Genomic DNA, 56,385 nt, shown 5'->3' with positions numbered 1-56,385 from the left:
AAAATTATTTGTATCGTTTTTCTTGCGAAAAACGTACGCGCTGTCAATTCAATAAATCAATGAACTTCTTCTCAGTAAACAGTATTTAGTAGATAGTTGGCAGTTTAAAAACCAACCCTCCAGCACCATCACTGAAATTGTCTTACAAAAACCAAAGGAATCGAACCTTTCTTATATAACGCCCCGTCCGGCAGTTTCTTTTTCAATATTTTTAGGAACTTGTTTCCGCTGTAAGCGGCTGCAAATATACAATGCTTTTTCTTTATCAACCAAATATTTTTTAGAAAAATTTTAAGTTTTTTTTGAAAGCTTTACCCGATTAAAAGAACTTAAAAACAACAACAATTTTTATTAAAATCCTTCGCTGTTTTTGCGGCTGCAAATATACAACCTCTTTTGAATCTGACAAGCAAAAAATAAAGTTTTTTTTACTTTTATTTTTTTGAGCTTTCTTAGCCCTAAAAACATCGTAATCCCAGTATGTAATGAACTTCTTAACTTAGAACCCCAAACCTCTTGTGGCGCAAAGCGGGTGCAAATATACTGCTGTTTTTTAGATGCGCAACAATATTCTTCAAATTTAATTACTTTTCAGGATTTCATACAAAATACACAAATCACATCCCAAATTCACCATAATCTAGAGGCTTTACAAAGAAATTTAACATTCAATAGGTTAAAATAACAGACGAATAAAATAACTTCAACAGAAAAACTAGAGAAAAAAGTTCCAAACAACGCCAAAACGCACCTGGAAATCCATATAAGGATAGCGTGGCGCTACAAAATTATTATTCTTATCGATTAAAGAATTTAAATGTTGCAGCTTAAAAAAGATACGAGTTTGATCTACCTTTCCATTAAAAAAGAAATCGACAACCGGATAATTACCAAATTCGGATGAGTTCTGCACATAAAATTCAGCTAGCACAGGATCGTAGGCATTCATATTATATTTTGTAAAATATTTAAATGTAAATCCGGTTTGTAAATATAGTGCCTTGTCAAACCACTCGTCTTTATAATATATGCTGTTACGAGTCACAAATTCAGGCAGGTTTAATACAGAAGCACCATCTAATACATTTTGATACATCAAGGTATTATCTATTGCAAACAGACCAAAGTCAAAATCTTTACTAGCTTTTATTTTAAAATACCTAACCTGGTCTTTGGACTGAAAAGGCTTCACTAAAGAATCTTCCCCTTCGGAAAAATAGGTATAATTCTGAATTTGCGTTAACCGGGCACTTACATCGAGCAATTTTTCAGAACTTAACTCACCATATAGACTCTGAGTATTTATATTATCAAAATCGTTTTGCCAATTATAATTCACATAATTACTTTGGTAAAGCAGAAAATTATAGTTTGGCATATGACTGTTTTGATTAAACCCAAATTGCAGCCTATTTTCTTCATCAAGGCTGTAACCGGCCTGTGCTTCAAAATAGCTTCCTGTAAAATCGCCGGCTAAATTAAGCATAGCATCTGCCTGTACGTCAAATCCACCTATTTTCTTCTTATATTCACCACCCACAGCATAATTTACTCCGGTAAGTTTATTATTAATGGTGTCATTTTCCCGAATATAAAAAGTTTTATATCCGTATTCAAAAGTTTTAATAGCAGCTTTCGCCTTTACCTCCCCTAAAGTTTTATTAGACCACTGTACATAGCCCTCATTATAAAACTCGGTTAACCGAACACGATCCCTTAAATTTGTTTGCTGAAAAGAAGGACCAAAAATCATATTTGCTGCATTGGTTTGAGAGAAATCAAACTTCTTATAATCGTGGTTAAAGATATGCCCCACTTTTAATGTATTTGAGGATAAGGAATCTGATTTAGCAAGATTATAATAATGGTTCAGATAAAAACGCTTGCCATATAAGGTGCTTTCCGCATCCTCAAAATTCATCTGTAAAAGAGAGCGATCTTCAAACTCCTCTTCCTTATCTATATATTGTTGAAGTGCTAAATCTGAAAGTCCACCATTCTCCTGATTCAATAAGTTATGCGAAACAAAATGTGTTCTTAAATGATATTTTCTATCTAAAGTTCTATAGTTAAGCCCGAATCTAAAAATACCGGTACTGGTAAGAATGTTCTGATATCTGCCCAAAGCACGTACTCCCTTATACCCTACTGAAAAGTTTAACCTTTCAGAAGTATTCATGGTAAACAAAACATCTAATTGTTGCCCCTGCTCCGGTACTGTTTTAAAATAGGCCTCGGTGAAGGGTGTAGGTACATGATAATACTTAATATCTTCAATATCGAAAAAGTTATAATGCCTGGCTTGCGCACCAAATTCAGGATATAATTTTTTGGCTTCAAAATCCATCCCAAGTTTATTATATGGTCGTCCTGTATTGGCAAAGGGAAGTAATTCGAAATTATCTTTTCGGCGATAATTGAATTTATAATCTTTTTCTATAGTAAGCGTAGTGTCTATAAAAGTAGTATCGTTTGCTAAAGAAATTATTTTATAATCTGAGATTGGAGGTTTAATAGTGTCTTCTTTCTTGCCTGCTTGTTCCGCATTTTGCCCCCCGGGACCGGCAGAAAGTTTAGTTTGTGAAATTCCTATAAAAGGAATTAAGAGAAAAACGAATAATATAACCTTCATTAAATACAATTTGCAACAAAGTTATATTATTTCAAAAACATGTACTTACAAAGTGCGATTTAAAATAAATCCAGGTTAGCTTAAAGCTAACCTGGATTTAACATCTTAATTTCCTTTAAAAAATTCATTATAATAATAAAAAAAGCCCCCGTTAAATCGGAGGCTTTTTTATAATTATTAATTTTCCAGACTATTATTCATTTTGAGTATTAATGGCCGGGTTATAAAGAATTTCTTCTTCCGGAATTTCGAAAGTAAGTTCTTCAGCATTGTAAGGAATTGGATCGCCAACAAAAGATAGATGGTTTGCCCCTCTTACGACAGTCGCTTTGTTTCTCTTCATAGCTAAATAAGATTTTCCTTCACCCCAAAGCTCAATTCGAGTTTGAAGATAAATTTCATCCAGAAGATCTTGTCCAGAAAGACCGTCAAGATAGCTAGTATCATCCAATCTTTCAGCTAGAAGTGTCGATAAAGCCATTCTCGCTTCAGCATCCATATCAAGGTTCGCAGCTGCTTCAGCATTTAATAAATACATCTCGGCAATTCTCATATATACCAAATCTAAAGTAATAACCTGAGAGGGCCCTCTTGGCACTCTTTGAGGATCGAAAAACTTACCCCAAGGTTGTAGGTGGTTTGAAGACTCTGGGTTATTCAAAAATTGATTTTTTCTCACATCATTAGCAGGAATTTGAGCAAATAAATCAGCATCTATAGCTTTATAGTCTCCATAACCGGCATAACTATAAGAGAAATAATCCATTTGTCCCCACCAGGAAAGAAGACCAACTCCAGAATCTGTGGTGAGGTCTACACCCCACATCCATCCAGGCGTATTCACATCGTTAAATCCGCCTCCGGTTGGGTTATTTACATCATCATCGGTTCTGTCTGCCCTAGCAACTTCTTCTTCCGTCATTATTGTAAAAGGACTATTTGCTATAATATCGTCAGTTAAATCCTTCACTTCTTGCCATCTGTCTCCTTGTGCAGCTAAAACATAAGCTAAAATCCCTTGGGCCACCTGCTTATTAATCTGATTTTTAGCGGATCTATTGAAACCATCCAATAAAGAAATGGCTGAGTTTAAATCACTTTCCATTTGCTCATAAATTACAGAAGCAGCCACTTTTGGCCCGTTTTCATCCTCTGGCAAAAGATAAATTGGTAATATCTCTTGACTTGGATTATAAGAGTTTTGGTAGTATTGAGCCAGGTAAAAATAAGAATGTGCTCTCATTGCTTTTGCCTGACCGAGGATATACTTGTTTTCATCGGTTTCAGGAATAGCATCATTCCCTCCAACAGCCGCAATCACTAAATTTGCTGAACGAACAAGTCGATAGTAATACCTCCATGGCATGTAATTCCTTTGATTTGTAAAATCTAAAGGTGCCTGAAACTCGGTAATACCTGACCTATACCAACCAAATGAACTCACAGAAAGCGCCACATCTCCGGAAAGCATATCTCCAAAAATATCGTAGCCCTTTTGTCCAAAATCGTCGTGATTTGTTGTACCACCAGATCCATCTTCAAATTGCAAAGAATAAATACCCGTTAAAGTTCCGGCAAGCACATCAGCATTAGTTTCACCAGCCTCCGAAACCTGTTCTTGCGTTAAAAATTCCGAAGGCTCCTTTTCAAGAAAGTCTTCACTACATCCCACTAATGCAAGTAGTGTAGATGACAGCAATGTTATTTTAAATATATTTTTCATATCGTATTCTTTTATTTTTAAAATTTAACCCTTACTCCTGCAGTAACTGTAGTTAGTGGAGCGTATAAACGACGTCCCGAATTAGCATCTTCCGCAGTATTTGGAAGGAATCCTTCTCTAGCAGTTTTCACATAAAGGTTGTCACCAGAAACATAAAGGTTTACATACTTAATTCCGATGTTTCCAAACATTTCTTCCGGAATGGTATACCCCAACCTTACATTGTTTAATGCAATATAATCTGTACTTGTTACAAATCGATCTGAAGTGGAGGTTACATTGGTATAAGCATTATCTGATAATGCAGGAACGCTTGTTTGATCTCCAGGGTTTTGCCATCTATTTAAGATATCGCTATGATAGTTATTACCAACAGCACCAAAACGGTCGCTCATTAATTCAGCATACTGATAATCAATCGCGTGCCCTCCAAGACTATATACTAGCTGCGCACCAAAATTAAAGTTTTTCCAGTTACCGCTTAATCTCATACCTCCTCTAACATCTGGAATAGCAGACTTACCGATATATTTTTGAGTAGCATTAGCATATGTATCAGTAATTTGTCTTTCTACATTAGCATCTGGGTTATCATTTAAATAAACCGGCATATTTTGAATCGCATCTTCACCGTCATCAAAAGTTCCATTAGAATTGGCATCATTAAAATATTGATACCATTGAGGAGCTCCATTGTCTGGGTTTACACCGGCATACTCTCTGGTATAAATTTCGAAAATTGACCTTCCTTCAGAATAGGCAAATGGCGCATTTGAAGGATCCAGAATTCTTTCCTCTCCTGTAGATGGATCTAAAGGCATTCTAGTGATTTCATTTTCTAAAAGTTCTCCATTCACACTAAGATCCAAGTTAAAATCTTTAGTTTGAACTATATGCCCTGTTAAATTAAATTCTAAACCGGCATTTCTTAAATCCCCGTCATTTACAGTTATAACAGCAATACCCTGAGACGGCCCTACTCTACGTTGGAAAATCTGGTCTGTTGTATTCTTAATATAATAATCTATGGCACCGTCTAACCATCTCCCCAGACCAAATTCTGTACCTATCTGAAACATTTCAGAAGTTTCCCAGGTAAGATCTGGGTTACCATTGGCTAAAGTTGAAAGAGAAATCTCATCGTTAAGGTTATTTATACTGTAAGTATCATAACCTGGATAGTAGATAGGATCACCATCAGCATCCGTTTGAGCCTCATCTCCGGTAATACCGTAAGAAGCTTTTAACTTAAGGAAAGAAATCAGGTCGCTATTAGCTAAGAAATCTTCATTAGAAGCTACCCATGCAGCACCAACAGATCCAAAAGTACCCCACTTTTCATTCACAAATCGAGACGAACCGTCGCGACGCACAGAACCTGTAAGGTAATACGTATCTAAGTAGTTATAATTAACCTGACCAAAGTAAGATTCAATAGATCTTCCTTCATTATACCCTGTAGCCGGACTTGCTGCTACTACATAGTTGTTTAATTCATAAATATCGGCAGCAACAGCCTTAGTTTTAAAAGCATCATTGTAATTCAACTCGAAGTCATTAGATTCGTGTGCTACTAAAGCATCTACACTATGATCTCCAAATTGATTTTCGTAACGCAATAACTGTAAAAAGTTAGTTGTTAATCTTTCAGTATCTACTTTAAATAAGGTACCACCATCACCCTGTGCAGTTCCGTAGAATGGGTTATCTGCACTCGTGTATCTATCCATAGAGTACTGAGCCCCAAATTTTGTTTCAAAAGTAAGGTGATCGGTAAGTGTGAAATCTAAAGCAAAGCTTCCGTTCAATTCGTGCCTATCTGTATGTACATAATCATACAAAGCAGAACCTACCGGGTTTAACCCGTCTGATTGTGGTCTGGTTCTAAAACCTGAGAAACTACCATAGTCGTATTGGAATCCTCCATAAATAGGATCCGGCACTTTCTCTCCCTGGTCATCTCTTAAAAATACCCCAAAGATAGGAGCTGTTTTATCAGCAAATTCAAATACGTTTTCAGAACCTACGGTTTGACCATTCTCCATTTGCTCTGAATAAGCATACCCAATATTGGCTGCTACATTTAACCATTCTTTCACCTGAGACTTTAGGTTTAAACGAGTGGTATATCTGTCATATCCAGTATTAACAGCATAACCATTATCATTTAGGTAACCGGCAGAAGCAAAATAAGAAGTTTTTTCGTTTCCACCACCAAAGCGAACGTTAGCTTCGGTTCTAATAGCCGCATCAAATGTTGCATCTTCATATAGTTCTGGAGTATACTTTCTGGTAACCCCATTTCTAACCATACGGGTATCTGGATTAATCAATTCTGAAGCAGAATTTACATTCCACAGGTTATATCCTGCCGGAACATAGTTATCAGAAAACAACCTGGCATTTGCATATTCCACGGGGTTACCTTCTGCATCTCCTGTAATAACACCACGGTTGTAAATACCTTCCCAAACTAAACCAATATACTTTTCTGGAGACTTAATCACATTATATCTGGGAATTACCTGGTCGTTCACACCAGTTTTTACGTCTACCTCAATATAATCTTCACCAGAAGTTCCTGTTTTGGTAGTAATTAAAATAACCCCGTTCGCACCACGCGAACCATAAATTGCAGTCGCAGTAGCATCTTTTAACACGGTAGTTGTCTTGATATCTGCCGGGTTAATGGAGTTAATACTCCCAGAAAAAGGAACACCATCCACTACATATAATGGGTCACGGTTTCCGTTTACAGAACCAAAACCTCTAATTCTAATAGTAGAAGCAGTACCCGGCTGTCCTGAAGTATTAATTACATTCACACCCGCAACTTCTCCTGCTAAGGCCTGAGAAACGTTAGCAAAGTTTTTCGTTTCCAGGTTTTCTGTATCAATTGTGGTGGCCGAACCAGCAAAAGACTGGCGAGTTGCGGTACCATAACCTACCACTACCACCTCATCTAATGCAGCTGCATCTGCACCAAGTGTAATATCGTAAACATCAGCTTCACCTATAGTAACCTCTTGATTGCTAAAGCCAACATAACTAAATGTTACCACTGCACCAACGTCTACAGAAAGATTATACTCTCCATCAAAATTGGTTTGTGTCCCATTTGTCGTACCCTTTTCAATAACATTTACCCCGGGCAAGGGCAAACCATCTTCATCGATAACCGTACCGGTTATCACTTTTTCCTGTGCAAACGTAAATTGCACTACAAACGCCAATAATAGCGTAAGCATTCCATGTAATTTGTTTTTCATTATTGTTTAAATTTGAATTAGCCTACGCCAAAAATCATAATAAAATCTTAATAAAACAAATGATTTTTAAATTGAATCATCTTTTAATTTCATTAGACATCTTTAAAAGATACAAAAAACCAAGTCCTCAAACAGCCATTTATTTAAGAATTCAATAAAAAAACACAACTTTTCAAAACATCAATAAATTTACATTTCACCTGTTTTATCACCTAAAAAGTCTTTTTACAAAGAATTTACTATGCATGCCTTGTATTTTTTTAAACAGATTATTTACACAAATGACTAAAAAGAGAATAATAGTTTTGCTTAAAACCCCGATTCTTCCAATTTTTGCAGTATGCTAAAAATGTTCGACCTTCCCTGTTCAGTTGCAGGTACCGATGAAGCCGGTAGAGGCTGCCTGGCAGGCCCTGTAACTGCTGCCGCAGTAATACTTCCAAAAAATTTTAAAAGCACATTACTAAACGATTCTAAACAAACCAGAGAAGGAGACCGCAATAAGCTTAGAGAAATTATTATAAATGAGGCTATTTCTTATAGTATTGAGCATGTATATATGGAGGAAATTGACAAACTAAATATACTGAACGCCTCTATTTTAGCTATGCATCGTGCCATAGAAAACCTAGACTGCGATCCGGAATATATTATTGTAGATGGTAATAAATTTAAACCCTTTCGTAATATTCCCCACGAGTGCATAATAAAAGGAGATGCTAAGTTTTTTAGTATTGCTGCAGCTTCAATTTTAGCAAAAACCGCCCGTGATGAATTTATGAAGGAAATACACCTGGAATTTCCAGCATATAACTGGAATAGAAATAAAGGCTACCCCACAAAAGAGCACCGGCAAGCCATAAGAGAACACGGCAGCACGCCTTATCACAGAAAAAGTTTTAAACTCTTGCCAGAGCAACTTAAACTTAGCCTATAACTTTTATATTTGTTAAAAATTCTGCTATTCCATGAAGAAAACCGTCTTCGCATTTTTAAGTATTTTATTTTTTATTTCCTGCCAGACCCGGGAAACAGAGAAGAACCCTATTAATTATATTCCTAGAAATGCCGCGGTAATTATTCAAACTCCCAATTTAAAACTATTTCAACAGCAAGTAACTTCACTTTCTTTTTTGGAGGAAAACTCTATAAGCGCTATTACTAAACTCAATAAAGATTTGGGTTTTCTTAAATACGCCGATAGCATAACGGAAAGTATTATTGCTATATCTGTTTCAAAACAGCAAAATTTTAATTATAGCATTATAAGTAAACAGCAGCCCAATTTTAAGTTAGATTCTATCTCAAATAAAGCTGTAGAAAACATAAAGTCTGAGGGCGTAACCTATCAAAAACTAAATTTAGAAGGAAGTGAGTTTTTTATATCTGACGGAGGCAGCCCATTTATTATTTCAAATTCGGAAAGCCAATTAAGGCAAATTTTAAATAAGGAAAACCTGCTACAAAATAAAAGTTTTACCAAAACCTATAAGGCAATTTCACCTAAAGCAACTTCCCTTATTATAAATCATAATCAACTTAATGAATTTCAGAAAAATTTATTTCCGAACATAAAAATGGAGAGCTTGAAAAATTATGCCGGTTGGAGTGCTGTAGATATCGAGTTATCTAAAAATGGAATTTCATTCAACGGACTTAGCATTGCGAACCATAAAGAGAACCTCCATAAAATTCTCGCAAACACCCAGCCTGTTTCTATCGATTTCCCGACAATTGTTCCTAAAAATTCAGGAGGTTTCATTGTTTTGGGCTACCAAAAACCGAAAATTTTTCTTCAGAATTTAAAAGAATTTAAACAGGACAGTATAGAAAAAAGAGAAGATGAACTTTTACTAAATACCCGGGAAGCAGGAATCATCTTTGGAGAAGAAAATTCGGTTTTAGCATTAAAAACACTGGTAACCACTGACGCAACCGACTTGATTGCCGGATACGCAAACCTGGAGGAGAATTATCGAGACTTCCCTATATATAAGGTATCCCAACCCCATATTTTTAAAAAGCTTTTCACGCCTTTCCTTCAGGCAAACAATACTAATTTTGTAGCGGCAATAGACCAATTTCTTGTATTTGGCAAGACTGCATCAGAGCTTCGTGACCTCATAGCCAATTATGTAAATAAGAATACCATGGCACATGAAGAGCATTATACAAATAGCATTCAAAAATTAGCAGAAGAATCTTCTATCCTCATAGCCGGAAATACAACTTTATTAAAAAGCAGGTTAGCAAAGGCTGTCTCTAAAGAACTTAGAGACGAGATGAAAAATTTAAATTTTGGCGATCATAAAATAGCAATCCTACAATTGGTAGAAGAGGATGGTTTTGCGCATATACATGGTAATTTTGAAAGCCAAAAGACACAAAACACTTTAGCAAATAAAGCTAAAGAAATACTTTCGCTTAGCATGGAGGCCGAATTGCTTACAGAGCCGGTTTTAGTAAAAAACCATCTAAACAATCAAATGGATATTGCGGTTCAGGATATAAACAACACGCTTTATCTTATTTCTAACAAAGGAAGCATTTTCTGGAAGAAAAAACTTAAAGGCCCTATTTTAGGAGAAATACAGCAGGTAGATCTTTTTAAAAACGGAAAGTTTCAGCTTGCTTTCGCCACTCCTTATTCTATAGAGGTGCTAGACAGAAATGGGAATACGGTAAAACCATTTCCATTAAAATTTCAGGATGAAATTACACAGCCACTTTCCTTATTCGACTATGACACCAACAGGAAATATCGTTTTTTAATTACCCAGAAAGATGAAGTTTTTATGTATGATAAAAACGGAAAAAGCGTTAAAGGTTTCGATTTCAGAAAGACAAAATCTGAAATTTTACAGGCTCCAAAACATTTACGAATTCAATACAAGGATTATATTGTATTCCCTGAAGCATCGGGTAAACTCAATATTTTAAGTCGTCAGGGAAAGCATAGGGTAAACGTAAAGGAAACCATAGATTTTTCTAAGAATAAATGGTACGAATTTGAAAACGATTTTGTTTCAACCAATACCGAAGGAAATCTTGTAAAAGTAAATCAAAAGGGCGTTGTAAGCACAAAAAGAACCAATTTTAAAGAAAACCATAGCGTTAGCGCACTGCCAAATCTATTGGTTAGTCTATCAGAAAACATTTTAAAAATCAAGGGAAAAGAGATAAGCCTGGATTACGGGTTATACACCGAGCCTAAAATTTTCCTGGTGAACAATAAATACTATATCAGCCTAACCGATTTACAAAGTCAGAAAGTATATGTATTTGATAGTAATGCAGTTCTTCTTCCCGGTTTTCCAGTTTATGGGACTACGGGCATCGATATAAACAATGCCAACGTAGATCAAGGTCCGGAATTTGTGGTAAAAGGAGGTGAAAAAGAGGTATTGCTTTATAAATTCTAATTAAACTGAGCTTCAAAAAGTTCAGCAAAATGTTTTAAAACTTTCTCCTGAACTTCGCCTAAAGAAATTTCCTTTTTTCCGAGTTCTACATTTAAAGATGTAACGGCTTTGCCTTCTATTCCGCAGGGAATAATATGGTCAAAATAACCCAAATCTGCATTTACGTTTAGGGCAAACCCGTGCATTGTGACCCAGCGACTGGCACGAACTCCCATAGCACATATTTTCCGGGCAAAAGGAGTTCCAACATCCAGCCAAACTCCGGTTTCACCATTACTTCGCTCTGCTTTTAAGCCATACTCGGCCAGCGTACGTATTATGGTTTCTTCAAGAAACCGCAGGTATTTATGGATATCGGTAAAAAAATTATCGAGATCTAGAATTGGATACCCCACCAATTGCCCGGGCCCGTGGTAGGTAATATCGCCACCTCGATTAATTTTATAATAACTGGCTTGTTTTTTCTCTAATTCAGCTTCAGAAATAAGCAAATTCTTTATATCGCCGCTTTTTCCCAGGGTATACACGTGAGGATGCTCTACCATCAGCAAATAATTGGGCGTTTTTTCATTTAAATTTTGCCGCCTATTTTTAATTTTAAGGTCTAGAATTTCCTTAAAAAGCTTTTCCTGGTAATCCCAGGTTTCTTTATAATCTTTATAGCCTAAGTTTTGCAAATTTACCTGCTTATTCATACGTCTTTTTTGGGATTATTAAGAATAATAAGTGCGGCTATCACTCCGGGAACCCACCCTAAAACGGTAAGTATCAAAACAATTAAAATAGAGCCACACCCACGATCGTAAACGGCCAGGGGTGGAAACAAAATAGAAAGAATAACACGCCAAACACTCATTTATCTATAAGTCTTACCAATTTATTTTGCAAAGATATGATTATAAATAGAGAAAACTTCTTAGATCACTAGCTATCCAGTTTTAATAAGCTATACTACTGCAACCGCGGGGGCAAAGCACTTATAAAGTAGAAAATAACTGTGCATACAGTAAGCTTCCTATATGTAAAGTTAATTAACCGGAAAATGGCCAGTATAGCATTAATTTAAAGTCATAAAATTCTGGCATATATCCCGTTGGTTGGTAGCCACATACTCACTATATTTGCACTCGTTTTGCAAGAGTAGAAGTAGTTTCTGAGAAATTTTGAAATCGTCATTCTGAATTTATTTCAGAATCTAAGACATAAATAGTCACTATCACGTTAGAAGCTGGAACAAGCCCGCCTGACCGGATGGACAGGTTCAGCTTGACGAAATTAAACTTTACAGACAACTTCAAGAATCGAAAAAATATTTTATAATTCCGAGGGGAATCTCGGAAAATCAAACCCTTAATGAGGGATACATCAAATTACGAGTATGCAATTATCTGAACAGGAAACAGTAAGAAGAGAGAAGCTTTCGGCTTTAAGAAAGGCAGGTATTAACCCGTATCCGGCAGATTTATTCCCGGTTAAGGATACCAGTAAAGACATTAAAGAAAACTTTGAGGAAGGCAAGAAAATAGTGATGGCCGGTAGGCTAATGTCCCGTCGTATCCAGGGGAAAGCCTCTTTTGCCGAAATTCAGGACTCTAAAGGAAGAATACAGGTTTATTTTAACCGCGATGAAATATGTACCGGTGAAGATAAAAGTAAGTATAACGATATCTATAAAAAATTGCTAGACATTGGCGATTTTATAGGTATTGAAGGAGAACTGTTTAAAACCCAGGTTGGGGAAAAGACCGTTATGGTAAAAGATTTTACTTTACTTAGCAAGTCGCTTCGCCCACTTCCGCTTCCTAAAACCGATAAAGAAGGAAATACTCATGATGGTTTTACCGACCCGGAACACCGCTATCGCCAGCGCTATGCCGATTTAGCAGTGAACCCAAAAGTAAAGGAGATCTTTGTAAAAAGAACCAGGTTGTTCAACGCCATGCGAAACTTCTTTAATGAAAGAGAATATTTTGAAGTAGAAACACCCATCTTACAGTCTATTCCCGGGGGTGCTGCCGCAAGACCATTTGTTACGCACCACAATGCTTTAGATATCCCACTATACCTTAGAATTGCCAACGAATTATACCTAAAAAGGCTAATTGTTGGTGGATTTGACGGGGTTTATGAATTTTCTAAAAACTTTAGAAATGAAGGAATGGATAGAACCCATAATCCTGAATTTACCGCGATGGAAATTTATGTAGCCTATAAAGACTACAACTGGATGATGGATTTTACCGAAAAACTACTGGAACATTGTGCCCTGGCAGTAAACAATACTACCGAAGCTGTTTTTGGCGAACATAAAATAGACTTTAAAGCGCCCTACAAGCGCGTAACCATGACCGATTCTATCAAAGAATTTACCGGCTTTGATATTACCGGAAAATCTGAAGCTGAAATTAGAAAAGCAGCGGAAGATATGGGTATTGAAGTAGATGAAACCATGGGTAAAGGGAAGCTTATTGATGAGATTTTTGGTGAAAAATGCGAAGGAAATTATATCCAGCCCACCTTTATTACCGACTATCCCAAAGAAATGAGCCCGCTTTGTAAAGAGCATCGTGAAAATCCTGACCTGACCGAGCGTTTTGAACTAATGGTATGCGGAAAAGAAATTGCCAATGCATATTCTGAATTAAATGACCCTATAGACCAACGCGAGCGTTTTGAAGAACAATTGAAGCTTGCCAAAAAAGGAGACGATGAAGCTACCGAATTTATAGACCAGGATTTCTTAAGGGCCCTGGAATATGGAATGCCCCCAACCTCTGGTTTAGGTATTGGAATGGACCGTTTAATTATGTTCTTAACCAATAATCAATCTATCCAGGAAGTATTGTTTTTCCCACAAATGAAACCTGAAAGAAAAGCTGTTGAACTTAATGAAGACGAAAAAGCAGTATTTCAGCTATTAAAAAGTGACGAAATTCACGACCTTGATAGCATAAAAAACAAATCTGGTTTAAGTAATAAAAAATGGGACAAAACTCTAAAATCGCTTAGAAAACATAAGATGATAGATGTTTATAAGAAAGATGAGGCTATGAAGATTAAAGCAGTTTAAAGTTAAAAAAATAAATTACTTAGGTTCAACAAGCGTTAAATTAGATATATTTTAACTTCGCTTTAAACCTTTTTAAGATAATTGAGTCAAAAGATCACCAAATGGTGGTCTTTTTTCGTTTTTTAGCTACCGCTAATGAAAATCTATCATTTCAAATTAATCACACAAACCAAAATTCAATTTATGACCAAACGATTAACGTATAAGCTCTTATTAGTGGCTTTATCAGTTTCGGTTTCCAGTTGTGGAATTTTTCAGCCCAAATCTACGGCTGATAGCTCCAAAAAAGAAGCCTCAAAAAAGAAAGGTGATTTCGAGCCTTACGCAAAAGTAATCACTAAAGATGCCAAAAGCGACCCAGGTTTATTCACCGTTCACCGGGTAGACGATAAATATTTTTACGAAATCCCCGATAGCCTGTTTAACCGCGAGATGCTTACCGTTACGAGGATTGCCAAAACAGCTACAGGAATTGGTTTTGGCGGTGGAAAACAAAACACCCAGGTACATCGTTGGCAGAAAAAAGACGGCCACGTTCTTTTAAGGGTTGTTTCTCACGAAATATATGCTGCAGATTCTTTACCGGTTCACGAAGCCGTAGTTAACTCTAATTTCGAGCCGGTTTTACAGCGTTTTCCTATAAAAACTGTAGGTAAAGACTCGGTTAATAAATCAACCGTAATTGAAGTTACCGATCTTTACACCAAAGATGTTAAGGCCCTTGGATTAAGAGATGGTTCCAGGAAACAATACAAAGTTTCTCGATTAGATGATAGCCGCTCATATATAGATACCATTCGCAGTTACCCTGAAAATATTGAGGTAAGGCACGTAAAAACCTATAATGCCGGAGAACCACCTTCTAACGCCAGTACCGGCTCAATATCTTTAGAGTTCAGCAATTCTATGATTTTGCTTCCAAAAGAACCTATGAAACGTCGTTATTTTGACCAACGCGTAGGTTGGTTTGCCCGCGGACAGGTAGATTATGGGCTGGATGCACAAAAAAGTAAAGAAGTAAAGTACCTGGATCGTTGGAGACTTGAAGTTAAAGAGGAAGACAGGGAAAAATTTAAAAATGGCGAACTGGTAGAACCAAAAGAGCCTATTGTTTATTATGTAGATCGCGCTACGCCTAAAAAATGGATTCCTTATATTAAACAGGGAATCGAAGACTGGCAGGTTGCTTTTGAAGAAGCCGGTTTTAAGAATGCGATTATCGCTAAAGACCCACCCACAAAAGAAGAAGATCCAGATTGGAGCCCCGAAGATGTAAGATACTCTGTAGTGCGCTATCTGGCTTCTCCTATTCCCAATGCCAACGGCCCACACGTTAGTGACCCACGTTCTGGAGAGATCTTAGAATCAGACATTAACTGGTACCACAATGTAATGACCCTCCTTAGAAACTGGTTCTTTGTACAAACTGCAGCTATCAATGAAGATGCCCGTGGTGTAGAATTTGAAGATGAAGTAATGGGTAGATTAATAAGGTTTGTTTCTTCCCACGAAGTTGGGCATACCCTGGGCCTTCCCCATAATATGGGAAGTAGCGTTGCTTATGCAGTTGAAGATCTTCGTGATCCTGAATTTACTGCCAAGTACGGGACGGCACCCTCTATTATGGACTACGCCCGTTTTAATTATATCGCACAACCCGAAGATGGTGACGTAGCTTTAATGCCAGATATTGGACCTTACGATAAATACTCTATTGAGTGGGGTTACCGCCCAATTTTAGATAAAACGGCAAAAGAAGAAAAAGAAATTCTAGACCAATGGATCCTGGAAAAGGCCGACAATCCATTATATAGATTTGGAAGCCAGCAAAGTGGTGGAGTGATAGACCCTAGCTCTCAGACCGAAGACCTTGGCGATGACGCAGTATTGGCAAGTGAATACGGAATCAAAAACCTGAAACGAATTATGCCAAAATTGATTGAGTGGACTGCCGAAGACGGTAAAAACTACGATGACCTGGATGATTTGTACGGCCAGGTTTTAAGTCAGTTTAACCGTTATATGGGGCACGTAACCGCCAATATTGGTGGAGTTTATGAATACTATAAAACTTACGACCAGGAAGGTGCTGTTTATTCTCACGTTTCAAAAGAAAAGCAAAAAGAAGCGATGAGCTTTTTGCACGATCAACTTTTTGAAACCCCCGAATGGATGATAGACCAGGAAATTTTCAATAAAATCCAATTTGACGGACAGGTAGAACGCCTTAGCAATATGCAGGAACGCACACTTAAAAACCTTCTTGATTTTGGAAGAATGGCCCGTTTAATGGAAAATGAGGAAATAAATGATGCTAAAGCATACGGCCTAATTGATATGATGAGCGACCTAAGAAAGGGTATTTGGAGCGAAGTTTATGCAGGACAGAACATAGATCGTTACCGCAGAAACCTGCAACGTGCTTATATAGAGCGTATGGAATATTTAATGACGCAGGAGCAAAGCGCCATTCCATCAAGATACAGAAGCTGGATATCCCGAAGCGACATAGATGTTGCCCAAAGTGATATTCGTCCTGTGGTAAGAGGAGAGCTTAAAACACTTCGAAACCAAATTAGAAGAGTCGCTAATAGTGGAGATCGTTTAACCAGATACCATCTTCAGGATGCTTTAGAAAGAATAGATTTAATTTTAAACCCCATCAAATAATTCTAAGATTTTTTGATTTGTTCGTTTTTAAAACCACCGTAAAAAGACGGTGGTTTTTTTATTTCTGTTTTTAAACCTTTTTAAATTCTATTAGTCTAAGTATTAAAAAGCACCAAATTGCTATGAAAAAGATTTTTTAGTGACTTGAAAATACTGAAAATTTATTAAGGTGCTTAGTTTTGGTTAATTGGTTGAGTTTGTTTGAATTTTAACACGAGAGCAGTAATAGAAATACCGAAAATCTAAATTTTATATCTAAGCTAATAAAATTTTAGGGTCTATTCTGCTCTCTTTTTTTCAGACTAAAGTTTAGCTTAATCTTTTTTTGACTTTTTCCTTCTTAAAACCCCTATAAACTTTAGCTGTTATAATTTATTGCAAACTGGCGCTTTTTAAGCGTAGTGCATTTGCAATTACTGAAACCGAACTAAAACTCATTGCCAAAGCGGCGATCATTGGGGATAGTAAAAGTCCAAAAACCGGGTACAAAACCCCTGCTGCAATTGGTACGCCTAGCGTATTGTATATAAGAGCAAAGAATAGATTTTGTTTAATGTTAAGCATTACCTTTTTACTTAGTAATTTCGCCTTCTTTACTGCTTTTAAATCTCCTTTCACAAGGGTTATTTCTGCGCTTTCTATCGCCACATCGGTACCGGTTCCCATTGCAATACCAATGTTGGCCTGGGCCAAGGCAGGCGCATCATTTATTCCATCTCCGGCCATAGCCACTTTTTTACCTTCTTGTTGAAGTTTTTTCACTTCATTCTGCTTATCTTCAGGCAACATACCGGCCTTAAACCCGGTTAGGCCAAGTTCTTCGGCAACCGATTTGGCTGTTTTCTCATTATCTCCGGTAAACATATAAACCTTAACACCTTCATCCATCAAAGATTTTAAGGCTTCCCTGCTGGTCTTTTTAATAGGATCGGTGATGGTAAAATACCCGGCTACTTTTCCGTCTACCGAAACAAAAGAAACAGTTTTCCCTTTCTCCTGTTCAATAGTTACTTTCTTCGATATTTCTGAAGAAATTTCAATTTTCTCAGTTTGCATCAGCTTATCATTACCAATGGCTATCTCTTTATCTTCTACCACACCGGTAACCCCTTTTCCGGTAACCGAGCTAAAATCTGAAGCTTCGGTATATTTTAGCTTTTTTTCCTTTGCAAAATTTACCGTGGCTTTTGCAAGTGGATGTTCACTTTGAGAGTTTAGCGAAGCGATAAGTTTTATAATTTCATCTTCATTATTTCCTGAAACCACTTCCACTTTTTCCACTTTGGGCTTGCCTTCAGTAATAGTTCCGGTTTTATCTATAATTAATGTATCAACATCGTCCATTTCTTCCAGGGCACGGGCATTTTTAATAAGCACCCCATTTTGCGCTCCCTTTCCTACTCCTACCATAACCGACATAGGAGTGGCCAGGCCAAGTGCACAGGGGCAGGCAATAATTAATACCGCGATGGCATTCACCAGAGCATAAACATATTGAGGCTCTGGCCCATATATTGCCCATACAATGTAAGTTAGTACTGCAATCACTACCACCACCGGCACAAAATAAGCCGAAATCCTGTCAGCTAATTTTTGAATTGGCGCTTGCGATCTACTGGCATCATTTACCATTTTAATAATTTGGGAAAGCAAGGTTTCCTCCCCTACTTTTTCAGCTTTCATGGTAAAACTCCTGTTCCCATTAATGGTTCCGGAGCTTACTTTATCTCCTTCAGATTTATCTACCGGAATAGGCTCTCCGGTAATCATCGATTCATCAATACTGGAATTTCCTTTTTCAATAATTCCATCTACCGGAATTTTATCTCCGGGTTTCACTCTTAGAATATCTCCTTTTTCAATTTCATCTATAGAAACTTCTTTTTCTTCGCCATTAATTACTTTTATCGCTTTGTTGGGAGCCAGTTTTAGGAGTTCTTTGATAGCAGAATTGGTTTTGCTATGTGCACGGGCTTCCAAAACCTGCCCCAGTAAAACCAGGGTAAGAATTACGGTTGCTGCTTCAAAATAAACGTGCACGGTTCCCATTTCAGTCTTAAACTGCGGCGGAAAAAAATCTGGAAACAACAAGCCAAATATACTAAAAAGCCATGCTACGCCTGCACCAATTCCAATTAGAGTAAACATATTAAGGTTCCAGGTTTTTATAGATCGCCAGGCCCGCTCAAAAAACATCCAGGTAGCATAAAATACTACCGGAAGAGAAAGCCCAAATTGAACCCAGTTCCAAATTTCCTGATCTAAAACTTTATAAAGTGGGTTACCCGAAATCATTTCAGACATCGCGATAATGAAAATAGGTAGCGTAAAAGCTACGGCTATTTTAAACTTTTTAAGCAGCTTTTTATAAGATTTACTTTCTGAAGATTCTTCGGGTTCTTTTGGTACCAGGTCCATTCCGCATTTAGGGCAGGAACCGGGAGCGTTTTGCTCTACCTCAGGATGCATTGGGCAGGTATAAACAGTAGCTTTTGGGGTTAAGCTGGCCTCTTCCACCAAATCCATGCCGCACACCGGGCAATCTCCAGGCTTGTCATAAGTTTTATCCCCTTCGCAATGCATGGGGCAATAGAAAACCCCATTTCCTTCCCCATTAGGTTTGTTCTTTTTGGGGCTTACTTTTTTTCCTGCTTCATGAATTTCATAATTCCCACCATCATCTTGCAATACCTGCTGTAATTTTTCTAACGAAACATTCTTATCACCTACAATTTTCGCCTCTTCTTTTTCAAGATTTACTTCGGCATTTTTTACACCTTCAACTTTATTTAAAGTTTTTTCTACATGAGCTCTACAGCCATTGCAGGTCATTCCGCTTACAGAATAAGTTTGCGGCACCTCATCTTTTAAGTGAATTTGATAATTGCTGTCTTCCAGCACTTTTTGAAACTCTTTAAGCTGAATGTGTTTCTGCATCTCTATTTCGGCAGAAGCTTTTTCAAGGTCAACCTTAACATGGGTTACGCCTTCCACTTTTTTTAGAGAATCCTCAACGTGGGCCCTACAACCATTGCAGGTCATCCCAGAGATATGGTAATTGTGTTTCATAGATTTTATTAGAGAAAAAAACTGTTTGAACCTCTGTTGTTAGTTACGCCATGCTGAACTTGTTTCAGCGTCTAATTTGATAGGAATTAGATGCTGAAATAAATTCAGGCTGACGTCTATCAGTAAAAATTCAAACAGCCTTTTAAGATTAAATTTTAGGCTAAATAAGCCTCGCAAGCTTTTGCACACTCCCTACATGCCCTGGCACATTCCTGGCAGTGATCGTGCTTATGCTGCCCACATTCATCGGCACAGGCATTACAAATTTCAATGCAGTATTTTACAAGTCCGTCTACATTTTTGTAACCGGTAACCAAAACCTGATTTAAAGTACTGCAAACTTCAGCACAAACCCTGTCGGTACGAATACAATCTTTCATCATTTCTATGTTGTCTTCATCCAAACAGGCATCAGCACAATAATTACAGTGATTGATACAGTTTCCCAATGCTTTCAACATTTCTTCATTTCTCATAATATTGGTTTTTATTGGTTTAGCTCAAAATTAAGCACTAAAAACCGCAATGAGTTTTAAAATTATGGTAAGAAGTTATAATATAATTAGAAAATGCCTTGTGTACTTTTTGAGATTGTTAATCTCCTAGATATCATCTAAAGGTTTACGATCAAAAAGCCTGGTTTTATATTGAGAAGGGTTTAAGCCGGTTTCCTTTTTAAAGAATGTAGAAAGATAAGCGGCACTTCCAAAGTCCATTTTATAGGCAATCTCTGAAATATTTAACTCATCGTATTCCAAAAGTTCTTTTATTCGTTCTACTTTTATTTTATTCTGAAAACTTTGAATGCTCTGGCCTTCTTCCTTACTAAAAAGGCTGGTAAGATGACTATAATCGTAATTTAATTCTTCACTCAATACTTCAGAAAGTTTTTTGTTCTGGAAGTCTTTATGATTGTATACCATCTTTATAACCAAAGATTTTATTTCGGTTATAATTTTATTGGTTCGTTTAGATACAATTTCAAACCCGTTTGTAGCGAGGGCATCTTTTAAATCCTGAAATTGGGATGGTGAGAGTTGGTTTTCCAGCTCAACCCTACCTAAATTAATAGTAATGTAATTAAGGTTTTGTTCCCTAAGCGTATTTTCCACACTCATTAGGCAACGATCACAAACCATATTTTTTATATGTAGGATATTTTCTTTCAAACCGATTTTCATTAAAATAGTAAGATTGGCTAAAACTTTTGGATGCCGCACCAAAACCTATTTTAAGTTTTTCTGCTTCTCTCCATAGATTTCAACCAATCTTAAAATAATATAATTATTGAATGGTAGCTTCTACCCTACCACACTTTAACATTTTATCACCATAATAAGGATTAAAAATATCTTTTGAGTTAGAATACCAGTAGTCTCCTTTTCCTTCAAAAGCCATTGGGCAATATTGTTTAAAGATTGCTCCAGATTCTAAAGCATTAACCAATACAGGCTCCATAGCAACGGTAAGTTTAGAAAAAGCCTCGCGTTGTTTGTTAACATCATCGGTTTCTGCGATAGTAGTTGCAATAGCAGCTATTTCTTCGTTATCGCTTGCCGCTTCAGCAAGTTTTGCAGCTTTTTCTGCGGCACTATCGGCATCGGTATTTACAAAAGCATCCTTAATTTCTATATACAAATTATAGGTTTTAGCGGTCTTTTCGTCCTTAAATTCGGCTTGTAATTCTTCGCCTTTATAGGTTTCTTTTTTGGCTTGTTCATCTGGCTGATGCATTTCATGTTGCATAGGCTCTGGAGCATCATTTTTATTTTCTTCATTTTTACATGAAAATAATACTAAACTTCCCGCAATAAGACTTAGCATTGTTAAGCTTCTAAGGTTTCTTTTCATTGTTATTGATTTATGTATTAATTAGAATTTAAATAGTTTAATTATATTTTACTTTCAATTTCCAAAAACTGTACAAAAAAGGCAGTGCTTTGTCTCCAAATCACTAAAAGCTTTCCTGATACGGATCTAAAAATAATACTGTAGCAAACTAAATTAATGAATATTGGAAAATCTTAAATAATAAAAGCACTTGTATAATAATTTATGTTGTCTAGTTCCTTTATCATTTTTTTCTGATTTTTCAACTTTTCAATTTGCACTTTATAACGAATTGTATTTTAATTATTCCGACTTTTTCTCCAGCCGTGAAATTATCTTTTTCATTTGTACAATTTCTTTTTCCTGGGCTTCAATAATTTCCTCAGCCAGTTTTTTGGTTTCTGGGTCTTTAATGTCTGCCCGCTTACTGGTTAGGATTGCGATAGAATGATGCGGAATCATGGCTTTCATATATAAAATATCTCCAACAATTGGGCCTTGCGCCCTTACCAGGCCTAAAGCAGATACGAAGAGTACAAGGCTCCCCAGGTAAATGGCAAGGTTCTTTTTCTTGTTTTTATACATTTTGAGCATAAGCGAAAGCATAATTACCGCCATTGCTGAAATACCCAGGCAGGCCATATAAAACCTTGTTAAGCTAAAATATACATGGTCAAACTCATACGTATTAAAATACATGGTAATGTACATCGCTATAAATGACAATCCGAGCATTAGAAAAAATCTAGTATAATTGCTGCTAGTATTATGTTGTTTCTTTTCTTTTGAACTCATTTTTAATTGTTTTTTTGTTATTAATTTCTTCTATATTTTCACAGTCTTTCCTATTTAAAACAAGGTTTAGACATTAAATTAATGTTTTCTCAACAAAATATCTTATAGTTTTCTTTGCGTATCTCCACAGTTCATCATAACATCCCCGAAATAGGGGTTTCTAATTTCTTCTGAAAGGCTTAACCAATCGGCTCCTTTATTATTATTCACCATAGGACAATGCTGAATATATATAGGTGGTTCCAGATTTTCTATATTAGAGACAAAAGCAATTATATTCTCTGAAAGCACTTCAAAATGCTGCCGCTGCTGCTCTATATCGCTACTTTCTGAAATTGCCATAAGTTGGTCTTTAATTTCATTAAAGTGCTGGGTTTCCATTTTCCCAAGATTAGAAATACTAAAAGCGGTAATTTGTTGGTGCATTTTGGAAGCAGCGGTTTTAGCTGATTCTGCATCGGTATTCACAAATGCATCTTTTAATGTAAAATAAGCAGGCAGCGTTGTGGAAAGGTTTTTCTGAAAAGATAGAGGTAAATTCATCTTCATTTCAGCCGGATTACTATCTTTCTTTTCAGTTTGATTCATCATAGAATTTTTGCCCTGTAATTGTACAGCAGCATCTACGGTAAAGGTTCCGTTAACCACAATTTCCTCTCCCTCTTCCAGGCCCTCTTCAATCACAAAAGAATCTCCCAGGGAAGTTCCTAACACCACTTCTCGAGCTTGAAAACCGGCACCATTTTGTGCATCCTGCTTCACATATACCAGGGAGCGTTTTCCTGTCCATAAAATAGCCGATTGAGGAATCACTATTTTATTGTTCTTAGCATCAAGATTCTTTTCTATAATGCCCGTGGCAAAAACCCCGGGTTTTATTCGCTTATCTTTATTATTTATCTCTACCCTTGCATTCGCAACCCGTGTTTTATCACTTAATAAAGGATCTACAAAACTTATTTCGCCTTCAAAAGTTTTACCAGGTATAGACCTAAGTGTATAATTTACTTTGTTACCTTCTTCAATCCAGGACATATTGCCTTCATAAACATCAAAAAGCACCCACAATTTATCCAGGTTTGCTATCTCGTAAATAGGCATGCCGCGCTCCAGGTAATCACCCCGCTCTGATAACAACTCGGTTACTACCCCACCTACATCTGCAGTGATAGAGAAACGTTCTATTGGCTTTCCGTTGCTCAATACTTTATTGATTTGGTTTTCGGTAATTTTCCAATTTCTAAGTTTTTGCTTTGCAGCCTCAAATAATTCCGGCTGACTTTCCTTTATGGCTTCGGCCTGCAATAATTCTTCCTGGGCGGTTACAAGTTCTGGAGAATAAACACTGGCTAACACCTGACCTTTATTAACTTTTTCACCGGTAAAGTTCACATATAATCTTTCAATCCTTCCAGGTATATGGGTAGACTGTGTATAAGTATTACGCTCATCTACTCCCACTTTACCATTTAACCTAATCTCTTTTGAAGCTTCCTTCTCTCCTATAACCAAAGTTTCTACATTAGCCAGCTTCATAGCGTCCTCGTTCATAACGAACACATCTGAGTCCAGGCCATTTTCATCTTCGGAAAGTGGAATAAGGTCCATGCCACAAATTGGGCAATCGCCCGGTTCATTTTGCCTTACGGAAGGGTGCATAGAACAGGTCCAGATTTGATTTTCAGCTAGCTCTGAATGCTCGTGCCCTTCTTCCGGCTCCTTTTCATTTGCGCCTCCAAAAATTAAATACCCCAATAAAATACCCAGCACTAATATGCCGGCGGCTTTCCATATATTCTTATTTCGTTTCATCGTAATTCTGGGTTTTAGCTGATAAATATTCCATTTTTGCCTCGGCTGTAAATCCGGTTTTTAAGGCTTCTAATTGCTGAATTTTAAATAATAAAATATCCTGATTCATCTCAAGGATTTCTTCAAAATCGCCGTCATCATTACTAAAGGCGGAAACCAGAAGTTTATTGGCCTGTACAGAACTCTCTATCTGTCTTTTATACAGGTTTAACTGCTTTTTGGCCTTTACTAAATCATAAAGCGCTGCTTCTAAATCACTTTGCAACTGATTTTTCGTAGCTTCTTTATTTTTAATTGCGGCCTCTTGCATAAGCACTGCTTCTTTTTCAGCCGCTTTATATTTTTTTCTAAAAATTGGTAAGGTTACCGAAACCATAGGCATAATCACATCCTGTCCATTACCGGGCGGATTCATATCTGTACGTTCTGAAATAATAGCGTAATCCAGGCCTATCCCAATATTTGGCAAACCCGATTTTTGTGCGGTTTTTGCACGATGTTCATAAGCTTCGCGTTCCTTATCGAACTTCGCAAGCTCGGGATGCTCGTTAAAGGCCTGTTCGGTATTCATCAATTCGGGCTGTAGTTGTTCATCTAACACCAGGGTATCCTGAATACCAACCGAAGCTTCCTTATTTCTGTTTAACAAAAGGTTGAATCGTCTCTTTAGACTTTCCAATTGTTCTTCTTCAATCGCTATTTCAGTTAAAGCTTCATCTCTTTTAATATCTACCCTAACAACGTCTACCATTTTAGAGCTTCCGCTACGAAATTTACTCAAAGAAAGCTCCCGGTAAGAATCTAAGATATCCATGTTCTTTTCTTTTAAAAGGATACTTTGTTGTATGGCAAAAAGTTCGGCATACGCCTTTTTAACTTCAAAAAACAAATTGGCACGTTTCGCCAAATATTCCTGAAATCGAGCTTCTGCTAACAAATTTGCTGCATCCCTCTTTGTTTTCAAAGTTCCAAACCAGGGAAACATTTGCGTAAAACTAAATCGAGCCTCCTGGGCACCCAACCTGGTTTCTACCATTCTTCCAAAGGCACTTAGCGTAAGGGTGGGATCTGGTAATGATGCCACTTGCGGCGATTGCTGTAAAGCTGCTTCAAAACTTGTATAAGCCGATTGCAGTTCAGGATTGTTTTCTGCTGCAATTTTAAGGTAATCGTTTAGTTCCTGTGCCTTCGAACTCACTACAGGAAAAGCGATTAGCAGTAAACTTATTATTATTTTTATCTTTAATTTCATCATCTAATATTTAATTTCTTCAGAAATACTAAGCTTCAATTGTTTTGGTTTCATCTCCCTCTTTTTCTTCAGAATTATAGGGCACATTTTCCCTCCAAATAGCCTGTAAAATAGGTACTACAAAAATCGTCATAATCTGAATTAGCATTCCACCAACAATTGGAATAGCCATAGGTACCATGATATCTGAACCTTTTCCGGTAGAAGTTAGCACCGGGAAAAGCGCGATTATAGTAACCGCCGTGGTCATCATGGCGGGGCGTACTCTTTTTAAGCCGGCTTCCATTACTGCTTCCCTAACCTCAGCTACAGTTTTTGGTTTTTTCCGTTCAAAAACCTGGTGAATGTAGGTACCCATAATCACCCCATCATCGGTAGCAATTCCAAATAGTGCGATAAAGCCAACCCAAACGGCCACACTCAAGTTAATCTCCTGCATCTGGAAAAGTTCTCGCATATTGGTGCCAAAAACCGCAAAATCCATAAACCAGGGCTGTCCATAAAGCCAAATCATAATAAACCCACCGGCAAAGGCAACAAAAACACCCGAAAAATGAATGGTAGAAGCAATAATGCTCTTAAACTGAAAATACAACAGAAGGAAAATAATTACAAGACAGATAGGGATAAGGATGGCAAGGCGTTCTACAGCCCGCACCTGATTTTCATAATTTCCGGAAAACTTATAACTAACCCCTTCCGGCACCTCTAATTCTCCTGAAGCTATTTTATCCTGAATATGTTTTTTGGCATCATTTACCACATTTACCTCAGCAAAACCATCTCGCTTATCAAAAAGAACGTATCCCGTAAGAAAGGTATCTTCACTCTTAATCATTTGCGGTCCCTGCTCGTAATTAAGCTCTGCAAATACCCTTAATGGAATTTGGGCTCCTTTAGGAGTTGGCACCAAAATATTTTTAATACTCTCGGGATCGCCCCTTAGTTCTCTTGGATACCTTACGCGTACCGGAAAACGTTCGCGCCCTTCTACGGTAGAAGTGATTTCCATACCTCCAATAGCAGTTTCTATTGTTTGTTGAACATCTTCAATACTAAGTCCGTACCGGGCAATCGCATTCCTGTCTATGTCAATTTCCAAATAGGGTTTTCCTACAACTCGATCGGCAAAAACAGCTTCAGCCTTTACCGAAGGAACCTCTTTTAACAATTCTTCCAATTGCATTCCAAAGTCCTGGATAGTAGTAAGGTTTGGCCCATACACTTTAATTCCCATGGGGGCACGCATTCCGGTTTGAAGCATCACAAGCCGGGTTTCTATAGGCTGTAGTTTTGGAGCCGAGGTAACCCCCGGAAGATTTGTGTGCTTTGTAATTTCATTCCAAATATCATCGGGGCTCTTAATATGCTCGCGCCAGTTTCGGTAGAATTTCCCATCTTCATCTTTAACAAGCTGCGCAGCAGATACATCTTGCTCAATGGCTTCTGTATTGCTTAAGCTATCACCAGATTTCAGGATAAACCGGTCTTTATCATCTACTTTAAAGCGTTGCATAGAACCATCTTCAGCAAGTATAAACTCAAGTTTATAATTGATAATATTTTCAAACATCGATATTGGGGCAGGATCTAAAGCGGTCTCGGCCCTTCCCAATTTACCTACAGCAATATCAATCTCCGGAATGCCGGTTACCGCCATATCTAACTGCTTTAGGGTTTTAGTGGTTTCTTCCATGCCGGCGTGGGGCATGGTAGTAGGCATTAGTAAAAAGCTTCCTTCGTTTAATGAAGGCATAAACTCTTTACCCACACCCGGGAATGTATGTGCCATCCCACTCCAAACCTCTGTAGTTCTTATATTCAATCCTAATTTATCAAAACCTTTGGCCACAAAACCAAACATATTGGGAAAACCAAACCAGATTATAGCACCAAAGAAAATTGTGATTATAGGCAATGAAAGGAATTTTCCTTTATTGGTTAAGCACCAATTTAGAATGGGTTGGTAGAACTTTACCATCATCATTAAGATGGCCAAAGTGATACTAAGCAGCAGGATCACGAAAATATAATTGGCAAAGGCAGATTTCTGAAATCCAAGTGGCATCCATTCTTCGGCAAGGAAGAAGATGGTTACCGCCAGTATTAAGCCCGGGATTACATATTTGGAATATCTCCCTAAGAACTGCGGATTTCTGGTTTCGGCAATTTTCACCAATCCAATAAGTGTAAGTGCTAAAGGAAGCCAAAAGCTAAAAACAATAGCCAAAACCGCTCCTGAAATTACCAGGATAAAATTCCAGATATTTTGTGACTTCTTTTTGTTGATTTTAATGTTGAAAAAGAAGTAGGAAAGCATGGGTAGCACAAATACGCCTATTAAAAAAGCTGCCACCAGCGCAAAGGTTTTGGTGAATGCCAAAGGCCTGAATAATTTCCCTTCGGCGTTTTCCATAAAGAAAACCGGTAAAAAGCTTACTATCGTGGTTGCCAGGGCAGTGGTTACCGCCGGGGCAACTTCTACAGTTGCATTATAGATTATATTGGCAAGCTTCTTTCCGCGGGCGTTTTTATTTTCCGGCATTTCCAGCCATCGCACCGTATTTTCAACAAAAACAATCCCAACATCTACCATAACCCCTATAGCAATGGCAATACCAGAAAGTGCCACCACATTGGCGTCTACTCCAAAATAGCGCATAGCGATAAACGTCATGAGAACTGCCACGGGCAACAAACTGGAAATTAAAATAGAAGCCCTTAAATTTAAAACAAGAACAATAATTACAATAATACTGATAAGCACCTCGTGAGAAAGTGCTCTCTCCAAAGTGTTTATAGTCTCATTTATAAGCTGTGTCCTATCATAAAAAGGAACGATGGTTAATTGGCTTTCGGTGCCATCGGCCAAAACTTTGGAAGGCAAACCTGAAGCTATTTCCTGAATCTTATCTTTGGTGTTTTGAATCACCGCCAAAGGGTTTGAGCCATAACGAGCTACCACTACCCCTCCTACTACTTCAGCGCCCCCTTTATCCAGAACACCCCGGCGTTCAGCGGGACCTAAACTTACCTGCCCAATATCTTTTATAAAAATGGGCGTGTTTTCATTCTCGGCAACAACGGTATTTTCAATATCATCTATAGATTTTATATACCCCAATCCTCTTACAAGATATTCTACCTTATTAACCTCCAGGGTTTTTGCCCCGGCATCACGATTGGAGTTTTTTACGGCTTTCATCACCTGATTTATACCAACTCCGTATGCTTTAAGTGCATCGGGGTTTACATCAATTTGGTATTCCTGAACAAAGCCTCCTATAGAAGCTACTTCAGAAACACCCTGAGTTCCGCTTAAACCCAGTTTTACATAGTAATCCTGAATTTTTCTCAATTCGTGTAAGTCCCACCCCCCGGTTACATTTCCGTCTTTATCGCGGCCTTCCAGGGTATACCAAAACACCTGCCCTAATCCGGTAGCATCGGGGCCTAAGGTTGGTTGCACATCTTGCGGGAGCAAACCGGCCGGAAGTGAATTCAGTTTTTCTAAAATTCGGCTTCTAGACCAATAAAACTCTACATCTTCTTCAAAAATGATGTAAATACTGGAAAACCCAAACATTGAAGAACTTCGAATAGATTTAACACCGGGAATTCCTAAAAGTGTACTGGTTAGCGGATAGGTAATTTGATCTTCTATATCCTGCGGCGAACGTCCCGGCCAATTCGTAAATACAATTTGTTGATTCTCCCCAATATCGGGAATAGCATCTACCGGAACAGGATCACTTGGAAGGAAACCTGTATTCCAGTTAAAAGGAGCGGTAACCAACCCCCAGCCTATCAAAAAAACTAAAAGTAAAACAGAAACCAGGCGGTTAGAAAGAAAATAGTTAATGATCTTATTGAACATAGACTTAGATATACATTTATAAAAAACGAAGCTTAAAAAATGACCAAATGTGTAAACTCAAGGCCAAACGGGGAATGTAATTGAAAACAATTTGCAGAAAACTGTTTTACCACAATTTATAACTACAAATTATTATTTGCCCTGAAGGCCCAAAAAGCACTTATAGGACAAAATTACATTTCAAAAAATGTATATCAGATAAGAAAAACCTGGTCTTCAAGATGAATATCTTTGACCAGAAGTGGTGGGGTGTAATCTTTAAACGGAACAATTTGCTTTTGGATATCTTCTAAAATGAAAATATAAGAATACGCAAAGCCAATAAGAAAGGCCTGTTGATTTGAGTCTAGAGAATCAAATTTATGCTTTAATTCATCCTGACCTTCCACCGCTATTTTTTTGTTGGTGCAGCAAGAATCCTGGGCGGTGGCTTCCATATCCATACCACAGGTTTGAGCTTCAGAAAAAATGGCTTTATCAACCAAATAGTTTCCGCAGAAGTGCCTATCAACCGTAAAGGAAAGGGTTGAAAACAGCACCAAAAATGCCATGGCTACAGAAATACTATGTTGAAACGCTTTTTTCATCGGCTACAAAAATAAGTAATTTTTTGAAATAAAGTACTTTCCGATTTTTTGGAATAAGTTTTAAAATTATGGGTTTTTAGATTTTTGCAACCTATAATAATAAAATGCAGGTAGTAAAATAAGTATAAAAATTGGATGAATAAGAAACCTTCTAACATAAAATAGGCCCATTACATTTTGTTCATTAAGTGTAAAGTAAAGCACACTAAAGGCAGCAAGGCTAATCCCAAACAATATGGCAAATAATATTGCTGCAAATTTTATGATGTTCGTATCTCGAAAGGCTACAAATAATATTGCTAAAGAGATTAAAGTATTTAGCCAATATCGTAAACCAATATTCAAGATTAATTTAGGGAAAAAAATTTGAGGTACCTCCATTGCCAAATGCCCGCCGTACCGATAAAAATCAATAAGTGGATCATAAAATAATTGTTGTTCAAAAAGCCTTATCAAAACAAGCAGCACAACTAATATTGCAATCGTTAAAAGTTTTACCAGCTGCTTCATACACTATGTTTTTGACTATAAATACGCACCCAAATAAGCCATAAAATAAATATGGTGCCATATATAATTAATGGAAAAACAATACTATGTAAAAATTGGGTATGTTGTGGATATTCATAAATTCCTATGGCAAGAACGGCAATTCTAATAATATTCATCCCATAAATTATAACAGATCCAGCCAGTAAATAAAGTAATGTTGTTTTGAACTTCCCAAAGAAGGAAAGTACAAAAGCGAGAAATAAGATAATGATACTAACAGCGTTACAGCCTTCTATAATTCTAGCAAGGTAAACCTCGTTAATAATAAGTTTCATAGAAAGTTCATACTGGTGAGGTATAATTTTGGCATTATACCCAAAACTATTTATCAAAGCTTCGCTTTGCTTCGCCACAAGGTGTGTAATGTAATCGGGGAAATAAACCGGAGACCTAAAAAAATCTAAATAGAGGTTATAAAATAGCGTAAATACCAAATAGCTCCCCAAAAACATGAAAATAAACCGAAGCACCGATTTGTATTTAACGAATAACCTGATCAAATTTTAAGGGGGTTTTTAACAAATTTATATAAATATGTGCCTGCGCTTGCTATAATTTTTAAATACTTTTGCACTAAAATATCAACTATGCCATTTCAGAAGTTAAAACCGGAAATTAAAGCTATTCTTGAAAACAATAAACTATCGGTAGACCATAGGTTATCGCAGGTTTGTGAAGTTTTAAAAGAAAATATTCCATATTATGATTGGGTAGGATTTTACTTTAAAAATGGTGATAAAGAGGAATTGAAATTACGCTCGTTTGCCGGTGAACCTACCGACCATACGATTATTCCGTTTGGAAAAGGAATTTGCGGGCAGGTAGCGGTCTCTAATGAAAACTTTGTAGTGCCAGATGTAAAAGCACAAACCAACTATATAGCCTGTAGCATTCATGTAAAGGCTGAAATTGTGGTACCGCTTTTCTTAGGTGGCGAAAATATTGGCCAAATAGATATTGATTCTCACACACCCGATCCATTCTCTAAAGAAGATGAGGAATTTTTAGAATGGGTGAACGCAAATGTAGCCGAAGTTTTAGAAGCCTAAAAAAAAAGAGAGAAGAGAAGAGCAGAGAAGGAAGAAAAGAGATTTAGCAGTTAGGTAAAGTTCTCTATTCTAAAATCTATTCTCTATTTTCTGTTTTCTATGATTACATCCCTGTTCTAATTGCTTCTACCGGATCTAATTTTGAGGCCGAAATTGCCGGAATTATTCCTGATATTAAACCAATTACCGCAGAGACTGCCGTTCCTATAAACATATTCCAGGGCGAAAGTACAAATTGAAAATCGCCTGTAAATTGCGAAGCGACGAGAGAAACCAACCAAACAAGTCCGAGTCCTACAAGGCCGCCAATGATAGCCAGGATTATTGCTTCAAATAAAAACTGAAATAGGATAAATTTATTCTTAGCCCCAAGGGATTTTTGAATTCCAATTAAGTTGGTTCGCTCTTTTACGCTCACAAACATAATATTGGCGATCCCGAATCCGCCCACCAATAATGAAAATCCGCTAATAATTAGACCTATTAAGTTTAGCTGGCCGGTGATATTATCTATAAAATCGGCAAAGCCCTGAAGCTGGTTTACAAAGAAATTATTAATATCCCCGGGCTTAATTCCGCGGTAATTACGCAATTGTTGCTCTAAAACTGCTTTATATTCGGCATTATCCACCCCATCTTCCGGTTTTAAAATCAACTGAGGAAATACCCCTTTATTATTATCGCCATATACCCTGCGTGCTACATTTACCGGTAGAAAAACCTGACCGTCCCTAGAGCCTCCAAAAAGACTGGCGCCCTGCTTGGCCAGCACCCCAATAACCGTAAATTTACGACCGTACATACGTACTTCTTTTCCAAGCGGGCTAAAATTCCCGAAAAGGTTATTGGCTATTTCGTGACCTAAAACAATTACCGGCGAACCACTTACCGATTCAGATTCATTAAAAAACCTACCTTCTTCCAGTTCAAGGGCTTCAATATCATAATATTCGTGGGTAACCGCACCAACACCTACCCCGGTACTGGTAACATCCTGGTGTTTTATAGATTCGTCTGGTACCCCAATGGTAAAACTTACCGACTCGGTATTGGGAAGATTTCTTTTTAGATATTGATATTCATCATAAGCAACATCTGGAAATTGTTGGCGTTTCCATTGTGGAACTTCGGTAGGGCCAAAAGAAAAACGCATTACAATTATGGTGCTATTATCTAAAGCACTTAAACTACCCTTAATCTCCTTCTCTAAAGAATCTACCGCAGCCAGTACTCCAATAATAGAAAAAATACCTATAGTAACCCCAAGCAAAGAAAGAAATGTTCTTAGCTTATTGTTTCTTAATGCATTAATTGCAAAATTAAAACTTTCTTTAAGTACTCGTAAATATATAAGCATAATTACTAAGGGCCCGGGGCAATGCCACGAGTTATTGGGTTAATAATTAAAAGCCGACAACCAGTTTTCGCACATTTTAAAGCTTACTTCTTGAATAACTAAATTTTAGAATTTTTATGCGCTTAGTGGTATGACGTCCGGCTTTAAAATTCGTTACAAAATTTCTCGATAAATAAAAGAAATGCCTTTTAAGTTTTTGGCTTAAATACTTACTTTTGCAACTTTAACAAACACAACACAATGAGCGACTTAAAAAAAGCGAAATCTGCTTTAATTTCTGTATTTAGCAAAGACGGCCTGGAACCCATCGTAAAAAAACTTAACAACCTGGGAATCACCATTTACTCTACCGGAGGTACCGAGAAATTTATCAAAGACCTGGGGATTAATGTAGTGCCTGTAGAAGATGTAACTTCTTATCCCTCTATTTTAGGCGGACGTGTAAAAACACTTCATCCAAAAGTTTTTGGAGGAATTTTAAACCGCCAGGATAATGAAAGTGATGTAAAAGAACTTGCTGAATACGAAATTCCGCAAATAGACATTGTAATTGTAGACCTTTATCCGTTTGAGAAGACCGTAGCTTCGGGAGCTTCAGAACAGGATATTATTGAAAAAATAGACATTGGCGGGATTTCACTTATTCGCGCTGCCGCAAAAAACTTTAAAGACGTACTTTGCGTTTCTTCGGTAGAAGATTATAAAAGTTTTGAAAATTTACTGGAAGAAAAAAATGGCGAAACCAGCCTTGCTGATCGCAAACTTTTTGCAGGTAAAGCCTTTAATGTTTCTTCCCATTACGACACGGCTATTTTCAATTATTTTAACGCTGACCAGAAAATTGAAGCTTACAAACAAAGTTTCCAAAACGGAAAAGTCCTTAGATATGGTGAAAACCCACATCAAAAAGGGGAGTTTTATGGCGATTTTGATGCGATGTTTGAAAAACTACACGGAAAAGAACTTTCGTACAACAACCTGTTAGATGTAGATGCCGCGGTAAACCTTATTAATGAATTTAAAGGCGAAGACCCAACTTTTGCTATTTTAAAGCACAACAACGCCTGTGGTTTGGCACAACGCGACACTTTACACCAGGCTTATATAGATGCATTGGCAGGAGATCCGGTTTCAGCCTTTGGTGGTGTTTTAATTAGTAATGTTGAAATTGACAAAGCTACAGCTGAAGAAATTCATAAATTATTCTGCGAAGTAGTAATAGCCCCTTCGTTCTCTGCAGAGGCCGAAGATATCCTAAAGGGAAAAAAGAACAGAATTTTATTGATTCAAAAAGAAACCGAACTTCCGCAGAAACAAGTTAGAACTTGCCTAAACGGAGTTTTAGTTCAGGATAAAGATCATAAAACCGATGTTGCTGAAGATTTAAAGCAAGCAACGAACAATAATCCTACTGCTAATGAGTTATCTGATTTGTTATTTGCTTCCAAAATCTGTAAGCATACCAAATCTAATACCATTGTATTGGCAAAAAATAAGCAACTATGCGCCAGTGGTACCGGGCAAACTTCTCGAGTAGATGCATTAAAGCAAAGTATTGAGAAAGCCAGGTCTTTTAATTTTGATTTAAAGGGGGCTGTAATGGCAAGTGATGCATTTTTCCCATTCCCAGATTGTGTAGAAATAGCAGGAAACGAAGGTATTTCAGCAGTGATACAGCCTGGAGGCTCTATAAAAGACCAACTTAGCATAGATTATTGTAATGAAAATAATATCGCAATGGTGATGACAGGAACTCGCCATTTTAAACATTAATTTTAGTACATTTACCAAACCTCAACACAAAATAAACCATGGGATTTTTTGATTTTCTCATTGAAGAAATAGCAATAGATTTAGGAACTGCGAACACCCTTATTATTCACAATGATAAAGTAGTGGTAGACAGTCCATCTATAGTTGCACGAGACCGTACTACGGCAAAGATAACCGCAGTAGGTAAAGAAGCTGCTATGATGCAGGGAAAAACCCATGAGAATATAAAAACCATTCGCCCGTTAAAAGACGGTGTAATTGCCGATTTTGATGCCAGTGAGAAAATGCTCACAATGTTCATTAAAGAAATTCCGGCGCTAAAAAAGAAAATGTTCACCCCTGCCCTTAGGATGGTAATTTGCATTCCTTCTGGAATTACCGAAGTAGAAATGCGTGCCGTAAAAGAAAGTGCAGAACGGGTGAATGGGAAAGAGGTTTACCTTATTCACGAACCTATGGCAGCCGCAATTGGTATTGGGGTAGACATTATGCAGCCAAAAGGTAATATGATTGTGGATATAGGGGGAGGTACTACCGAAATTGCGGTTATTGCCCTTGGAGGTATTGTTTGTGATAAATCGGTTAAAATTGCCGGTGATGTGTTTACAAACGATATTGTTTACTATATGCGTACCCAGCACAACCTATATGTGGGAGAGCGCACTGCCGAAAAAATAAAAATCCAGATTGGTGCGGCAACTGAAGATTTAGAGGTTCCGCCAGAAGAAATGAGCGTACAGGGACGTGACCTGCTAACAGGGAAACCCAAACAGGTAAATATTTCTTATCGTGAGATTGCCAAAGCTTTGGATAAATCGATTTTAAGAATTGAAGATGCGGTTATGGAAACCCTATCCCAAACCCCACCGGAACTCGCCGCCGATATTTACAACACCGGTATTTATCTTGCGGGTGGTGGTTCTATGCTAAGAGGTTTGGACAAAAGGTTATCTCAAAAAACCGATCTTCCCGTTTATATTGCCGAAGATCCATTAAGAGCCGTGGTAAGAGGTACCGGAATATGCTTAAAAACCCTAAACCGTTATAAGGGAATTTTGATAAAGTAGGAGAAGTAGTTTTATGCAGCAAATTTTTAATTTTCTTATCCGAAATAAGAATAATATCCTATTCTTATTTCTGCTGGCCTTAGCTGTATTTTTCACGATCCAAACCCATTCTTTTCACAAAAGCAGTTTTATAAGTTCGGCCAATGTGGTTACCGGCGGTATCTACTCGTGGGCTAACGATTTCGATAAGTATATGCACTTAGATGAGTATAACGAGCGGCTTATGGAAGAGAATAAGCAACTGCGAAATATACTTACCAATTTAAACGATACGATCTCGATTGAGAACTACACAGATACTTCCAGCTTTGATGGCACCTATTACTTTAGGACCGCCAGGGTGATTAATAACAACTTTGCCAAGCCCAATAACTTTTTAACCCTAAACCAGGGCAAAGAAGCCGGTATAGAATCTGAATTTGGCGTAATAACAAGTAAAGGAGTAATTGGCATTATAGATAGAGTAAACAATAGGTTCTCACGTGTAATTTCTATTTTGAATTCAGAGTCTAGAATTAATGCTCAACTTAACAAAACCAATCATTTTGGGAGTTTAATATGGAACGGAAAAAACCCAAATATCGTTCAATTAATTGATGTCCCCAGGCAGGCTCCGGTAAAAGAAGGCGATACGATTGTAACCGGAGGTAAATCGCTAATTTTTCCAGAAGGAATCCCTATTGGAAGCATTCAGGATTTTAAACTAGACCAAAGTGAAAGTTATTACCATATTAATGTTAAGCTCTTTAACGATATGACTAATATTGGTTATGTGTATGTTATAGAGAATATGGAGCGCGAAGAAATACTGGAATTAGAGCAGGAGGAAGATGAACAGTAGTATTTTAAAAAATATCATCAGGTTTGTAGGTTTAGTATTTATACAGGTACTTATCCTTAACAACATTAATTTCCTGGGTTATATCAATCCATATCTTTATGTCTTGTTTATCTTACTTTATCCTTTCAACTCCAACCAGAGTATATTCTTAGTACTGGCTTTTTTGTTAGGCTTTAGCATAGACCTTTTTGAAGACAGTGGCGGGATTCATGCGGCTGCCTGTACGGTAATTGCATTTATAAGGCCTAATTTACTCCGTTTTTCTTTTGGAATAAGTTATGACCATCAAAACCTAAGGCTTTCAACTACGCCTATTGGTGCAAGATTGAGTTATATTTTTATCAGTATAATAATTCATCATTTTATATTATTTTTCTTGGAAATGTTTAGTTTAAATCATATAATATTAATCCTCAAAAAAACGTTATTTTCAGGGATTTTTAGTGTTATTATGATTATGCTAAGTTTAGCAGTTTTCAGCAAAAAATATAGATGAGAAAATTATTACTTTACATTATTATACTCGTTACGGGCATTGTTTTTCTGGCCCGGCTTTTCTATTTACAGGTAGTTAACGATTCTTTCGCAGTTAGATCTCAAGATAACGCTATAGAGGTAGTTTACGATTACCCCCAGCGCGGTTATATTTCAGACAGGAATGGAAAATTAATGGTTTCTAACCAACCATCTTACGATGTGATGACCATTCCCAGGAACCTAAAACCCTTTGACACTACTGAATTCTGCGAAATTTTAAGTATTGAACCCGAAGAGTTGGGGCGCCGTCTTGATAAAGCAAAGATCTACTCCCCTATTCTCCCTTCCGTAATTATTCCACAGCTAACCAAAGCAGAATACGCCTATTTACAGGAAAAAATGCGGAAATACGAAGGTTTCTATATTCAAAAACGTTCTCTAAGAGATTATCAGGTAGATCATAGTGCAAATGTTTTGGGCTATATAGCACAGGTAAACCAGAAAAAAGTAAACGAAGATCCTTATTACATTTCCGGGGATCTTATTGGACGAAGCGGTGTAGAAAAAGTTTACGAAGAATTGCTGCGTGGCGAAAAAGGTGTAAAATATATCCAAAAAGATAGGTTTAATCGAGATATCGGCCCCTATAAAGATGGAATTTACGATACACTACCCACTAAAGGAAAAGATATAAGCATTACGATTGATGCCGAACTTCAAGCTTATGGCGAGAAATTAATGCAAAATAAACGCGGCGGGATCGTTGCCATAGAACCCGGTAGTGGCGAAATTCTATCCCTGGTAACCGCTCCTAATTACGACCCGGCTTTGTTGGTGGGAAGAAAAAGATCGCCAAATTACACCCGACTTTATTACGACTCTATTGCTCAGCCACTTTATGATCGCGGTCTTTTAGCTGAATACCCTCCCGGATCGCCATTTAAAGTTTTAACTGGGCTAATCGCTTTGCAGGAAGGCGTTGTAGATACAGAAGATACTTTTTCATGCCATAACGGATTCTCATATGGTAGGGGTCGAAGAATGGGCTGCCACCCACATTCAAGTCCTTTAGGCCTGGTTCCCGGTATTTCCAGTTCTTGCAACACCTATTTTGCACAGGTATATAGAAAAACTATTGAAAAATACCCCAGCCCCCAGGAAGGAATGGATGCCTGGAACAATCATTTACAAAGCTTTGGTCTCGGGCAGTTTATGGGGAACGACCTTAGCACAGGAAGACCTGGAAAAATACCAAATGCCGACTATTACAACAAGATATATAATTACCCAACTTACAAATGGTATGCATCTGCTACTCTTTCGAATGCTATTGGCCAGGGAGAAGTTTTAATGACCCCTATTCAATTGGCAAATATGACGGCTATTATCGCCAATCGCGGTTGGTATTATACCCCGCATATTTTAAAGAAAATTGAAGGAGAGCCAATTAAAGAAGAGAAGTTCACCGTAAAGAAAAATACCACTATAGACAGGAAACATTATGATCCGGTAGTTGAAGGAATGCACCAGGTGTATACAAATGGAACTGCAAGAAGGTTACAGGTACCGGGTATTGAAATTGCCGGAAAAACAGGTACTGCCGAGAATTTCACAAAAATAAATGGTAAACGAACCCAACTTACAGATCATTCTATCTTTGTGGCTTTTGCTCCCGTAGATAATCCAAAAATAGCGCTTGCGGTATTCGTAGAGAACGGCTATTGGGGAAGCCGCTATGCAGGAAAAATAGCCAGCTTAATGGTTGAAAAATATATTAAAAAAGAAATAACCAGAACAGATTTGGAAGACTGGATCTTAAACCATAGTCTTGAAGATGAGTATGCCAAACCATTAAGTGGAGAACCTTTTATAATTAATCAGTAAATGACTAAAAGCAGTACCGGATTCGACTGGATCACAATTTTAATTTATATTTTACTGGTAGGTTTTGGTTGGATAAATATTTATTCAGCTTCATTAGGAACAAACGACCCTACTGATTTTTTTAATATGAATGTGCCGTATGGAAGACAGGCACTATTTATATCCTTAAGCGTGGTTTTAATAATTTTGCTGCTCTCTATAGAAGCTAAGTTCTACCAACGTTTTTCCAGTATAATCTATAGCCTGAGTTTACTTTCATTAGTTGGGCTTTTTATATTTGGTAGCACTATTGCCGGACAAACGGCCTGGTACCAAATAGGACCTATTAGTATTCAACCATCTGAATTTGCTAAGGCAGCAACAGCTCTTGCTGTTGCTAAATACTTAAGTGGTATACAAACCAATATAAGAGATTTTAAGCACCAATTAAAAGTTTTCCTAATCATTGCATTACCTATGCTTTTGGTGCTTTTACAACCTGATGCTGGTAGTGCTATGGTCTATTTCTCTTTTGCTTTTGCCCTTTATCGAGAAGGACTTCATTTTGTTTATTTATTATTGGGCTTCTTTGCTGCCAGTATTTTTGTAGCTACCCTGGCTTTGGGGCCTTTATGGGTAATTTGCAGTATTTTACTAATTGCAGCATTGGTTTACCTTAAGAATTTAAAGAGGAAACCCAATCTTATTAAATACCTGTTTTTTGCATCAGTGGCCGTTGGATTTTCCCTTTCGGTAAATTATGTATTTGAAAATGTTTTTAAACAACATCATAGAGATCGTTTCAATATTGTTTTAGGAAAGGAAGTAGACTCTCGCGGAATTGGCTATAATACCAATCAGAGTGAGATTGCTATTGGCAGTGGCGGTTTATTTGGCAAAGGCTGGACAGAAGGAACACAAACCAAAGGCCATTTTGTTCCAGAGCAGCATACAGATTATATCTTTAGCACCGTTGGCGAAGAATGGGGATTTATGGGAAGTACTTTTATTCTTGGTCTTTTTGTACTGCTTATGCTGCGATTACTCTACCTGGCAGAAAGGCAAAAGTCTACATTTAGCCGGGTTTATGGCTATGGGGTAATTGGAATTCTTTTTATGCACTTTCTGGTAAATATAGGGATGGTTATTGGTATTTTTCCTACGGTAGGTATTCCCTTGCCCTTTTTAAGCTACGGGGGCTCAGGCCTTTGGGCATTTACAACCTTACTCTTTATTTTTATAAAGCTGGATTCCCAAAGAATTTCCTTTTAACCGCAGCGTTCTACCATAAGTAAAACTGCAGCTACCGTTAAAATGATTAAAGGGTAGATATATTTTCGTTTTAGCATACTACAAAACTAAGTTTTTCAGAAGAGATTCAAGCCTAAATTAAAGACTATGTTCCTGGATGGTAGTCGAAAAATATCGGGTATAAAAAAGCTTGTTTGAAAAAGCCTTAAACTCCATATTAAAAGCTAAAACGAGTTTAACTTTGAGGAGAACAAAATTTTCAAACAAGCTCTTAGCCTATCTTTAGAAAAGTTAGTCTCGAACTTTAGCTAATTTATCCTGCTTTATATTATTCTTTTTCATATCTGCCAGCACATGAATAGCCTCTTCCACATAAACATCTTTACTCAAGTTTTTATGCCAACGATCTCTTTTCTCTTTTAAAATGGTATCGTTTTCAAACAACTTTACTTCATAAGGTAAAGATTTGAATGTAAGGTTGGTGTTATAGTTTTTAATAGAATCAAACCTTTTGGCCATTTCTTTGTTCATTTCAGCCGTTGCGGCATATTCTTCAAACATTAAAGAATGTGAGTTATCTTCACTCTGATCTTTAATCCATTTGGCGTGCTCCTCAATAAGTTTTAACTGCTCATTAGTTCCCATTCTATCCTTACTCTCTTCAATGGTTTTTTCAAAGTTTACAAAACCTTCCCAAACCTCATAACTAGCGGGATCTATTTTATCCCATGGCAGCGGATTATCCTGATCTTTCTCTCCAATATCTATAAAGCTATAACGATCTGGAACCACTACATCACTTTTTACACCCTCTAATTGCGTAGAGCCTCCGTTTACCCTATAAAACTTCTGGGTAGTTAATTTAAGCGCGCCTACATCTCCAAATTCATTGCTTCTTAACCAACGATTTAAATCTATTACATTTTGAACGGTTCCTTTACCATAGGTTTGTTTGCTACCTATAATAATAGCCCTTTTATAGTCTTGCATGGCAGCGGCAAGAATCTCTGAAGCCGAAGCAGAAAGCTCATTTACCAAAATTACAAGGGGACCATCCCATAACACAGAAGGATCTTCGTCTGAAAGAACTTCTTTTCTTTTTCCGCTGGATTTCACCTGAACGATAGGTCCTTCCTCAATAAAAAGCCCAGCAATGTCTACCACTGTTTTTAGAGAACCACCCCCATTATTTCTAAGGTCAAGTACAAGCCCGTCCATATCCTGTTCCTTTAATCGAATAATATCTTTCTTGATATCTGAAGCCGCATTTCGCTCTTCATAATCTTCCATATTAAAATAGAACTTAGGCAGGTTAATTATTCCGAAATTCTTAGCGTTATTGTTAACCATAGCAGTCTTGGCATAGGTTTCTTCAATTTCAACAATGTCACGGGTAAGTGTGATTTCTTCTATATTACCCATTAATTTTTTACGAACTGTTAAGGTAACTTTAGAATCTTTTGGCCCCTTAATTAAGTCTACAGCATCTTCAAGACGCATTCCCACTATGCTTACAGGATTATCTTCATCTTCTTGCTGCACTTTTAAAATCTCATCTCCTGCATCAAGCTGTTCACTTCTCCAGGCAGGACCTCCCGAGATAACTTCGGTAATGGTAATATTGTCACTTTTCTTTTGTAATCTGGCACCAATACCCTCAAGTTTCCCAGACATAGCAATATCAAACCTGTCTTTATCCTGAGGTGCAAAATAAAAAGTATGAGGATCAAAAGCCTCAACTACGGCATTTAAATACACTGTAAAATAATCCTTGCGTTCAAGATCATCTGTAAAATCGTAATATTCATCCAAAGAGTTTAAGGTTACCTTACGAGCCTCTTTTTCAAGCTCTTCTTTAGACTTCATCTCATAAGCAGGATCTTCTTCCTTTTTTTGTTCCTCTTCTTCTACCTTATCATAAAAAGTGATAAGGGTAGAAAATTTTAGCTGTTTTCTCCAACGCTCTTTTAATTCTCCTTTTGAGGTCACATAGTCAGCTTCAGAAAAATCTGTGTTTATAATTTCGTTTTCAGAAAAGTCAAAAGGCTTTTCGAGGATTTCTTTATAGATACTCCTTGCTTCTTCCGATCTTTTTAAAAGTCGATTATAGGTTAAATCGAAAAAATCAATTTTTTGTTCTTCAATTTGGTCATCAATCTTATCCCGGTAAGCGTCAAATTCTTTAATGTCGCTTGCATAGAAAAAGCGTTTAGACCCATCTAAACCTTCAAGATATTTATCATAAACACCTTCAGAAAAGTCGTCATTAATTTCCCGGGCATCGTAATGACCTTCGTTAAGAACATATGTAATAAGGTCTATAAGAAGTTTATCTTTATTAGGGTCGTCAAATTTTTTAGTAGTAAAACTACAGGAAGTGGCAGCCATTAAAAGCACGACCACCAAGATCTTTAAATTCTTTTTCATAAATAGCATAAATTTCATCATTAACAGCTCTCCAAAATACATTAAAAATTGTGCCAATAAAGTTAATGGGTAATAATAATTTGTTAAACCACTAAGATAAGGTTTCTTCCCGAAATTATTATTTTAGCTTTTATAAAATTAAGCTATGACCAGAAAGAAACCATTGATTTTAGTAACCAACGACGACGGAATCACAGCACCCGGTATAAGGACATTAATAGAAGTTATGAAAGAGCTGGGTGATGTTGTAGTTGTGGCACCCGACAGCCCCCAAAGCGGCATGGGACATGCTATTACTATTAGTGACACCTTGTTTTGCGAACAAGTTACCATAAAAGAAAATTACAAACATAAAGAATACAGTTGTTCGGGAACCCCTGCCGATTGTGTAAAAATTGCCACACAGGAAATTTTACACCGCAAACCCGATCTTTGCGTTAGCGGGATTAATCACGGCTCTAATTCGTCTATAAACGTAATATATTCGGGAACAATGAGTGCTGCTGTAGAAGCAGGGGTAGAAGGAATTCCAGCTATTGGCTTTTCTCTACTGGACTATTCTTTAAATGCCGATTTTGAGCCTACCAGAAAATATGTAAAAGCCATTACCAAAAATGTGATTAAAAATGGCCTGCCAAAAGGTGTGGTGCTAAATGTAAATATCCCAAAACTATCTGCCTCCGAAATTAAAGGAATGAAAGTGTGTAGGCAGGCAAATGCGCAATGGGAGGAAGAATTTGACAAAAGAACAAATCCGCAGGGCCGTGAATATTATTGGCTTAGCGGTAAATTTGTAAATAAAGATAAAGGCGAAGATACCGATGAGTGGGCACTACAAAACGGTTATGTATCAATTGTACCGGTACAATTCGATTTAACGGCCCATCACTTTTTAGACGATTTAAACACCTGGGAGCTTAATGATTAAGCAAAATATTTTTATAGGTTTCCTAACCGGAATCTCTGCCAATATTGGTGGTGTATTTCTTTACATCCTGCTTTTTTCTGAAATGGGAATAGATGAAACCTTAGATAAGGCCATTGCTCAAGGATATATTGGGAAATTAATAGCCCTGGGAGCCATTTTAAATTTTTTGCCATTTTTTGTTTTTATAAGGAAAAAACAAAATTATCATGCCAGGGGTGTTTTATTGGCCAGTATCCTGGCCGCGATTAGCATTTTTATCTCTAAAATTGTTTAAATATAAATGTTTATGGTTTGTGGTTAATTGTTAGGTGATGTAACCTTGAACCTGGCACCTGAAGCCTTGAATTTAAACCTTGTGCATTAAACTATAAACTTGAACCTAAGTATATAAAATGAAATATTATATTATAGCCGGGGAAGCTTCTGGAGACCTTCACGCCTCTAACCTGATGCGTGCATTAAAACAAAACGATTTGGAAGCAGAATTTAGGTTTTGGGGTGGCGATCTTATGCAGGAACAGGGCGGGCAATTGGTAAAACATTACCGCGAACTGGCCTTTATGGGCTTCGTAGAGGTTCTTTTTAACTTAAAGACCATTCTTAAAAATATTTCCTTCTGCAAAGAAGACATCAAAAAATTTAAGCCTGATGCCATTATTTTTGTAGATTATCCCGGCTTTAATTTAAGGATAGCCAAATGGGCTAAAAAAGAAGGCTACCCAACACATTATTATATTTCCCCGCAAATTTGGGCCTGGAAAGAAAACAGGATAAAAGAAATAAAACGGGATATAGACCATATGTATGTAATACTCCCTTTTGAAAAGGAGTTTTATGAAGAAAAACATAATTTCCCGGTTCATTTTGTAGGCCATCCCCTTATTGATGCTATTGGCCAAAAGAAACTCCCGGATATAGCTGCTATAAAAAAAGAATACGGGCTGGATGAAAGACCTATTATTGCTATTTTACCCGGAAGCCGTAAACAGGAAATTTCAAAAATGCTGGAGGTTATGTTAAGTATCACCCCAGATTTTCCTGAATACCAATTTGTAATTGCAGGTGCACCCAGCCAGGATGCTGCATTCTACGCTCCATTCATCAAGCAAAAAAACATCATGCTTATCATGAATAAAACGTATGATGTATTAAGCCTTGCCCATGCTGCCATGGTAACATCGGGTACGGCTACCCTGGAAACCGCCCTTTTTAAAATCCCCGAAGTAGTTTGCTATAAAGGCAGCTATATCTCCTACCAAATTGCACGTAGAATTATAAAATTGAATTATATCTCACTGGTAAACCTTATTATGAACCGGGAGGTGGTAAAAGAATTAATCCAGAACGATTTTAATACTAAAACACTTAAAAAAGAGTTTAAAAAAATACTGGAAGAAAAGCACCGTAGCAAAATTTTTAAAGATTACTTTGAGTTAGAACAAAAATTAGGAGGAAAAGGTGCCAGCGAAAAAACAGCGCAACTAATTATAAAAGCAATCAAAAATTAATCTATGCCTAAAATTTTTAAACTTCTTTTTTTAAGCTTTTTTCTTACAGGCCTTGTTTCCTGCGGAAGCTCACGCGCTAAAGTTATTACTACCAAAAGTGAAGAAAAACGTTCACGAGATTATTCAAATAAAGAAAAGCCGTCCAGAAGTTATACCGATAAAGAAATAGCTGAAGTTAAGCCGGTAAACAAAAAGGTCTATAATATTATTTCTACGGCAAAAAGTTTTGAGGGCACCCGATATAAATATGGAGGCACCACTAAACGAGGCATGGACTGCTCCGGATTGCTATACACTGCATTTTTGGAGGAAGATATCGCTATTCCAAGAACTTCCCGAGCCATGTCTCTTGAAGGGGAACGCCTTTATTTAAAGCAGGTAGGCCCCGGCGATTTACTTTTTTTTGAAACAAATAAGAACAAAAAAGTTATTAATCACGTTGGCCTGGTGGTAGAAATAGAAAGCGATAATATCTATTTTATTCATTCTTCTACTTCACGCGGGGTAATTATCTCTTCCTTATCTGAACCATTTTGGAATGAAACCTTTGTAATGGCCCGAAGAATTTTGTAATTTTTAGTATCTTATACTCCTTATTGCTACCCTACACAAAACAACAGGGATGCAATTTTTGAATTTTACCATCATAAAACTTTCTATATTCCTAATTCTGGGAATTATTACCGGGTTCACGATTCATCTCCCCCTACAAGCTTTTTTTATATGTTTAGGCTTTCTATTTCTAAGCTTCTGTTTTAGCTTTTTACGAGCCCGTAAAAAGTTATTTGATGATGCTTTCTTCGGAATATGCACCTGGAGTTTAATCTTTTGTATAGGCATAGCCACCGCCTATTTGCACCAGCCTAAAAATATACCACAGCACTATATTAACACTAAAAGTACCGAAGCTGGCATAATGCAAATTCGCATTTTGGAAACACTTAAGCCCAATGTTTACAACGAGGTATATATAGCGGAAGTAGAAAGAATCTTTTCTGGTAAGAATCCAATCAAAACAACCGGAAAAATCCTGCTAAACATTTCTAAAGATTCTATCCCCCTGAATATAAAACCGGGAACAAGATTGCTTGCCCCCAATAAACCATCAGATATTGCTGAGCCTCTAAACCCCTACCGATTTAATTATCGGAGGTTTATGCAAAAACAAAAGGTAGAGAAGCAATTAAGCATAGACCAGGTAGAGCTCCAAATGTTAACCTATACTACAAACAGGCCATTAACCCATATTGCCAATTTTAGGGCAAGTTTAATAGAGAAGCTTTCAAAAGCAAATTTTAATAAAGATGAACTGGCTATTATACAGGCACTACTACTGGGGCAAAAACAGGATATTTCAAAAGAAGTTTATGAAGATTATGCTGCTGCCGGAGCCATACATATACTTGCCATATCGGGCCTTCACGTAGGTGTTATTCTATTAATTTTAAACTGGCTTTTTAAACCTTTAAACCTCGTAAAATATGGACTGTTCCTAAAAACAGTACTTCTAGTTTCACTCATGTGGGGTTTTGCTATGCTAGCAGGACTTTCCCCATCGGTAGTGCGGGCCGTAACCATGTTCTCTTTTATCGCTATTGGGATGCAATTGCGAAGAAAAACCAGTGCTTTGAACAGTTTGTTCATTTCTCTGTTTATTTTACTGCTTGTAAATCCATATTTTATTTTCCAGGTAGGTTTTCAGCTTAGTTATCTTGCGGTGTTCGCCATTGTTAGCCTTCATCCCAAATTATTTAAACTCTGGCAACCCAAATTTAAAATTACCAGGTACTTTTGGGGGCTATTATGTGTGAGCATAGCCGCACAAATTGGAGTTTTACCCTTAAGTTTATTTTATTTCCACCAATTCCCTTCTTTGTTCTTTCTTTCCAATTTGGTGGTATTACCTGTGCTTGGCTTAATTTTAGGTCTTGGAATTCTCGTTATCATACTAACCCATTTCAATATACTTCCAAACGCTTTAGCAGATGCCTACGGAAATTTAATAGGCCTTATGAATCAGTTTATTACCTGGGTGGCAGGCAAGGAGGAGTTTGTTTTTACAAACATTCATTTTAGTATATGGCAAAGTTTAAGCGCCTATTTGCTTATCTTATTTTTTATTTTTTTAATTTATCGAAAAAGCTTTAGGAGCTTTATTTTATTTCTCTGTGGAATTATACTGCTTCAATCCAGTATGATTTTCAGCAGAATACAGAATTCATCTTCAGAAAGTATTGTTTTTCATAAACCAAGAAAAACTATGATAGGCATAAAAAAGCATGATAAACTTGAGCTTTATCATAATCTAGAGGCCCCAGTCAAAAATGAAATTAGATTGAAAGATTACAAGACCGGTAGGAACATTCGGCGTCTGGAAGAGCAAGTAATTCCCAACATTTTACTGGCCGGGAAAACTTCAGTTTTAATTATTGACAGCAGTGCGGTTTACAAGCTGAATGATTTTAAACCACAAATAGTATTACTCCGGGACTCTCCCAAAATCAATTTAGAAAGACTTATTACGCATTTAAACCCGATGCTAATTATTGCTGACGGAAGTAATTATCACAGTTATGTATCGCGCTGGGCCAAAACCGCAAGAAAACAAAAAGCCCGCTTTCACCATACAGGTAAAAACGGGGCTTTCCGCATTTCTACTGAACCTTAAGGCTCACTATCAACTAACACTTAAATTGTAAATAATTTATTCGAAAGAACCTTCAAAATTCTTCTGATATTCTGCAAAAGCTTCTTTAGAAGTCATTTTTTTATATTCATCTCCCACAAAGAGCTTTAGGTATAGCTCTAACTGTTTTGGCGTTCTATAACCGGCAACAGGAGCAATTAAATTAGCTTCTTCATCGAAGAAAACCAAACTTGGATATCCGGTAATTTGAATAGCCCTTGCTAATTGGTGGGGTGAATTTCTTCTTTTTTTCTTTTCGGGATCGTATTGTGGGTTTTTAAACACCTGACCCTTAAAATTGATTTCCTCGTTACCCTCGGCATTAAATTTTACAGGATAGTAGTTCTCATTTACATACTCAATTACATCGCTGTTGCTAAATGTATTTTTGTCTAACATTTTACATGGCCCACACCAAACGGTATAAGCATCCATAAAGATTTTTTTAGGTTCCTTTTTCTGCGCTTCCAGAGCTTCGTTCATACTCATCCAGTTAATCTCCTGGGCTTGCACACCAAGAACGGTAAAAATCAAGAAAATAAAAAAAGTAAGTTTCTGCATTGTTCTAATTATTTTAAACACTTGGTCGGTTTACATGTTGAACCTAACAGGAAAACAAAAAACGTTCCTAAAAGTAAATTTTCATCCAAGATCATCTCATCTTTTTACTGCAAGGATTGTGCAGTGAGTACATGTATATTTAAATTCAAATTCTAAAATATAAATAATTATGAAAAAACTAAATTCTAAAGAATTAAATGAAATCCAAGGTGGCGGTATAATAGCAGATGCCGTTGAGGAAATAGTAGCATGGTGGAATTGCGGTTGCAGAGCACCAAAGCATGATGGGCAAACATGGAATGAATATAATGGAAAATTTTAAACAGAAAAATATGAAATTAGCAGAATTTAAAACCATAGAATTATCTCAAAAAGAAATAAAGACTATTGATGGAGGATATTGGGGGTATGTTGTAAAAGGTGCGAAATGGTTAGCAAGAACATACATTGGCAATGAAATTAAAAAAGGCTTTGTAGCCGGAATGGAACGTGATTGTTCAACCGTATGCACTAGGTAATCTAGATTATAGTCCTAGAAATAACCATAAAAGGTGGAGTTTTAAGCTCCACCTTTTTTAGTCCATTATTTTTTCAACAATATAAAATTGAAAATATATTTTTCAGAAATCATTATAAGAAAATTTTCAACCTCTATCTTATTCCGTGCATCTTTTTTATCAGGAATTTATTTATTGCCACCATTAATAATCCCATAAAAATTGGAATAAGAGTAAAGATTAAGAAAAACACCGATAACCCGTATTGTTCCGAGATACTATCAATATACCCTCCCGTATAACCTCCAAGAATACCAGCTATAAAATTGGCAAGAAACCAAATTCCAAACATAAGGCCTACCAGTTTTGGAGGAGATAATTTACTCACATAACTAAGTCCTACGGGAGAAACACAAAGCTCACCTATTGTATGAAAGAAGTATGCTAAAATCAACCATATCATACTTACGGCAGCAGTTTCAGCTCCCTGAGGAATTCCAAAAGCTCCATAAGCAAGAGATGCAAATCCTACTCCAAGTAATATCAGCCCAATCCCGAATTTAACAGGACCAGAAGGGTTAAACCTACTTTCCCAAATTTTGGAAAACACAGGAGCAAATAATATTATAAATAAGGAGTTTAATACTGAGAACCACGAAGCCGGCACTTCAGCGGTGTCCACCTGAAATTCATTATATAACATCCAAATAACTATACCCCATATTATTACAAAACTGCTTCCAAGAAAAAAATTGGATTTAGCATACCTTCCAAAAGTTTGCTTAAAAAGCATTAGAAGCACCCAGGTTATAACCAGCAAGGGAATTACTGTAATAACAGCATTAATTATTTTAAAAGTTACTGCCTGACTACCTAACAGATCTCTATCAGTATAATCCGCTGCAAAAATAGTCATAGATCCCCCTGCCTGTTCAAAAGCCCACCAAAAAAATATTGTAAAAAATGCAAAAACTAAAATTACAATTACTCTATCTTTTTTAACCTTAGGAGAAGGCTCTGGCTTATTTGTTTTTTCAAAATTATCATCTAAAATTGGCTTACCCTTACTATCTTCCACTTCTCCTTTTACAGTGTGATCATCAACATAATCATCCTTTTTCTTGGGCTTTAAACCAATTTCCCCAAAAATCTTTTGGGCATAATAGAACTGTAACATTCCAATAAACATGAAAATTCCCGCGAGACCAAAGCCCCAATGCCATCCTACTTTTTCCCCTATATAACCACAAAGTAAAATTCCGAGAAAAGCACCGGCATTAATTCCCATATAAAAAATGGTATAACCAGCATCTTTTTCTTTATCATCGGTTTTATAAAGTTGACCTACAATTGAAGAAATGTTCGGTTTAAACAAACCATTCCCCAATATCAAAAGAAGTAACCCAAGATAGAAGAAAATATTAGTAAAACCTTCTAGCGCCATAGATGCATGGCCAAGAGTCATAATTAATGCACCCAAAACAACTGCACGCCTATAACCTAGGAATTTATCTGCTATCAACCCCCCAAATATAGGAGTAATATAGACCAATCCAATATACCATCCATACAAGATAAGTGCATCTTGTCTTTCCCAGGCCCATCCATTTTCCATTATGGATGCTGTTAGAAATAAAACCAGTAAGGCACGCATTCCGTAGTAAGAAAAACGTTCCCACATTTCTGTAAAGAAAAGAACAAATAAACCAGAAGGATGTCCTAGCACTGTTCTTTGATTATATTCAGATCCTCCGAATTTAAACTCCATATTATTTAGTTTCAATTATAGTTTTTCTTTTATAAAATTGGTCATTAATGTATAGAGGTGCAATCTTGTATTACCTCCATAAATACCGTGATTTCTGTCGGGATAAATAGCCCAGTCAAATTGCTTATTGGCCTGTACTAAAGCTTCAACCATTCTCATGGTATTTTGCACATGTACGTTATCATCTCCACCCCCGTGAATTAAAAGATAGTCTCCTTTTAATTTTTCAACATGATTAATTGGTGAATTTTCATCATAACCTGAGGGGTTTTCCTGAGGCGTGGTCATATATCTTTCGGTATAGATGGTATCGTAAAATCTCCAGCTAATTACCGGAGCTACTGCTATTGCCATAGAGAAAGTGTCGTTTCCTTTAAGAATGGCGTTAGAAGACATAAAACCACCGTAGCTCCATCCCCAAATTCCAATTCGGTTTTCATCTATATAATCTAGTTCACCAAACTTTTTTGCAGCAGCTATTTGGTCTTCAACCTCATATTTACCGAGTTCATTCTGAGTTACTTTTTTAAAATCTGCACCTTTAAACCCTGTACCACGGCCATCAACAGTTGCTATAATGTAACCTTCGTTAGCGAGTAGCTGGTACCAATAATCGTTAGTACCGAAATAAGAGTTAGAAACCGACTGCGACCCAGGACCAGAATATTGAAACATTAATAATGGATATTCCTTATTCTCATCAAAATCGTTTGGTTTGATCATCCACATATTAAGCTCATTACCATTCACTTCAATAGTACTCAGTTCTTTTGGAGCAAAATTATAAGCCGCTTCTTTTTCTAATAAAGCCGAATTATCTTTGATCTTTCTTACAAGCTTTCCATTTTTCGCATTATGTAAGGTGAACTCATAAGGAGTCTCGGTACTTGTGTAAGAATTGATAAAATAGGTGTAATCTGCGCTAAAATCAGCGCTGTTCATTCCTTCTTTTTCAGTTAAACGGGTTTTGCTTCTCCCGTTAATTTTTATAGAATACACATCGCGATTTACGCTTCCGTTTTCTGTACTTTGATAGAAAATCTTTTTTGAATCTTTATCATAACCGTAATAATTGGTTACTTCCCAATTTCCTTTGGTGACCTGGTTCTCTAACTCCCCATCTTCATCATAAAGGTAAATATGGTTCCAACCATCTTTTTCGCTGGTCCAAATAAAACTATTGTCTTCAAGAAAAGTAAGGTTGTTAGTAATGTCTATATATGCCTCATCGGTTTCGTTCATCACAACTTCGGCCTCGTTATCTTCAGCATCAACAAAAATAAGGTCCAAATCGTTTTGATGCCTGTTTAACACCTGCACACTTAAAATCTCAGGATCCTGCGTCCATTTAATTCTTGGAATATAAAAATCTTCATAATCTCCAAGTTCAACTTTTTCACTTTCGTTAGCAGCCAACTCATAAGTATAAAGCGAAACTTCAGAATTTGTTTCTCCGGCTTTAGGATATTTAAAAACGTGCTGAGAAGGATACAGATCCTGCCCATACATATCCATGGAAAACTCCGGAACTTTAGATTCATCAAATTTCAAATAAGCCAAATGAGTACCTGTTTTATTCCAGTCGAAAGCCCTTACAAAGGCAAATTCCTCTTCATAAACCCAATCGGTCACCCCATTAATTATTTTATTTATTTCGCCATCGGTAGTTACCTGTGTTTCTTTCCCTGAAGCTATATCGTAGATATATATATTGTTTTCAAAAACATAGGCCACTTTAGAGGCATCTGGAGAGAAAGTAGGCTCCTGAACTTTATTATCGCTTAATTTGGTAAGCGTTTTATCTTCTACATCATAGATATAATAAATTCCGCGTGAAGAACGCCTGTAGATTTGCTCTACATTGGTAGAAAGTAAAATCTTATCTTCCTCTTCGCTAAGAGCAAAACCCTGAAAACCTGAAATCTCATTAAGATTGTCACTGTTTAAAAGGCTTCTAAGCTTTTCTCCGCTTTTATAAGAATATACATCTATGCTAGTACTGTTCGCATTTCGGTCGCGGTTCAAAACCACATATTCTTTGCCGTTATTTAAAGATTGAAGGGATTGTAAACGTTCCTGCCTAAAAGTGCCGTCGTAGATTTCTTCGAGGCTAACCTCTTTATTCTGAGCGTAAATAGTTGAGGTAGCCGCAATTAACAACCCAACCAGAATTTTTGAGAACTTCATAAAATTTATAGAATGAATTTTAAATGCCAAGTTTACTAAAATTTCAGCAAAAAGCGTAGTATTTCAGTGTTAAATACTAAGAATCTGTTAACTGTAATTGGTTTCGTTTTTCTAAAATAGGAAAAGCATATTCACTTAAATAACAATTGTATCTTTGCTCCCTCTAAATTAGCTTCAAAAATGATAAAACCTATCAGTGGATTTTCCAGGCTTAGCAAAAAAGAAAAAATAGACTGGCTTGCTGAAACCTATCTTAAAAACAGCCCGGAAGATGTGGCTGTACTTAGACAATACTGGAACGAAGATTCCAGGTTGCAACAATTACACGACGAGTTTACCGAAAATACCTTATCAAATTTTTACCTGCCTTTTGGACTGGCACCAAACTTCCTAATTAATGGAGATTTATTAGCAATTCCTATGGCCATTGAGGAAAGCTCGGTAATAGCAGCAGCAAGTAAAGCTGCTAAGTTTTGGGGTAGTCGCGGCGGATTTAAAGCCGAAGTAATCGATACCAAAAAGATTGGTCAGGTACATTTTAATTTCTTCGGAAACAAAAAAAACCTGGAATCCTTTTTTGAAAGTGTAAAACCCAAACTGCTAGAAGCTGCTAAGCCTATTACCCGCAATATGGAAAAACGTGGTGGCGGGGTTTTAGCTATAAATTTAAAAGACAAAACTGCGGAAATACCAAATTACTATCAGCTACACTGCGAGTTTGAAACCAAAGACTCCATGGGCGCAAATTTTATAAATTCCTGCCTGGAAAAATTCGCAGAAGTCTTTCAGGATCAAGCTAAGAATTATACCGATTTTTCTTCCGAAGAAAAAGATATAGAAATCATTATGAGCATTCTTTCTAATTATGTACCAGAGTGCTTAGTAAGAGCTGAAGTATCCTGCCCGGTAGAAGAGCTTAATGAAAACAAAGAAATAAACGGCGAAGATTTTGCGAAGAAATTTATACAAGCAGTAAATATCGCTGAAGTAGAACCCTATCGCGCCGTAACCCATAATAAAGGGATTATGAACGGTATTGATGCGGTTGTACTGGCTACCGGAAACGATTTTAGGGCAGTAGAATCGGGGGTTCATGCTTATGCCTCCAGAAATGGAAAATACTCCAGCTTAACCCACGCCAGCCTTGAAAACGGAATTTTCAAATTCTGGATTGAAGTTCCCCTGGCCCTGGGTACCGTAGGCGGCTTAACGAGTCTGCACCCACTGGTTAAATTGGCCCTGGATATTTTGCAAAAACCCAGCGCCAAAGAATTGATGAAGGTAGTGGCAGTTGCCGGACTGGCTCAAAATTTCGCCGCTATTAATTCTCTAACAACAACCGGGATTCAGCAGGGGCATATGAAAATGCATTTAATGAATATTTTAAATCAGCACGGTGCAACTGAAGATGAAAAGAATACCCTTACGAAACATTTCACCAAACATACGGTTACGCACAGCAGTGCCGTGGAAGAATTAAAAAAACTAAGAAATTCGTAATGAAAGAATTTTATAGCCAGGGCAAACTTTTAATAACCGGAGAATATGCTGTTTTAGATGGAGCTAAAGCCCTCGCAATACCCACAAAATTTGGGCAATCTCTGGAAATTGCACCTGCTGAAGGCAAAAATATAGCATGGAATAGTTTTGATGAACAGGGGAAATTATGGTTTCAAGGAGAGTTTGAGTTTATCAAGAATAAATTTCAGTGTATTAAAGGAGAACAGGAAGTTTCGGCGAGACTTGTAGAAATCCTGAACGAAGCGCACAAACTAAACCCAAAATTATTTTCTACCGAAAAAAGCGGAATTAAAGTTAATACTCGTTTAAATTTTAACAGAAACTGGGGCCTGGGAACTTCTTCAACTCTAATTAACAATATTGCGAATTGGTTTGAAATTGATGCCTTTAAATTGCTTAAAAATACTTTTGGAGGAAGTGGTTACGACATTGCAGCGGCACAAAATAAGCAAGCTATTACTTATCAACTTACAAACGATAAGCCCTCGGTTTTAAAAGCCAATTTTTATCCGAATTTTTCAAAAAATATCTTTTTCGTTTATTTAAACGAGAAGAAAAACAGCCGTGATGCCATTGCGCACTACAAAGCATTACCTAACGAGAACAAAAGCGGACTAACCGAAAAAATCTCTTCCTTAACCGAGCAATTCACCAAGTGCAACAACCTCACCGAATTTGAGCTTCTAATCAATATTCACGAGACTTTATTATCGCAAGTACTACAAACCCAAAAAATAAAACAAGAACGTTTTCCCGACTTCCCTGGAGCTATAAAAAGCCTTGGTGGCTGGGGTGGAGACTTCGTGATGGTTACCGGCCAGGAAGAAGCGGTTTTCGAATATTTTAATAATAAAGGATTTAAAACAGTTTTTGCTTTTGAAGACATGGTTCTTTAAAAATGGCTCCTAAAGAGTACCAGGAATTTTTTTGAGACAGGCTCTAAAATAAAGTAAGGATGATTTAGGATTAAAAAAATCTTAAACTAACAAGCTAAACCTGCCAAGCCGTTCAGGCAGGCTTATTTCAGATTTTAAATTTGCTTCAAAAAACTGCATAAAAAAGCCCCGGTAAAATTTTACCGGGGCCGTATATTTAAAAGCTTATTCTACTAGTAGAATCTTGCACGATTATCTTCAATTTCTGCTTTTTCACGAAGCGCTTCGAAAAGTCTTTGTGAAGCATTCTGTCTTCTTTGTGCAGTTTCCTGTTGGGCAATTCCGCTATAAGAATTCATTGCCGGAGCTTCATTTTTACTTTCAAGCTCTACTACATACACGCCATTATTACCTGCAATTGGCTTACTTACACTGCCAGCCTCCAAAGCGAATACCGATCCTACTACCTCTGGCTCTCTTCCGGCACCGGGCAATGTTGGGCTGCCAAGGCTAACCGCATTTGCAGTTTGCACCATAGTATTATTATTGGAAGCGATTTCTTCCAGGTTTTCGCTATTGATTTTACTTTTAAGAATTTCGGCTTTCTTTTCTTTTGTAAGAATTGGAAGCACTTTAGATGATGCGTTTTCTGCAGTCATCAAACCTTTCTTATTCTTAGCTGTTAATTGCGCCACAACATAGCCAGAAGGAATGTCAAAACGCTTTATATCGCCAACGTTAGCTTCGTCTTCAAAAGCCCACTGAACAATTCTTCTTTGTTGTCCAACTCCAGGGATATTTTCATCTAAAGCTTTTACGTTATTAACAGTTCTAACATCGTAGTCCCCTTCTTTGGCAACTTCAGCAAAATCACCTTCTCCTGCCGCGATTTCAAACTTAGTAGTTTCATTAAAAAGGTTGTTTCTGGAACGTTCTGATGCCTCTAATTCTCTGGCAATAGTAGCAATTTTTACTGCTTTTTCTCTTTGGCTCTGCTCTGCGATATGGATCACGTGGTAACCAAAATCGGTTTCCACAACACCAACATCTCCTTTGTTATTGTTTAAAACATAAGTGTCAAACTCAGGCACCATATCTCCGGGGCCAAAATAACCAAGGTCACCGCCATCCTGATTGTTAGAACGGTCTGAAGAAAATTCGACTGCTAATTCAGCAAATTTATCTTTAT

At 37.1% G+C, this 56,385-nt stretch carries 42 protein-coding genes (1 of these 42 cut by a window edge); 20 read left to right on the top strand and 22 right to left on the bottom strand.

What is annotated here, in order from left to right:
• Positions 1–715: 715 nt before the first annotated feature.
• From I6U50_RS14470 to I6U50_RS14460, 3 genes are all read right to left on the bottom strand, one after another.
• Positions 716–2,632 carry a putative porin gene (locus tag I6U50_RS14470; protein ID WP_198639364.1) on the bottom strand — a complete coding sequence of 639 codons (1,917 nt, stop codon included), beginning with the start codon at positions 2,630–2,632 and terminating at the stop codon, positions 716–718.
• Positions 2,633–2,825: 193 nt separating this feature from the next.
• Positions 2,826–4,355, bottom strand: a complete 1,530-nt coding sequence (locus I6U50_RS14465; RefSeq protein WP_193711255.1) for a RagB/SusD family nutrient uptake outer membrane protein — start codon at positions 4,353–4,355, stop codon at positions 2,826–2,828.
• Between the two features lie 17 nt (positions 4,356–4,372).
• Positions 4,373–7,624: a SusC/RagA family TonB-linked outer membrane protein gene (locus tag I6U50_RS14460; protein WP_198639363.1), complete on the bottom strand. Its 3,252-nt coding sequence runs from the start codon at positions 7,622–7,624 to the stop codon at positions 4,373–4,375.
• Positions 7,625–7,964: 340 nt separating this feature from the next.
• On the opposite strand from I6U50_RS14460, the gene I6U50_RS14455 reads away from it, so the two are divergent.
• Together I6U50_RS14455 and I6U50_RS14450 are read left to right on the top strand one after the other, a co-directional pair.
• A complete protein-coding gene (locus I6U50_RS14455; protein WP_198639362.1) occupies positions 7,965–8,561 on the top strand; it encodes a ribonuclease HII in 597 nt (198 codons plus the stop codon).
• A 31-nt stretch (positions 8,562–8,592) separates the two neighbouring features.
• On the top strand, positions 8,593–11,046 hold the full coding sequence (locus tag I6U50_RS14450) for a hypothetical protein (RefSeq protein WP_198639361.1): 2,454 nt from the start codon (positions 8,593–8,595) through the stop codon (positions 11,044–11,046).
• Here the strand turns inward: I6U50_RS14450 and lipB are convergent.
• A complete protein-coding gene (gene lipB / locus I6U50_RS14445) occupies positions 11,043–11,741 on the bottom strand; it encodes a lipoyl(octanoyl) transferase LipB (protein WP_198639360.1) in 699 nt (232 codons plus the stop codon). The genes I6U50_RS14450 and lipB overlap by 4 nt on opposite strands.
• On the bottom strand, positions 11,738–11,902 hold the full coding sequence (locus I6U50_RS14440) for a YqaE/Pmp3 family membrane protein (RefSeq protein ID WP_193711260.1): 165 nt from the start codon (positions 11,900–11,902) through the stop codon (positions 11,738–11,740). Before I6U50_RS14440 ends, lipB begins: the two co-directional genes overlap by 4 nt.
• A 522-nt stretch (positions 11,903–12,424) precedes the next feature.
• On the opposite strand from I6U50_RS14440, the gene lysS reads away from it, so the two are divergent.
• Together lysS and I6U50_RS14430 are read left to right on the top strand one after the other, a co-directional pair.
• Positions 12,425–14,116 carry a lysine--tRNA ligase gene (gene lysS / locus I6U50_RS14435; RefSeq protein ID WP_198639359.1) on the top strand — a complete coding sequence of 564 codons (1,692 nt, stop codon included), beginning with the start codon at positions 12,425–12,427 and terminating at the stop codon, positions 14,114–14,116.
• Positions 14,117–14,299: 183 nt separating this feature from the next.
• Positions 14,300–16,786: a zinc-dependent metalloprotease gene (locus I6U50_RS14430; protein WP_198639358.1), complete on the top strand. Its 2,487-nt coding sequence runs from the start codon at positions 14,300–14,302 to the stop codon at positions 16,784–16,786.
• 372 nt (positions 16,787–17,158) lie between these two features.
• Here I6U50_RS14430 and I6U50_RS14425 read toward each other — a convergent pair whose 3' ends face one another.
• The 11 genes from I6U50_RS14425 to xrtF form a co-directional block, all read right to left on the bottom strand.
• Positions 17,159–19,855 (bottom strand): heavy metal translocating P-type ATPase, encoded by a 2,697-nt coding sequence (locus I6U50_RS14425; RefSeq protein WP_198639357.1) that lies wholly within the window; start codon positions 19,853–19,855, stop codon positions 17,159–17,161.
• A gap of 155 nt (positions 19,856–20,010) precedes the next feature.
• Positions 20,011–20,331 carry a four-helix bundle copper-binding protein gene (locus I6U50_RS14420; protein ID WP_193711264.1) on the bottom strand — a complete coding sequence of 107 codons (321 nt, stop codon included), beginning with the start codon at positions 20,329–20,331 and terminating at the stop codon, positions 20,011–20,013.
• A 126-nt stretch (positions 20,332–20,457) separates the two neighbouring features.
• A complete protein-coding gene (locus tag I6U50_RS14415) occupies positions 20,458–21,075 on the bottom strand; it encodes a helix-turn-helix transcriptional regulator (RefSeq protein WP_317192035.1) in 618 nt (205 codons plus the stop codon).
• A 64-nt stretch (positions 21,076–21,139) separates the two neighbouring features.
• Positions 21,140–21,706: a DUF3347 domain-containing protein gene (locus I6U50_RS14410; protein WP_198639356.1), complete on the bottom strand. Its 567-nt coding sequence runs from the start codon at positions 21,704–21,706 to the stop codon at positions 21,140–21,142.
• A 282-nt stretch (positions 21,707–21,988) separates the two neighbouring features.
• Positions 21,989–22,480, bottom strand: coding sequence for a DUF305 domain-containing protein (locus tag I6U50_RS14405; RefSeq protein ID WP_198639355.1), 492 nt, complete (start codon positions 22,478–22,480; stop codon positions 21,989–21,991).
• Positions 22,481–22,582: 102 nt separating this feature from the next.
• On the bottom strand, positions 22,583–24,292 hold the full coding sequence (locus tag I6U50_RS14400; RefSeq protein ID WP_198639354.1) for an efflux RND transporter periplasmic adaptor subunit: 1,710 nt from the start codon (positions 24,290–24,292) through the stop codon (positions 22,583–22,585).
• On the bottom strand, positions 24,279–25,547 hold the full coding sequence (locus tag I6U50_RS14395; RefSeq protein WP_198639353.1) for a TolC family protein: 1,269 nt from the start codon (positions 25,545–25,547) through the stop codon (positions 24,279–24,281). Before I6U50_RS14395 ends, I6U50_RS14400 begins: the two co-directional genes overlap by 14 nt.
• 25 nt (positions 25,548–25,572) lie before the next feature.
• Positions 25,573–29,421, bottom strand: a complete 3,849-nt coding sequence (locus tag I6U50_RS14390) for an efflux RND transporter permease subunit (RefSeq protein ID WP_198639352.1) — start codon at positions 29,419–29,421, stop codon at positions 25,573–25,575.
• 194 nt (positions 29,422–29,615) lie between these two features.
• Positions 29,616–30,008: an HYC_CC_PP family protein gene (locus I6U50_RS14385; protein WP_198639351.1), complete on the bottom strand. Its 393-nt coding sequence runs from the start codon at positions 30,006–30,008 to the stop codon at positions 29,616–29,618.
• A gap of 66 nt (positions 30,009–30,074) precedes the next feature.
• Positions 30,075–30,518, bottom strand: a complete 444-nt coding sequence (locus tag I6U50_RS14380) for an exosortase F system-associated membrane protein (protein WP_193711274.1) — start codon at positions 30,516–30,518, stop codon at positions 30,075–30,077.
• Positions 30,515–31,060 carry an exosortase family protein XrtF gene (gene xrtF, locus I6U50_RS14375; protein WP_198639350.1) on the bottom strand — a complete coding sequence of 182 codons (546 nt, stop codon included), beginning with the start codon at positions 31,058–31,060 and terminating at the stop codon, positions 30,515–30,517. Before xrtF ends, I6U50_RS14380 begins: the two co-directional genes overlap by 4 nt.
• Before the next feature lie 87 nt (positions 31,061–31,147).
• On the opposite strand from xrtF, the gene I6U50_RS14370 reads away from it, so the two are divergent.
• Positions 31,148–31,609 carry a GAF domain-containing protein gene (locus tag I6U50_RS14370; protein ID WP_198639349.1) on the top strand — a complete coding sequence of 154 codons (462 nt, stop codon included), beginning with the start codon at positions 31,148–31,150 and terminating at the stop codon, positions 31,607–31,609.
• Positions 31,610–31,712: 103 nt separating this feature from the next.
• On the opposite strand, the gene I6U50_RS14365 is transcribed toward I6U50_RS14370, so the two are convergent.
• Complete coding sequence (locus tag I6U50_RS14365) at positions 31,713–32,966, bottom strand: ABC transporter permease (RefSeq protein WP_198628466.1); 1,254 nt, start codon at positions 32,964–32,966, stop codon at positions 31,713–31,715.
• 240 nt (positions 32,967–33,206) lie between these two features.
• Between I6U50_RS14365 and purH the strand changes: the two genes are divergently transcribed.
• Genes purH through rodA form a run of 6 tightly spaced genes read left to right on the top strand, consistent with a single transcriptional unit; the run spans position 33,207 to position 40,259 of the window.
• Positions 33,207–34,739: a bifunctional phosphoribosylaminoimidazolecarboxamide formyltransferase/IMP cyclohydrolase gene (gene purH, locus I6U50_RS14360; RefSeq protein ID WP_198628465.1), complete on the top strand. Its 1,533-nt coding sequence runs from the start codon at positions 33,207–33,209 to the stop codon at positions 34,737–34,739.
• Positions 34,740–34,777: 38 nt separating this feature from the next.
• Complete coding sequence (locus I6U50_RS14355) at positions 34,778–35,806, top strand: rod shape-determining protein (protein WP_193711279.1); 1,029 nt, start codon at positions 34,778–34,780, stop codon at positions 35,804–35,806.
• A gap of 13 nt (positions 35,807–35,819) precedes the next feature.
• Entirely contained in the window at positions 35,820–36,647 is an 828-nt protein-coding gene (gene mreC / locus I6U50_RS14350; RefSeq protein ID WP_193711280.1) for a rod shape-determining protein MreC, read from the top strand.
• Positions 36,637–37,143 carry a rod shape-determining protein MreD gene (locus tag I6U50_RS14345; protein WP_193711281.1) on the top strand — a complete coding sequence of 169 codons (507 nt, stop codon included), beginning with the start codon at positions 36,637–36,639 and terminating at the stop codon, positions 37,141–37,143. Before mreC ends, I6U50_RS14345 begins: the two co-directional genes overlap by 11 nt.
• Positions 37,140–39,008, top strand: a complete 1,869-nt coding sequence (gene mrdA, locus I6U50_RS14340) for a penicillin-binding protein 2 (RefSeq protein WP_198639348.1) — start codon at positions 37,140–37,142, stop codon at positions 39,006–39,008. The genes I6U50_RS14345 and mrdA overlap by 4 nt, the downstream gene beginning before the upstream one ends.
• Entirely contained in the window at positions 39,009–40,259 is a 1,251-nt protein-coding gene (rodA, locus tag I6U50_RS14335) for a rod shape-determining protein RodA (protein WP_198639347.1), read from the top strand.
• A 270-nt stretch (positions 40,260–40,529) separates the two neighbouring features.
• On the opposite strand, the gene I6U50_RS14330 is transcribed toward rodA, so the two are convergent.
• Positions 40,530–42,665 carry a carboxy terminal-processing peptidase gene (locus I6U50_RS14330; RefSeq protein ID WP_198639346.1) on the bottom strand — a complete coding sequence of 712 codons (2,136 nt, stop codon included), beginning with the start codon at positions 42,663–42,665 and terminating at the stop codon, positions 40,530–40,532.
• 145 nt (positions 42,666–42,810) lie between these two features.
• Here I6U50_RS14330 and surE point away from each other — a divergent pair, with 145 nt between their 5' ends.
• The 5 genes from surE (at position 42,811) to I6U50_RS14305 (ending at position 47,769) form a co-directional block, all read left to right on the top strand.
• The gene (surE, locus tag I6U50_RS14325) at positions 42,811–43,593 is read left to right on the top strand and encodes a 5'/3'-nucleotidase SurE (protein WP_198628460.1); all 783 of its coding nucleotides are present in this window, start codon (positions 42,811–42,813) and stop codon (positions 43,591–43,593) included.
• Positions 43,586–43,867: a hypothetical protein gene (locus tag I6U50_RS14320; RefSeq protein ID WP_193711286.1), complete on the top strand. Its 282-nt coding sequence runs from the start codon at positions 43,586–43,588 to the stop codon at positions 43,865–43,867. Before surE ends, I6U50_RS14320 begins: the two co-directional genes overlap by 8 nt.
• 118 nt (positions 43,868–43,985) lie before the next feature.
• Entirely contained in the window at positions 43,986–45,101 is a 1,116-nt protein-coding gene (lpxB, locus tag I6U50_RS14315) for a lipid-A-disaccharide synthase (protein ID WP_193711287.1), read from the top strand.
• A gap of 3 nt (positions 45,102–45,104) precedes the next feature.
• Positions 45,105–45,674, top strand: a complete 570-nt coding sequence (locus tag I6U50_RS14310) for a C40 family peptidase (RefSeq protein ID WP_198639345.1) — start codon at positions 45,105–45,107, stop codon at positions 45,672–45,674.
• Positions 45,675–45,723: 49 nt separating this feature from the next.
• Positions 45,724–47,769 (top strand): ComEC/Rec2 family competence protein, encoded by a 2,046-nt coding sequence (locus I6U50_RS14305; RefSeq protein WP_198639344.1) that lies wholly within the window; start codon positions 45,724–45,726, stop codon positions 47,767–47,769.
• A gap of 36 nt (positions 47,770–47,805) precedes the next feature.
• On the opposite strand, the gene I6U50_RS14300 is transcribed toward I6U50_RS14305, so the two are convergent.
• Positions 47,806–48,348: a thioredoxin family protein gene (locus I6U50_RS14300; RefSeq protein ID WP_198639343.1), complete on the bottom strand. Its 543-nt coding sequence runs from the start codon at positions 48,346–48,348 to the stop codon at positions 47,806–47,808.
• Positions 48,349–48,517: 169 nt separating this feature from the next.
• Here I6U50_RS14300 and I6U50_RS14295 point away from each other — a divergent pair, with 169 nt between their 5' ends.
• Both I6U50_RS14295 and I6U50_RS14290 read left to right on the top strand, forming a co-directional pair.
• On the top strand, positions 48,518–48,670 hold the full coding sequence (locus tag I6U50_RS14295) for a bacteriocin (RefSeq protein WP_198639342.1): 153 nt from the start codon (positions 48,518–48,520) through the stop codon (positions 48,668–48,670).
• Positions 48,671–48,680: 10 nt separating this feature from the next.
• Entirely contained in the window at positions 48,681–48,866 is a 186-nt protein-coding gene (locus tag I6U50_RS14290) for a hypothetical protein (RefSeq protein WP_198639341.1), read from the top strand.
• Positions 48,867–48,999: 133 nt separating this feature from the next.
• Here I6U50_RS14290 and I6U50_RS14285 read toward each other — a convergent pair whose 3' ends face one another.
• Both I6U50_RS14285 and I6U50_RS14280 read right to left on the bottom strand, forming a co-directional pair.
• Positions 49,000–50,613 (bottom strand): peptide MFS transporter, encoded by a 1,614-nt coding sequence (locus I6U50_RS14285; RefSeq protein ID WP_198639340.1) that lies wholly within the window; start codon positions 50,611–50,613, stop codon positions 49,000–49,002.
• A 15-nt stretch (positions 50,614–50,628) separates the two neighbouring features.
• Positions 50,629–52,800 (bottom strand): S9 family peptidase, encoded by a 2,172-nt coding sequence (locus I6U50_RS14280; protein WP_198639339.1) that lies wholly within the window; start codon positions 52,798–52,800, stop codon positions 50,629–50,631.
• A 150-nt stretch (positions 52,801–52,950) separates the two neighbouring features.
• Here I6U50_RS14280 and I6U50_RS14275 point away from each other — a divergent pair, with 150 nt between their 5' ends.
• Both I6U50_RS14275 and I6U50_RS14270 read left to right on the top strand, forming a co-directional pair.
• On the top strand, positions 52,951–54,300 hold the full coding sequence (locus tag I6U50_RS14275; RefSeq protein ID WP_317192036.1) for a hydroxymethylglutaryl-CoA reductase, degradative: 1,350 nt from the start codon (positions 52,951–52,953) through the stop codon (positions 54,298–54,300).
• Positions 54,300–55,217, top strand: a complete 918-nt coding sequence (locus I6U50_RS14270; RefSeq protein ID WP_198639337.1) for a GYDIA family GHMP kinase — start codon at positions 54,300–54,302, stop codon at positions 55,215–55,217. Before I6U50_RS14275 ends, I6U50_RS14270 begins: the two co-directional genes overlap by 1 nt.
• Positions 55,218–55,429: 212 nt before the next feature.
• Here the strand turns inward: I6U50_RS14270 and I6U50_RS14265 are convergent, their stop codons facing one another.
• Positions 55,430–56,385: the 3' portion of a peptidylprolyl isomerase gene (locus tag I6U50_RS14265; protein WP_198639336.1), read on the bottom strand. It continues 1,165 nt past the right edge of the window; only the last 956 of its 2,121 coding nucleotides appear in the window; its start codon lies beyond the right edge, outside the window; it ends in the stop codon at positions 55,430–55,432.

This window comes from Salegentibacter maritimus (assembly GCF_016236975.1).
Lineage (GTDB): Bacteria > Bacteroidota > Bacteroidia > Flavobacteriales > Flavobacteriaceae > Salegentibacter > Salegentibacter maritimus.
Note: the sequence above shows the minus strand (reverse complement) of the source record. Positions and strands in the feature narration are given on the sequence as shown.

Coding starts and splice junctions, on each gene's coding strand:
- I6U50_RS14460 (WP_198639363.1), bottom strand. CDS start 7,624: ATGAAAAACAAATTACATGGAATGCTTACGCTATTATTGGCGTTTGTA.
- I6U50_RS14440 (WP_193711260.1), bottom strand. CDS start 11,902: ATGAGTGTTTGGCGTGTTATTCTTTCTATTTTGTTTCCACCCCTGGCC.
- surE (WP_198628460.1), top strand. CDS start 42,811: ATGACCAGAAAGAAACCATTGATTTTAGTAACCAACGACGACGGAATC.
- I6U50_RS14470 (WP_198639364.1), bottom strand. CDS start 2,632: ATGAAGGTTATATTATTCGTTTTTCTCTTAATTCCTTTTATAGGAATT.
- I6U50_RS14395 (WP_198639353.1), bottom strand. CDS start 25,547: ATGATGAAATTAAAGATAAAAATAATAATAAGTTTACTGCTAATCGCT.
- lipB (WP_198639360.1), bottom strand. CDS start 11,741: ATGAATAAGCAGGTAAATTTGCAAAACTTAGGCTATAAAGATTATAAA.
- I6U50_RS14295 (WP_198639342.1), top strand. CDS start 48,518: ATGAAAAAACTAAATTCTAAAGAATTAAATGAAATCCAAGGTGGCGGT.
- I6U50_RS14355 (WP_193711279.1), top strand. CDS start 34,778: ATGGGATTTTTTGATTTTCTCATTGAAGAAATAGCAATAGATTTAGGA.
- I6U50_RS14455 (WP_198639362.1), top strand. CDS start 7,965: ATGCTAAAAATGTTCGACCTTCCCTGTTCAGTTGCAGGTACCGATGAA.
- I6U50_RS14305 (WP_198639344.1), top strand. CDS start 45,724: ATGCAATTTTTGAATTTTACCATCATAAAACTTTCTATATTCCTAATT.
- purH (WP_198628465.1), top strand. CDS start 33,207: ATGAGCGACTTAAAAAAAGCGAAATCTGCTTTAATTTCTGTATTTAGC.
- I6U50_RS14380 (WP_193711274.1), bottom strand. CDS start 30,518: ATGAAGCAGCTGGTAAAACTTTTAACGATTGCAATATTAGTTGTGCTG.
- I6U50_RS14330 (WP_198639346.1), bottom strand. CDS start 42,665: ATGAAAAAGAATTTAAAGATCTTGGTGGTCGTGCTTTTAATGGCTGCC.
- I6U50_RS14385 (WP_198639351.1), bottom strand. CDS start 30,008: ATGAAAAAAGCGTTTCAACATAGTATTTCTGTAGCCATGGCATTTTTG.
- I6U50_RS14320 (WP_193711286.1), top strand. CDS start 43,586: ATGATTAAGCAAAATATTTTTATAGGTTTCCTAACCGGAATCTCTGCC.
- I6U50_RS14370 (WP_198639349.1), top strand. CDS start 31,148: ATGCCATTTCAGAAGTTAAAACCGGAAATTAAAGCTATTCTTGAAAAC.
- I6U50_RS14410 (WP_198639356.1), bottom strand. CDS start 21,706: ATGAAAAGAAACCTTAGAAGCTTAACAATGCTAAGTCTTATTGCGGGA.
- mrdA (WP_198639348.1), top strand. CDS start 37,140: ATGAGAAAATTATTACTTTACATTATTATACTCGTTACGGGCATTGTT.
- I6U50_RS14405 (WP_198639355.1), bottom strand. CDS start 22,480: ATGAGTTCAAAAGAAAAGAAACAACATAATACTAGCAGCAATTATACT.
- I6U50_RS14310 (WP_198639345.1), top strand. CDS start 45,105: ATGCCTAAAATTTTTAAACTTCTTTTTTTAAGCTTTTTTCTTACAGGC.
- I6U50_RS14365 (WP_198628466.1), bottom strand. CDS start 32,966: ATGCTTATATATTTACGAGTACTTAAAGAAAGTTTTAATTTTGCAATT.
- I6U50_RS14430 (WP_198639358.1), top strand. CDS start 14,300: ATGACCAAACGATTAACGTATAAGCTCTTATTAGTGGCTTTATCAGTT.
- mreC (WP_193711280.1), top strand. CDS start 35,820: ATGCAGCAAATTTTTAATTTTCTTATCCGAAATAAGAATAATATCCTA.
- I6U50_RS14400 (WP_198639354.1), bottom strand. CDS start 24,292: ATGAAACGAAATAAGAATATATGGAAAGCCGCCGGCATATTAGTGCTG.
- I6U50_RS14390 (WP_198639352.1), bottom strand. CDS start 29,421: ATGTTCAATAAGATCATTAACTATTTTCTTTCTAACCGCCTGGTTTCT.
- I6U50_RS14290 (WP_198639341.1), top strand. CDS start 48,681: ATGAAATTAGCAGAATTTAAAACCATAGAATTATCTCAAAAAGAAATA.
- lysS (WP_198639359.1), top strand. CDS start 12,425: ATGCAATTATCTGAACAGGAAACAGTAAGAAGAGAGAAGCTTTCGGCT.
- I6U50_RS14280 (WP_198639339.1), bottom strand. CDS start 52,800: ATGAAGTTCTCAAAAATTCTGGTTGGGTTGTTAATTGCGGCTACCTCA.
- I6U50_RS14420 (WP_193711264.1), bottom strand. CDS start 20,331: ATGAGAAATGAAGAAATGTTGAAAGCATTGGGAAACTGTATCAATCAC.
- lpxB (WP_193711287.1), top strand. CDS start 43,986: ATGAAATATTATATTATAGCCGGGGAAGCTTCTGGAGACCTTCACGCC.
- I6U50_RS14465 (WP_193711255.1), bottom strand. CDS start 4,355: ATGAAAAATATATTTAAAATAACATTGCTGTCATCTACACTACTTGCA.
- I6U50_RS14425 (WP_198639357.1), bottom strand. CDS start 19,855: ATGAAACACAATTACCATATCTCTGGGATGACCTGCAATGGTTGTAGG.
- I6U50_RS14300 (WP_198639343.1), bottom strand. CDS start 48,348: ATGCAGAAACTTACTTTTTTTATTTTCTTGATTTTTACCGTTCTTGGT.
- I6U50_RS14270 (WP_198639337.1), top strand. CDS start 54,300: ATGAAAGAATTTTATAGCCAGGGCAAACTTTTAATAACCGGAGAATAT.
- I6U50_RS14345 (WP_193711281.1), top strand. CDS start 36,637: ATGAACAGTAGTATTTTAAAAAATATCATCAGGTTTGTAGGTTTAGTA.
- rodA (WP_198639347.1), top strand. CDS start 39,009: ATGACTAAAAGCAGTACCGGATTCGACTGGATCACAATTTTAATTTAT.
- I6U50_RS14450 (WP_198639361.1), top strand. CDS start 8,593: ATGAAGAAAACCGTCTTCGCATTTTTAAGTATTTTATTTTTTATTTCC.
- I6U50_RS14285 (WP_198639340.1), bottom strand. CDS start 50,613: ATGGAGTTTAAATTCGGAGGATCTGAATATAATCAAAGAACAGTGCTA.